The sequence below is a fragment of the Pseudomonas sp. S2_E01 genome (assembly GCF_054668365.1).
This window is the reverse complement of sequence record NZ_CP162762.1, coordinates 5,825,430-5,881,393: the sequence shown is the minus strand read 5'-3', so window position 1 is coordinate 5,881,393 and position 55,964 is coordinate 5,825,430. Positions and strand designations below refer to the sequence as shown.

Annotated in this window: 55 protein-coding genes and 2 pseudogenes (1 of these 57 only partly in view); 23 read left to right on the top strand and 34 right to left on the bottom strand. The window is 60.5% G+C overall.

The genetic code is table 11. From position 1 onward, the window contains the following. Positions 1-253: 253 nt before the first annotated feature. Positions 254-1,603, top strand: a complete 1,350-nt coding sequence (gene glpT / locus AB4O36_RS27135) for a glycerol-3-phosphate transporter (protein ID WP_460140681.1) — start codon at positions 254-256, stop codon at positions 1,601-1,603. On the opposite strand, the gene AB4O36_RS27130 is transcribed toward glpT, so the two are convergent. From AB4O36_RS27130 to trxA, 6 genes are all read right to left on the bottom strand, one after another. Then, positions 1,579-2,247, bottom strand: coding sequence for a gamma-glutamylcyclotransferase (locus tag AB4O36_RS27130; RefSeq protein WP_460119813.1), 669 nt, complete (start codon positions 2,245-2,247; stop codon positions 1,579-1,581). The two genes, glpT and AB4O36_RS27130, sit on opposite strands and share 25 nt — an antisense overlap. A gap of 292 nt (positions 2,248-2,539) precedes the next feature. Beyond that, entirely contained in the window at positions 2,540-3,508 is a 969-nt protein-coding gene (locus AB4O36_RS27125; RefSeq protein ID WP_460119811.1) for a CDP-6-deoxy-delta-3,4-glucoseen reductase, read from the bottom strand. Further along, positions 3,508-4,974 (bottom strand): 4-hydroxy-3-polyprenylbenzoate decarboxylase, encoded by a 1,467-nt coding sequence (gene ubiD / locus AB4O36_RS27120; protein WP_460119809.1) that lies wholly within the window; start codon positions 4,972-4,974, stop codon positions 3,508-3,510. Before ubiD ends, AB4O36_RS27125 begins: the two co-directional genes overlap by 1 nt. Before the next feature lie 80 nt (positions 4,975-5,054). Next, positions 5,055-7,010: an acyltransferase family protein gene (locus tag AB4O36_RS27115; protein WP_460119807.1), complete on the bottom strand. Its 1,956-nt coding sequence runs from the start codon at positions 7,008-7,010 to the stop codon at positions 5,055-5,057. A gap of 138 nt (positions 7,011-7,148) precedes the next feature. Continuing rightward, a complete protein-coding gene (rho, locus tag AB4O36_RS27110) occupies positions 7,149-8,408 on the bottom strand; it encodes a transcription termination factor Rho (RefSeq protein WP_057712815.1) in 1,260 nt (419 codons plus the stop codon). A gap of 246 nt (positions 8,409-8,654) precedes the next feature. Beyond that, positions 8,655-8,984, bottom strand: coding sequence for a thioredoxin TrxA (gene trxA / locus AB4O36_RS27105; protein ID WP_003206727.1), 330 nt, complete (start codon positions 8,982-8,984; stop codon positions 8,655-8,657). 359 nt (positions 8,985-9,343) lie between these two features. On the opposite strand from trxA, the gene AB4O36_RS27100 reads away from it, so the two are divergent. Together AB4O36_RS27100 and ppx are read left to right on the top strand one after the other, a co-directional pair. Then, positions 9,344-10,018, top strand: a complete 675-nt coding sequence (locus AB4O36_RS27100) for an amino acid ABC transporter permease (protein WP_460140680.1) — start codon at positions 9,344-9,346, stop codon at positions 10,016-10,018. Between the two features lie 91 nt (positions 10,019-10,109). Then, the gene (gene ppx / locus AB4O36_RS27095; protein ID WP_460119803.1) at positions 10,110-11,612 is read left to right on the top strand and encodes an exopolyphosphatase; all 1,503 of its coding nucleotides are present in this window, start codon (positions 10,110-10,112) and stop codon (positions 11,610-11,612) included. Positions 11,613-11,706: 94 nt separating this feature from the next. Here the strand turns inward: ppx and ppk1 are convergent, their stop codons facing one another. Both ppk1 and hemB read right to left on the bottom strand, forming a co-directional pair. After that, the gene (gene ppk1 / locus AB4O36_RS27090; protein ID WP_460140679.1) at positions 11,707-13,920 is read right to left on the bottom strand and encodes a polyphosphate kinase 1; all 2,214 of its coding nucleotides are present in this window, start codon (positions 13,918-13,920) and stop codon (positions 11,707-11,709) included. A gap of 18 nt (positions 13,921-13,938) precedes the next feature. Next, on the bottom strand, positions 13,939-14,952 hold the full coding sequence (hemB, locus tag AB4O36_RS27085; protein ID WP_460119799.1) for a porphobilinogen synthase: 1,014 nt from the start codon (positions 14,950-14,952) through the stop codon (positions 13,939-13,941). 208 nt (positions 14,953-15,160) lie between these two features. On the opposite strand from hemB, the gene AB4O36_RS27080 reads away from it, so the two are divergent. Beyond that, positions 15,161-15,790, top strand: coding sequence for a DedA family protein (locus tag AB4O36_RS27080; RefSeq protein ID WP_460119797.1), 630 nt, complete (start codon positions 15,161-15,163; stop codon positions 15,788-15,790). On the opposite strand, the gene AB4O36_RS27075 is transcribed toward AB4O36_RS27080, so the two are convergent. Further along, positions 15,771-17,006, bottom strand: a complete 1,236-nt coding sequence (locus tag AB4O36_RS27075; RefSeq protein WP_460140678.1) for a sterol desaturase family protein — start codon at positions 17,004-17,006, stop codon at positions 15,771-15,773. The two genes, AB4O36_RS27080 and AB4O36_RS27075, sit on opposite strands and share 20 nt — an antisense overlap. A 115-nt stretch (positions 17,007-17,121) precedes the next feature. On the opposite strand from AB4O36_RS27075, the gene elbB reads away from it, so the two are divergent. Beyond that, a complete protein-coding gene (elbB, locus tag AB4O36_RS27070) occupies positions 17,122-17,790 on the top strand; it encodes an isoprenoid biosynthesis glyoxalase ElbB (RefSeq protein ID WP_460119793.1) in 669 nt (222 codons plus the stop codon). Between the two features lie 47 nt (positions 17,791-17,837). On the opposite strand, the gene AB4O36_RS27065 is transcribed toward elbB, so the two are convergent. Further along, on the bottom strand, positions 17,838-18,293 hold the full coding sequence (locus AB4O36_RS27065; RefSeq protein ID WP_460119791.1) for a YaiI/YqxD family protein: 456 nt from the start codon (positions 18,291-18,293) through the stop codon (positions 17,838-17,840). Between the two features lie 61 nt (positions 18,294-18,354). After that, positions 18,355-20,253, bottom strand: a complete 1,899-nt coding sequence (locus tag AB4O36_RS27060) for an FTR1 family protein (RefSeq protein WP_460119790.1) — start codon at positions 20,251-20,253, stop codon at positions 18,355-18,357. Between the two features lie 313 nt (positions 20,254-20,566). On the opposite strand from AB4O36_RS27060, the gene AB4O36_RS27055 reads away from it, so the two are divergent. The 4 genes from AB4O36_RS27055 to AB4O36_RS27040 are packed head-to-tail and all read left to right on the top strand — an operon-like array spanning position 20,567 to position 23,719. After that, a complete protein-coding gene (locus tag AB4O36_RS27055; RefSeq protein WP_460119788.1) occupies positions 20,567-21,964 on the top strand; it encodes a COG3014 family protein in 1,398 nt (465 codons plus the stop codon). Between the two features lie 15 nt (positions 21,965-21,979). After that, entirely contained in the window at positions 21,980-22,351 is a 372-nt protein-coding gene (locus AB4O36_RS27050) for a YcfL family protein (protein WP_460119786.1), read from the top strand. A 33-nt stretch (positions 22,352-22,384) separates the two neighbouring features. Beyond that, the gene (gene lpoB, locus AB4O36_RS27045; protein ID WP_368556016.1) at positions 22,385-22,972 is read left to right on the top strand and encodes a penicillin-binding protein activator LpoB; all 588 of its coding nucleotides are present in this window, start codon (positions 22,385-22,387) and stop codon (positions 22,970-22,972) included. 3 nt (positions 22,973-22,975) lie between these two features. After that, the gene (locus AB4O36_RS27040; RefSeq protein ID WP_460140677.1) at positions 22,976-23,719 is read left to right on the top strand and encodes a penicillin-binding protein activator LpoB; all 744 of its coding nucleotides are present in this window, start codon (positions 22,976-22,978) and stop codon (positions 23,717-23,719) included. 53 nt (positions 23,720-23,772) lie between these two features. Here the strand turns inward: AB4O36_RS27040 and rhtB are convergent, their stop codons facing one another. The 3 genes from rhtB to AB4O36_RS27025 all read right to left on the bottom strand — a co-directional run bounded on the left by rhtB (position 23,773) and on the right by AB4O36_RS27025 (position 27,117). Continuing rightward, positions 23,773-24,405 (bottom strand): homoserine/homoserine lactone efflux protein, encoded by a 633-nt coding sequence (gene rhtB / locus AB4O36_RS27035; protein WP_460119782.1) that lies wholly within the window; start codon positions 24,403-24,405, stop codon positions 23,773-23,775. Between the two features lie 220 nt (positions 24,406-24,625). Continuing rightward, complete coding sequence (locus AB4O36_RS27030) at positions 24,626-25,207, bottom strand: mechanosensitive ion channel domain-containing protein (RefSeq protein ID WP_460119780.1); 582 nt, start codon at positions 25,205-25,207, stop codon at positions 24,626-24,628. Then, positions 25,207-27,117 carry an ATP-binding cassette domain-containing protein gene (locus tag AB4O36_RS27025; protein WP_460119778.1) on the bottom strand — a complete coding sequence of 637 codons (1,911 nt, stop codon included), beginning with the start codon at positions 27,115-27,117 and terminating at the stop codon, positions 25,207-25,209. Before AB4O36_RS27025 ends, AB4O36_RS27030 begins: the two co-directional genes overlap by 1 nt. Positions 27,118-27,167: 50 nt before the next feature. On the opposite strand from AB4O36_RS27025, the gene AB4O36_RS27020 reads away from it, so the two are divergent. Beyond that, positions 27,168-27,632: a TIGR02444 family protein gene (locus AB4O36_RS27020; RefSeq protein WP_460119776.1), complete on the top strand. Its 465-nt coding sequence runs from the start codon at positions 27,168-27,170 to the stop codon at positions 27,630-27,632. A gap of 392 nt (positions 27,633-28,024) precedes the next feature. Here the strand turns inward: AB4O36_RS27020 and AB4O36_RS27015 are convergent. Next, a pseudogene (locus AB4O36_RS27015) lies at positions 28,025-28,969 on the bottom strand (AlgP family protein); the annotation flags it as partial. A 192-nt stretch (positions 28,970-29,161) separates the two neighbouring features. On the opposite strand from AB4O36_RS27015, the gene AB4O36_RS27010 reads away from it, so the two are divergent. After that, on the top strand, positions 29,162-29,827 hold the full coding sequence (locus AB4O36_RS27010; protein ID WP_460119772.1) for an FKBP-type peptidyl-prolyl cis-trans isomerase: 666 nt from the start codon (positions 29,162-29,164) through the stop codon (positions 29,825-29,827). Positions 29,828-29,885: 58 nt separating this feature from the next. Here the strand turns inward: AB4O36_RS27010 and rsd are convergent, their stop codons facing one another. The 8 genes and pseudogenes from rsd to AB4O36_RS26970 all read right to left on the bottom strand — a co-directional run. Further along, positions 29,886-30,344 (bottom strand): sigma D regulator, encoded by a 459-nt coding sequence (gene rsd, locus AB4O36_RS27005; RefSeq protein ID WP_460119770.1) that lies wholly within the window; start codon positions 30,342-30,344, stop codon positions 29,886-29,888. A gap of 176 nt (positions 30,345-30,520) precedes the next feature. After that, entirely contained in the window at positions 30,521-31,072 is a 552-nt protein-coding gene (locus tag AB4O36_RS27000; protein ID WP_460140676.1) for a disulfide bond formation protein B, read from the bottom strand. A 261-nt stretch (positions 31,073-31,333) separates the two neighbouring features. Next, positions 31,334-32,572, bottom strand: a complete 1,239-nt coding sequence (locus AB4O36_RS26995; RefSeq protein ID WP_460140675.1) for a heme biosynthesis HemY N-terminal domain-containing protein — start codon at positions 32,570-32,572, stop codon at positions 31,334-31,336. Next, complete coding sequence (locus AB4O36_RS26990; protein WP_460119766.1) at positions 32,569-33,729, bottom strand: uroporphyrinogen-III C-methyltransferase; 1,161 nt, start codon at positions 33,727-33,729, stop codon at positions 32,569-32,571. The genes AB4O36_RS26995 and AB4O36_RS26990 overlap by 4 nt, the downstream gene beginning before the upstream one ends. Positions 33,730-33,745: 16 nt before the next feature. Next, positions 33,746-34,513 carry a uroporphyrinogen-III synthase gene (locus tag AB4O36_RS26985; protein ID WP_460119764.1) on the bottom strand — a complete coding sequence of 256 codons (768 nt, stop codon included), beginning with the start codon at positions 34,511-34,513 and terminating at the stop codon, positions 33,746-33,748. Next, positions 34,510-35,451, bottom strand: a complete 942-nt coding sequence (gene hemC, locus AB4O36_RS26980; RefSeq protein ID WP_460119762.1) for a hydroxymethylbilane synthase — start codon at positions 35,449-35,451, stop codon at positions 34,510-34,512. The genes AB4O36_RS26985 and hemC overlap by 4 nt, the downstream gene beginning before the upstream one ends. Positions 35,452-35,594: 143 nt before the next feature. Continuing rightward, positions 35,595-36,341 carry a LytR/AlgR family response regulator transcription factor gene (locus tag AB4O36_RS26975; RefSeq protein ID WP_460119760.1) on the bottom strand — a complete coding sequence of 249 codons (747 nt, stop codon included), beginning with the start codon at positions 36,339-36,341 and terminating at the stop codon, positions 35,595-35,597. Beyond that, positions 36,338-36,457: pseudogene (locus tag AB4O36_RS26970) on the bottom strand (sensor histidine kinase); the annotation flags it as partial. The pseudogene AB4O36_RS26970 and the gene AB4O36_RS26975, both read right to left, overlap by 4 nt. Before the next feature lie 341 nt (positions 36,458-36,798). Here AB4O36_RS26970 and argH point away from each other — a divergent pair. Beyond that, positions 36,799-38,193: an argininosuccinate lyase gene (gene argH, locus AB4O36_RS26965; protein ID WP_460119758.1), complete on the top strand. Its 1,395-nt coding sequence runs from the start codon at positions 36,799-36,801 to the stop codon at positions 38,191-38,193. A gap of 118 nt (positions 38,194-38,311) precedes the next feature. Here the strand turns inward: argH and AB4O36_RS26960 are convergent, their stop codons facing one another. Then, positions 38,312-38,971, bottom strand: a complete 660-nt coding sequence (locus AB4O36_RS26960) for a glutathione S-transferase family protein (RefSeq protein ID WP_460140674.1) — start codon at positions 38,969-38,971, stop codon at positions 38,312-38,314. A gap of 124 nt (positions 38,972-39,095) precedes the next feature. Between AB4O36_RS26960 and AB4O36_RS26955 the strand changes: the two genes are divergently transcribed. From AB4O36_RS26955 to AB4O36_RS26945, 3 genes are all read left to right on the top strand, one after another. Further along, on the top strand, positions 39,096-39,380 hold the full coding sequence (locus tag AB4O36_RS26955) for a hypothetical protein (RefSeq protein ID WP_460119754.1): 285 nt from the start codon (positions 39,096-39,098) through the stop codon (positions 39,378-39,380). 133 nt (positions 39,381-39,513) lie between these two features. Next, positions 39,514-39,759 (top strand): TIGR02647 family protein, encoded by a 246-nt coding sequence (locus AB4O36_RS26950; RefSeq protein WP_460119752.1) that lies wholly within the window; start codon positions 39,514-39,516, stop codon positions 39,757-39,759. 186 nt (positions 39,760-39,945) lie between these two features. Further along, positions 39,946-42,786 (top strand): class I adenylate cyclase, encoded by a 2,841-nt coding sequence (locus AB4O36_RS26945; protein WP_460140673.1) that lies wholly within the window; start codon positions 39,946-39,948, stop codon positions 42,784-42,786. Positions 42,787-42,790: 4 nt separating this feature from the next. Here AB4O36_RS26945 and rnk read toward each other — a convergent pair whose 3' ends face one another. From rnk to cyaY, 3 genes are all read right to left on the bottom strand, one after another. Then, positions 42,791-43,201: a nucleoside diphosphate kinase regulator gene (rnk, locus tag AB4O36_RS26940; protein ID WP_460140672.1), complete on the bottom strand. Its 411-nt coding sequence runs from the start codon at positions 43,199-43,201 to the stop codon at positions 42,791-42,793. 239 nt (positions 43,202-43,440) lie between these two features. Next, positions 43,441-43,665, bottom strand: a complete 225-nt coding sequence (locus AB4O36_RS26935; RefSeq protein ID WP_460140671.1) for a DUF1289 domain-containing protein — start codon at positions 43,663-43,665, stop codon at positions 43,441-43,443. 4 nt (positions 43,666-43,669) lie between these two features. Continuing rightward, entirely contained in the window at positions 43,670-44,002 is a 333-nt protein-coding gene (cyaY, locus tag AB4O36_RS26930; RefSeq protein WP_460119744.1) for an iron donor protein CyaY, read from the bottom strand. Positions 44,003-44,188: 186 nt separating this feature from the next. Between cyaY and lptM the strand changes: the two genes are divergently transcribed. The 6 genes from lptM to AB4O36_RS26900 are packed head-to-tail and all read left to right on the top strand — an operon-like array spanning position 44,189 to position 48,808. Continuing rightward, positions 44,189-44,371: an LPS translocon maturation chaperone LptM gene (lptM, locus tag AB4O36_RS26925; protein ID WP_368556046.1), complete on the top strand. Its 183-nt coding sequence runs from the start codon at positions 44,189-44,191 to the stop codon at positions 44,369-44,371. Positions 44,372-44,380: 9 nt separating this feature from the next. Then, entirely contained in the window at positions 44,381-45,628 is a 1,248-nt protein-coding gene (gene lysA / locus AB4O36_RS26920) for a diaminopimelate decarboxylase (RefSeq protein WP_460119742.1), read from the top strand. Positions 45,629-45,632: 4 nt separating this feature from the next. After that, a complete protein-coding gene (dapF, locus tag AB4O36_RS26915; RefSeq protein ID WP_460140670.1) occupies positions 45,633-46,463 on the top strand; it encodes a diaminopimelate epimerase in 831 nt (276 codons plus the stop codon). Between the two features lie 13 nt (positions 46,464-46,476). Beyond that, positions 46,477-47,202: a DUF484 family protein gene (locus AB4O36_RS26910; protein ID WP_460119738.1), complete on the top strand. Its 726-nt coding sequence runs from the start codon at positions 46,477-46,479 to the stop codon at positions 47,200-47,202. 2 nt (positions 47,203-47,204) lie between these two features. Then, positions 47,205-48,104 (top strand): tyrosine recombinase XerC, encoded by a 900-nt coding sequence (xerC, locus tag AB4O36_RS26905; RefSeq protein ID WP_460119736.1) that lies wholly within the window; start codon positions 47,205-47,207, stop codon positions 48,102-48,104. Further along, positions 48,101-48,808 (top strand): HAD family hydrolase, encoded by a 708-nt coding sequence (locus AB4O36_RS26900; protein WP_460119734.1) that lies wholly within the window; start codon positions 48,101-48,103, stop codon positions 48,806-48,808. The genes xerC and AB4O36_RS26900 overlap by 4 nt, the downstream gene beginning before the upstream one ends. Before the next feature lie 99 nt (positions 48,809-48,907). Here the strand turns inward: AB4O36_RS26900 and sutA are convergent, their stop codons facing one another. From sutA to glnK, 4 genes are all read right to left on the bottom strand, one after another. After that, positions 48,908-49,231, bottom strand: coding sequence for a transcriptional regulator SutA (sutA, locus tag AB4O36_RS26895; RefSeq protein ID WP_460119732.1), 324 nt, complete (start codon positions 49,229-49,231; stop codon positions 48,908-48,910). Between the two features lie 101 nt (positions 49,232-49,332). Continuing rightward, positions 49,333-49,758 (bottom strand): secondary thiamine-phosphate synthase enzyme YjbQ, encoded by a 426-nt coding sequence (locus AB4O36_RS26890; protein WP_428273959.1) that lies wholly within the window; start codon positions 49,756-49,758, stop codon positions 49,333-49,335. A 216-nt stretch (positions 49,759-49,974) separates the two neighbouring features. Beyond that, entirely contained in the window at positions 49,975-51,312 is a 1,338-nt protein-coding gene (locus tag AB4O36_RS26885) for an ammonium transporter (protein ID WP_460119730.1), read from the bottom strand. Positions 51,313-51,348: 36 nt separating this feature from the next. Then, a complete protein-coding gene (gene glnK, locus AB4O36_RS26880; protein ID WP_002555808.1) occupies positions 51,349-51,687 on the bottom strand; it encodes a P-II family nitrogen regulator in 339 nt (112 codons plus the stop codon). Positions 51,688-52,107: 420 nt separating this feature from the next. Here glnK and AB4O36_RS26875 point away from each other — a divergent pair, with 420 nt between their 5' ends. Next, positions 52,108-52,368: an accessory factor UbiK family protein gene (locus AB4O36_RS26875; RefSeq protein WP_460119728.1), complete on the top strand. Its 261-nt coding sequence runs from the start codon at positions 52,108-52,110 to the stop codon at positions 52,366-52,368. Between the two features lie 443 nt (positions 52,369-52,811). Here the strand turns inward: AB4O36_RS26875 and AB4O36_RS26870 are convergent, their stop codons facing one another. Together AB4O36_RS26870 and AB4O36_RS26865 are read right to left on the bottom strand one after the other, a co-directional pair. Next, positions 52,812-53,117 (bottom strand): HigA family addiction module antitoxin, encoded by a 306-nt coding sequence (locus AB4O36_RS26870; protein ID WP_460140669.1) that lies wholly within the window; start codon positions 53,115-53,117, stop codon positions 52,812-52,814. An 8-nt stretch (positions 53,118-53,125) separates the two neighbouring features. After that, on the bottom strand, positions 53,126-53,404 hold the full coding sequence (locus tag AB4O36_RS26865) for a type II toxin-antitoxin system RelE/ParE family toxin (protein ID WP_460140668.1): 279 nt from the start codon (positions 53,402-53,404) through the stop codon (positions 53,126-53,128). A 266-nt stretch (positions 53,405-53,670) separates the two neighbouring features. Here AB4O36_RS26865 and AB4O36_RS26860 point away from each other — a divergent pair, with 266 nt between their 5' ends. Beyond that, positions 53,671-55,164, top strand: a complete 1,494-nt coding sequence (locus tag AB4O36_RS26860; protein WP_460140667.1) for a YifB family Mg chelatase-like AAA ATPase — start codon at positions 53,671-53,673, stop codon at positions 55,162-55,164. A gap of 111 nt (positions 55,165-55,275) precedes the next feature. Here AB4O36_RS26860 and AB4O36_RS26855 read toward each other — a convergent pair whose 3' ends face one another. Continuing rightward, positions 55,276-55,964 carry the final stretch of a methyl-accepting chemotaxis protein gene (locus AB4O36_RS26855; protein ID WP_460140666.1) on the bottom strand. 1,288 nt of this gene lie beyond the right edge of the window, so the window shows 689 of its 1,977 coding nt (coding positions 1,289-1,977); its start codon lies beyond the right edge, outside the window — the gene reads right to left on this strand; the stop codon is at positions 55,276-55,278.

Below are 55,964 nucleotides of genomic sequence, written 5' to 3'. Positions count from 1 at the left end.
ACGTGACAGCTTCCTCTTCGATTGCAGGACGTTTCCCAAAGACCTGCCCTACGCCGGCCGCGAATGCGTCATCAATGATGGCGAAGTAAAAATTCCCACAGCGCCTCCCAGGTGCACCGAAGCGACATGTTCGTAAAGGAATGTGCGATGTCGAACATTTTCCGCTGTTTGGTCGTGCAAACAGGTGCTATTTTCGGTAATGAAACTGTAACATTCGCATCCGCAGTCAAAACAAAAAATCTGGAGCTTTGGAATGTTTGCTTTCTTTCGCCCTGCTTCGCATCATGCTCCGTTGCCTGAAGAGAAAATAGACAGCACCTACCGACGCCTTCGCTGGCAGATCTTCGCCGGTATCTTCATCGGTTACGCGGGTTACTACCTGCTGCGCAAAAACTTCTCCCTGGCCATGCCCTATCTGATCGAAGAGGGTTACACCCGCGGTGAGCTGGGTGTGGCGTTGTCGGCGATCGCCATCGCCTATGGCTTGTCCAAGTTCCTGATGGGCATCGTCTCCGACCGCTCCAACCCGCGCTACTTCCTGCCATTCGGCCTGCTGGTTTCGGCTGCGGTGATGTTCATTTTCGGTTTCGCACACTGGGCCACGTCCAGCGTCACCATCATGTTCATCCTGCTGTTCATCAATGGTTGGGCCCAGGGCATGGGCTGGCCGCCGAGTGGCCGAACCATGGTTCACTGGTGGTCGCAAAAGGAGCGCGGTGGCGTGGTGTCGCTGTGGAACGTGGCGCATAACGTGGGCGGTGGCCTGATCGGCCCGCTGTTCCTGCTCGGCATGGGCTTGTTCAATGACTGGCACGCGGCGTTCTACGTGCCAGCGGCCGTGGCCCTGGCCGTGGCGGTGTTCGCCTTCGCCACTATGCGCGACACCCCGCAATCGGTTGGCCTGCCGCCGATCGAGAAGTACAAGAACGACTATCCGGAGGGCTACGACGCCAGCCACGAGAAGGAATTCAGCGCCAAGGAAATCTTCGTCAAGTACGTGCTGCGCAACAAGATGCTCTGGTACATCGCCTTGGCCAACGTCTTCGTCTACCTGCTGCGTTACGGTGTGCTGGACTGGGCACCGACCTACCTCAAGGAAGCGAAGGGCTTCACCGTGGACAAATCCTCGTGGGCGTATTTCTTCTACGAGTGGGCGGGTATTCCGGGCACGCTGTTGTGCGGCTGGATGTCCGACAAGATCTTCCGTGGCAACCGTGGCCTGACCGGCATGGTGTTCATGGCCCTGGTGACCGTGGCGACGCTGGTGTACTGGCTCAACCCAGCCGGCAACCCGACGGTAGACATGATCGCCCTGGTGTCGATTGGCTTCCTGATCTACGGCCCGGTGATGCTGATCGGCCTGCAGGCGCTGGAGCTGGCACCGAAGAAGGCGGCGGGTACGGCAGCAGGCTTTACCGGGCTGTTTGGTTATCTGGGCGGCTCAGTCGCGGCCAGTGCCGCCATGGGCTACACCGTGGACCACTTCGGTTGGGACGGCGGTTTTGTCCTGCTGATCGGCGCATGCCTGCTGGCCATGGCCTTCCTTGCACCGACGCTGTGGCACAAACAGGCTGCCAGTCAGACCCGCGAAGCCACCGCTTGATCCACTTTTGATTTGCAACGCTTGAGCCGCGCCTCCAGATTCCGGTCTGGCATGGCGTGGCTACGCAGGGCGCTGGCGGTCTGCTCGACATAATCGCGAGTTGTACCGTAGCGCCCGCAAGCGTTTTCGAACACATGGCTCAGTACATGATCCGGCAGGTTACCGGCATAGCTGGGCAAGTGCCGCTCCAGAACAAAACCCAACGCCTGAACCTGGCTTCCGTCTTCGAGACGGCAGTTGAGCCAGTGTGGGCGATAGGAAGGAAATGGCATTTCACGCTGCCACAAGGCGTAGAGCGATGCTTCGAGCTGTTCTTCCGGCAGCCTGTAGGCAAAGCCGCTGCACGAACCACCGCGATCAAGCCCAAAGACCAGCCCCGGCACTTCAGGCGTGCCACGATGTTCGTGGGACCACAGGTACAAACCGCGATGGTAACCGTGCACTCGCCCACGAACCCGTTCAACCGCTGCGCATTCAGGACGCCAAATGAGCGAGCCATAGGCGAACAACCAGACCGGCCCACCCTTGTGACGCGCCATGGTCGCCTGCATCGAGCTGAGCAATTGTTCGTGCGTATGCTGCGGCCCGAGGTCGAGCCGTGGAGGGTAAGGCAGATTCAGAAAAGCAGATTCGATAGCGCTCATGGCGAATAGCGTTCAGCTCCCCGCGGATAATGAATTACTAAATAGAACGCGCCGCTGTAACAATAAGGCACATAACTTTTAAGGCAATTTAAGTGCCATGGCATGGTTCTTAATTTGCTGTCTGGATATATATAACTTACAGCTATCTGCTAAATAGTATAAATATCGATCGGCTATATAGCGGGTTATATGCGCCTCCTGTAGGAGCGAGCTTGCTCGCGATGGAGGATCAGACACCCCGCGGTGCTCGGTCTACCATCGCGAGCAAGCTCGCTCCTACAGGTACGGGGGGTCAGCCGCGGGGGGCGTACGCAAACACGTCCGCCCGCATCTGGTGGGCGTCCATCCCCGCCTCGACCAGTGCATCCAACGTGCCGTAGACCATGGCCGGCGAGCCACTGGCGTAGACGTGAAGGGCGTTCAGGTCGGGGAAGTCCTCGCACACCGCCTGATGCAGCATGCCGCAACGCCCCTGCCAGCCACATTGGTCGCTGACGACCTTGTGCAGGAACAGATTGGGCAATTTCTCCCACTCATCCCAGTGCTCGATTTCGTAGAATTCTTCGGGACGACGCACGCCCCAATACAGGTGCACCGGGTGCTTGAAACCCGTGGCCCGGCAGTGCTCGAGCAGGCTGTGAATCTGGCCCATGCCGGTCCCTGCGGCGATCAGCACCAGCGGGCCATCGGGCAATTCAGCCAGGTGCGTGTCGCCGAATGGCATTTCGATACGCGCCATCTTGTTGCGCTGAAGCTGTTCGATCAGGTCGCGTGCACTGCCTTCGCGCGCCAGCACATGAATTTGCAGGTCTCGCCCCGAATGGGGCGCCGAGGCCAGGGAGAAGGCGGACTTTTCGCCATCCTCTCGCTCGATCATCAGGTACTGCCCGGCGTGATAACGCGGCGGCTTGCCCGCCGGCGCTCGCATCGTCACGCGCCAGGTGTCGCCGCCGACGTTTTTGCACTCAGTGACCTGACACGACACGCTGCGCACCGGCAACTCTCCCAGCGCAAGCACGCCATCCCACAGCACGATGCAGTCTTCCAGCGGCTCTGCTATGCAAGTGTAGAACTCACCATGGTCGCGCACTGCGCCGGCCTGTTCGACCCGTCCTTCCACCAGCAATGCGGCACACACGTGGCAGTTGCCATTGCGGCAACTTTGCGGGCATTCATAGCCCAGACGGCGTGCGCCATCGAGAATCCGCTCGCCTGGCAGTATCTCAAGCACTGCTCCGGACGGCTGCAAGGTTACACGCATCAATCTATTCCTAACTGATTCCAGATGGCATCGATCCGTTGGGTCACGGCATCGTCCTTGACGATAACCCGGCCCCACTCGCGGGTGGTTTCCCCCGGCCACTTGTGCGTGGCGTCCAGGCCCATTTTCGAACCCAGGCCGGAGACCGGCGAGGCGAAGTCCAGGTAGTCGATCGGCGTGTTGTCGATCATCACCGTGTCGCGCTTGGGGTCCATGCGCGTGGTGATGGCCCAGATCACGTCGTTCCAGTCACGCGCATTGATATCGTCGTCGGTGACGATAACGAACTTGGTGTACATGAACTGTCGCAAAAACGACCAGACACCGAGCATTACCCGCTTGGCGTGGCCCGGGTAGGATTTCTTCATGGTCACGACGGCCATGCGGTACGAGCAGCCTTCGGGCGGCAGATAGAAGTCAGTGATCTCCGGAAACTGCTTTTGCAGGATCGGCACGAACACTTCGTTCAGTGCCACGCCAAGAATGGCGGGTTCATCCGGTGGACGGCCGGTGTAGGTGCTGTGGTAGATCGGCTTCACCCGGTGGGTGATGCGCTCGACGGTGAACACCGGAAAACTGTCGACTTCGTTGTAATAGCCAGTGTGGTCGCCGTACGGGCCTTCGTCGGCCATTTCGCCCGGATGGATCACGCCCTCGAGGATGATCTCGGCGGTGGCCGGCACTTGCAGGTCATTGCCGCGGCATTTCACCAGCTCGGTGCGGTTGTCGCGCAGCAGCCCGGCGAAAGCGTATTCGGAGAGGCTGTCGGGCACAGGTGTGACGGCACCGAGGATGGTCGCCGGGTCAGCACCCAGTGCCACCGACACCGGGAACGGCTGGCCGGGGTGTTTCTCGCACCACTCGCGGTAATCCAGCGCACCGCCGCGATGGCTTAACCAGCGCATGATGACTTTATTGCGGCCGATCACTTGCTGGCGATAGATGCCGAGGTTCTGGCGATCCTTGTTCGGCCCCTTGGTGACGGTCAGGCCCCAGGTGATCAGAGGCGCAACATCGCCGGGCCAGCAGGTTTGCACCGGCAACATGGCGAGGTCGACGTCATCGCCTTCAATGACCACTTCCTGGCAGACCGCGTCCTTGACGACCTTGGGCGCCATGGAAATGATCTTGCGGAAGATCGGCAGCTTGGACCAGGCATCTTTGAGGCCTTTAGGCGGCTCGGGCTCTTTGAGGAACGCCAGCAGCTTGCCAATCTCGCGCAGCTCGCTGACCGACTCGGCGCCCATGCCCATGGCAACCCGCTCCGGGGTGCCAAACAGGTTGCCCAGCACCGGAATGTCGTAACCGGTGGGTTTTTCGAACAGCAACGCCGGGCCTTTGGCTCGCAACGTGCGGTCGCAGACTTCCGTCATCTCCAACACGGGAGAGATGGGAACCTGGATGCGTTTCAATTCTCCGCGCTGCTCGAGTTGCTGCACGAAATCCCGAAGATCCTTGAATTTCATTGAAGATGCCACCTCGAAAATAGGCGTACATCCTACCTGCTCTGACGACCGAACAGCAGCCTGTCAGCGCACTGTCGCCATCAATTGTGGGTGGTGCCCAGAAGAACCGGCGCAAAAAGCGGGCTCAAGCGCGCACTGCCAACGTCCGACAGGTGATCTTCGTCCCTGTACTGCGAGTGGCCATTGACTTCGATACTGCAGACCCCGCCGGCGCACATCATGGGCGTTGGGTCGATCACGTGCACGCCAGGATCGGCTGCACTCAGCGAATCGAACAGGCTGCCGAGAAAGTGCTGGCGCGCCAAGTGCTCTTCCAATGGACGCCCCAGCCCTTGGGTGGAGCGCCCAACCCGAGCAAGACTGGTCAGCCGGCTAACGGCCCCCTTGTGTTGCAAGGGCACTTCCTTGAACAACCAGACTTGCGCACCCGCCTCCCGGATCGCCGCCACCCGCGCTTTGATCGCCGCCGCCATGCGTGCCTCGGACTGGGCGGTATCGTCATGCTCGTTGAGCAGGACCTTCTTGTCGCCGTCCTCGCGGCCGTAGACGTAAAGACTCCAGTTGGACGCGAGCACCACGTCCTTGATTCCCAAGCGACGCACTTGCTCCATGGTTTGCTCGTTAAAGTCCCTGCAACGCTGACGCGGTTCATCGCTGAGAATCGGAGGACAGGCACTCATGCTGTACAGCCACACCGGGCGCCCTTTCTGGTCAGCACCCGCCTTGATCGCAGGCAACAATGCCGCCGCGTGACTGTCGCCCCAAACCAGCTGTGTCGCCGGCAGCTCCTGGTGTTCACCGAGCAAGCAGGCCTTGTCGAACTTTTTGTCTTTGGTCACCAGCATGCATTTCATCTGCCCGGCCCGCCACTCGCGCGCCTGCGCATACTCAAGTGCCTTGCCGGTAAGGCGCTGAGGGAAACCGTCCATTGAACGCACTACGGAGCCGGTCACCGCCAGCACGGCCATCGCCGTCAGGCCCGCCACGAGCACCGGCTTGCGTCCAGCCAGCAACTGCTTTTCACGAAACGGCAATTCCACGAAGCGCCAGCTCAACCAGGCCAGCGCCAATGCCAGCAACATCCAGCCGAGTGCTTCCCACGGCTGAATACCGTCGACAGAAATGGCGTTGGCGTAGACATACACCGGCCAGTGCCACAAATACAGCGAGTAGGAGAGCAAACCGATCCAGACGAAAGCCCGAACACTCAACAGCCGTCCAACCCAGGTCGAACCTTGCCCGCCCGACCAGATCAACGCTGTAGCCCCCAGCACCGGCAGCAGCGCCGCCCAACCTGGGAACACCGTCTCGCGGTCGAACGTGAACACTGCCACCAGGATTGCCGTCAACCCGGCGATGCCGACCGCCTGGTAGAGCCAGGGCCGGACCGCGTGCTTTCGAGCAGGCATGACGGCGAGCATCGCACCGCACAGCAACTCCCAGGCTCGGGTCGGCAACGAAAAGAAAGCGAAGTCGGGTTTGCGCTCAATGTAGGCGATGTTCAGCCCGAAGGAGATCAATAGCACCGCGAACAGCATCCAGCGCCAATGCCGGATATGACGCATCAACAGCGCCATCAGCAGCGGGAAGAAGATGTAGTACTGTTCTTCAACGGCCAGCGACCAGGTGTGCAGCAACGGTTTCAGGTCGGAAGCCGGCTGGAAGTAGCCATCCTCGCGCATGAACAGGATGTTGGAAATGAACAGTGACTGGTAGCGCACCGTCCTGCCCAACTCGGAAAAGTCCTTGGCCGTAAGCAGCAACCAGCCCAGGGCCAACGTGACGAGCATCACGACACTCAGGGCCGGGATGATGCGCCGGGCACGCCGCGCCCAGAAGTCGACAAAGCTGAACCGCTGCGCGCCGATCTCGCGGAACAGGATGCTGGTGATCAGGAAGCCGGAAATGACAAAGAACACATCCACGCCGACGAAACCGCCACTGAATGTGCTGAAGCCGAAGTGAAAGAGTACAACCGGAATGACGGCCAGCGCCCTCAGACCGTCGATGTCACGGCGATTACCAAATGTGTGCATTAACGTCCCTTGCCCGATACAAACCCATCCGCAAGGGACACCGTGCGTCAGCGAAAGTTATCAAATCAGATACAAAATAGCAGACGCGCAAAAAAAAGCGCCCCATGCGGGGCGCTCTTTGCTGAAGCCTGCTGCGTGTTACTTGCGTTTCATCGACAGGAAGAACTCGTCGTTGGTCTTGGTCGTTTTCAGCTTGTCGACCAGGAACTCGATCGCGGCGATCTCGTCCATCGGGTGCAGCAACTTGCGCAGGATCCACATGCGCTGCAGCTCGTCATCGGCGGTCAGCAACTCTTCGCGGCGGGTGCCGGAACGGTTGATGTTGATGGCCGGGAACACGCGTTTTTCAGCGATACGGCGGTCCAGTGGCAGCTCCATGTTGCCGGTGCCCTTGAACTCTTCGTAGATCACTTCGTCCATCTTCGAGCCGGTTTCAACCAGCGCGGTGGCGATGATGGTCAGCGAGCCGCCTTCTTCGATGTTCCGTGCCGCACCGAAGAAACGCTTCGGTTTTTCGAGGGCGTGGGCATCGACACCACCGGTGAGCACTTTGCCAGAGCTCGGGATCACGGTGTTGTAGGCACGAGCCAGACGGGTGATGGAGTCGAGCAGGATCACCACGTCCTTCTTGTGTTCGACCAGGCGCTTGGCCTTCTCGATCACCATCTCGGCAACCTGCACGTGGCGGGTTGGCGGCTCGTCGAACGTCGAGGCAACCACTTCGCCACGCACGGTGCGCTGCATTTCGGTCACTTCTTCCGGACGCTCGTCGATCAACAGCACGATCAGATGAACTTCAGGGTTGTTGCGTGCGATATTCGCGGCGATGTTCTGCAGCATGATCGTCTTGCCCGCTTTCGGCGGAGCAACGATCAGACCGCGCTGGCCTTTACCGATGGGTGCGCACAGGTCGATGACACGACCGGTGAGGTCTTCGGTGGAACCGTTACCGGCTTCCATCTTCATGCGCACGGTCGGGAACAGCGGGGTCAGGTTCTCGAAGAGAATCTTGTTTTTCGCGTTTTCCGGACGGTCGAAGTTGATGGTATCGACCTTGAGCAGCGCGAAATAGCGCTCGCCTTCCTTCGGAGGGCGGATCTTGCCAACGATGGTGTCACCGGTGCGCAAGTTGAAACGGCGGATCTGGCTTGGCGAGACGTAGATATCGTCCGGGCCGGCCAGGTAGGAAGCGTCTGCGGAGCGAAGGAAGCCGAAGCCGTCCTGGAGAATCTCCAGCACGCCATCACCGGAGATTTCCTCGCCGCTCTTCGCGTGCTTCTTGAGCAGGGAGAAAATCACGTCCTGCTTGCGCGAACGGGCCATATTTTCTATGCCCATCTGTTCGGCCAATTCGAGCAGTTCGGTAATCGGCTTTTGCTTGAGTTCAGTCAGATTCATATAGGAATGACGTAATCATTTATGGAGGGGGGAAATTAAGCTTTTGGCTTAATGAGGCCGCGCCGCGGAGAAGGCGACAGGATCGCGTACTTGTTCGAAAGGAGTGCGTCGGCGACGGCTAGCAGGGGGCAGTGGAGAAACCACTGCGGTGCCGAATGTACCACCTGAGTTTCAGAGCGTCTAGCCCTCTATAACGAAAAAGCCCCGCAATATGCGGGGCCATTTTTCGCGACTTTACGACGACACTCAGATGTTGGCGTCGAGGAAAGCAGCCAGTTGCGACTTCGACAGCGCACCGACCTTGGTCGCTTCAACGTTGCCGTTCTTGAACAGCATCAGGGTCGGGATACCACGCACGCCATGCTTGGCCGGGGTTTCCTGGTTTTCATCGATGTTCAATTTGGCAACGGTCAGCTTGCCTTTGTAAGTCTCGGCAATTTCGTCCAGAACGGGAGCGATCATTTTGCAAGGACCGCACCATTCAGCCCAGTAATCGACCAGTACAGCGCCTTCGGCCTTGAGTACGTCAGCTTCGAAGCTAGCGTCGCTAACGTGTTTGATCAGATCGCTGCTCATGGAATTCTCCAGGGTTGTAAGCAAAAAAACGTGGCCCATCATAGCCGCCCTTCCCTCGTTCAGGAAGCCGCAGATGATTGAGTCTCGCTATGGTGTTTCATGAGAGTGTGTATAGCTCAAGTCGCCTCCCTGTGGTCTTTTGGCCGATATTCGTGACCGCCCTCCCCGGATGAACGGTCGTTTCCGGACCTGGCCCCAAAGGCGTTCAGGATCCACGTCCGATGCGCCATGGCGGTGCATATCGTCTACCGCTCGATGCATCAAACGCCCGGACCATCGGGTCTTCCGTCGTCCTCCCCCACCTGGCATGACCCGTGCTCTGTTCAATCACAGAGATTCACCTGACTGGAGGACACGTCATGGCCAATCCGTCAGATTTCCTGTCCATGGCGGACAATACTCAACTGCTGCTTCGCGGGGCGCTGTTCACCCTGGAGCTGACCACCATTGGTGCGCTACTCGGGGTCGGCACCGGCGTGATCGGCGCCCTCATACGGGCGCGCAATATTCGCCCGTTGGCGGCGATGGTCGGTGTTTATGTCGAGCTGATCCGCAATACACCCTTTCTGATGCAGCTGTTGTGCATCTTTTATGGCCTGCCTGCCATGGGCGTATCGATCTCCCCATGGCAGGCCGCCGCGCTGGCGATGGTGATCAACCTCGGGGCGCATTCCACGCACGTTATTGGTGACACCCTCCAGGTGATGCCTCGCTACGAGGCCTTGCGTCACGGCGGGTTGCGCCACGCCCTGAGCAACGCCTGGCCGGCCCTGACCCAGCAGATTATCCTCGTCATGCTCAGTTCGTCGGTATGCTCCGTGATCGCCACTCAAGAGTTGAGCTTTGTCGCCAATGCCATTCAATCGCGCAATGTGCGAGCGTTCGAAACGTACGCCCTGACCGCGTTGATGTACCTGTGTATGGCATTGATGATCCGGCAGTTGCTGAGCTGGATCGCACAGCGGTTGTTCGCCGAAGAAGAAACGCCCCCCTACGGCAGCGAAACCATCGAGCCGCTGCACCGTCACGATTGACTGCGCAGGATCAAGGCTTTGAACACTGCGCGTTGGCGTTGGCGTTTGATCGTGGCACGATGTCGGGGTTATCGAACGAGACCCCCACACCATGCCGCAATCCCAAGCCAAGAACCTGTCCCTGATCGCCGCGATCGACCTGGGCTCCAACAGCTTCCACATGGTTGTGGCCAAGGCCCAGAACGGTGAAATCCGTATCCTCGAGCGCCTCGGGGAGAAGGTCCAACTGGCCGCCGGCATCGACGAAGAGCGACGCCTGAGCGAAGAATCCATACAGCGCGGGCTCGATTGCCTGAAGCGTTTCGCCCAACTGATCAACGGTATGCCCCTGGGCGCCGTAAGGATCGTCGGCACCAACGCCCTGCGCGAAGCGCGCAACCGCGCCGAGTTCATCCGCCGCGCCGAAGAAATCCTCGGTCACCCCGTCGAAGTCATCTCCGGTCGTGAAGAAGCGCGCCTGATCTACCTTGGCGTTTCCCATACCCTGGCCGATACCCCGGGCAAGCGCCTGGTGGCCGACATCGGGGGTGGCAGTACCGAATTCATCATTGGCCAGCGCTTCGAACCGCTGCTGCGTGAAAGCCTGCAGATGGGCTGCGTCAGCTTTACCCAGCGCTATTTCAAGGACGGCAAGGTCACTCCGGCCCGCTACGCCCAGGCCTACACGGCGGCGCGGTTGGAGATCATGAGCATCGAGCACGCCCTGCACCGCTTGACCTGGGATGAAGCCATCGGCTCCTCGGGCACCATCCGCGCCATTGGCCTGGCCTTGAAAGCTGGCGGTCACGGCACCGGCGAAGTCAACGCTGAGGGGCTGGCCTGGCTCAAGCGCAAGCTGTTCAAGCTGGGTGACGTCGAGAAGATCGACTTCGAAGGCATCAAGCCTGATCGCCGGGCCATTTTTCCGGCCGGCCTGGCCATCCTCGAAGCAATCTTCGATGCCCTCGAGTTGCAACGCATGGATCACTGTGAAGGCGCCCTGCGTGAAGGCGTGCTGTATGACCTGCTGGGCCGTCATCATCATGAAGACGTCCGTGAACGCACCCTCAGCTCGCTGATGGAACGCTACCACGTTGATCAGGAGCAGGCAGTGCGGGTTGAGCGCAAGGCGTTGCATGCCTTCGATCAGATCGCCAAGGACTGGGATCTGGAGGACGGCATCTGGCGCGAATTGCTCAGTTGGGCCGCCAAAGTGCATGAGGTGGGCCTGGACATCGCCCACTACCACTACCACAAGCATGGCGCCTACCTGATCGAACACTCGGACCTCGCCGGGTTCTCCCGCGAAGACCAGCAAATGCTCGCCCTGCTGGTGCGTGGCCACCGCCGCAACATTCCCAAGGACAAGTTCGCCGAATTCGGCGACGACGGCATCAAGCTGATTCGCCTTTGTGTGCTACTGCGCTTCGCGATCCTGTTCCACCACATCCGCGGTACGCAGCAGATGCCTCAGGTAGAGCTGAACGCCAACGGTGACAGCCTGGATGTGCAATTCCCGGAAAAATGGCTGGAGGAAAACCAGTTGACCCAGGCCGACTTCGCGCTGGAGGCGGAATGGCTGACGCGGGTTAACGTCACGCTTAACGTGCGCTGATCCCAACATCTGCGAATGAGATCCCTGTGGGAGAGTTGGCGCAAACAAAAATGGCGATCCGCAGGGATCGCCATTTTTTATGCCGCAGTGAAGGTCAAGTCACCGTCAGGATCGGGCTGCCCAGCCGCTCGAGCAACGTCGCCTGCGCACTGCGCGGATTCTGGTTGCCGGTCGGCGTGTTGCGGATGTAGCGCCCGTCTGCTTGCAGGCTCCAACTGTGGGTGTTGTCGGTCAGGTACAACTCCAGCTCTTTCTTGACCCGCATGATCAGCTTCTTGCCTTCTACCGGGAAGCAGGTCTCGACACGCTTGTCGAGGTTGCGCTCCATCCAGTCGGCGCTGGACAGGAACATCTGCTCTTCACCGCCATTGAGGAAGTAGAAGACCCGGGTGTGCTCCAGGAAACGACCGATGATCGAGCGCACGTGGATGTTGTGCGATACACCGGCGATGCCTGGGCGCAGGCAGCACATGCCCCGCACCACCAGATCGATGCGCACACCGGACTGACTGGCCTTGTACAGCGCACGGATGATCTTTGGATCGGTCAGCGAGTTGAACTTGGCGATGATATGCGCCGGCTTGCCCTCGAGGGCGAACTGGGTTTCCCGGGCAATCATGTCGAGCATGCCCTTCTTGAGCGTGAACGGCGCGTGCAGCAGCTTCTTCATGCGCAGGGTCTTGCCCATGCCGATCAACTGGCTGAACAGTTTGCCGACGTCTTCACACAACGCGTCATCGGAGGTCAGCAGGCTGTAGTCGGTGTACAGGCGGGCGTTGCCGGCGTGGTAGTTACCTGTGCCCAAATGCGCGTAGCGCACGATCTCTCCGGCTTCGCGACGCAGGATCAGCATCATCTTGGCGTGGGTCTTGAAGCCAACCACGCCATAGATCACGACCGCACCCGCCGCTTGCAGGCGACTGGCCAGTTGCAGGTTGGACTCTTCATCGAACCGCGCCCGCAGCTCGATCACTGCGGTGACTTCCTTGCCGTTACGCGCGGCGTCCACCAGCGCATCGACGATTTCCGAGTTGGCGCCGGAGCGGTACAGCGTCTGGCGCACCGCCAGCACATGGGGGTCTTTTGCGGCTTGGCGCAGCAGGTCGACCACGGGGGTAAACGACTCGAATGGGTGCAGCAGCAGGATGTCCTGCTTGCTCACCACGCTGAAGATGTTCTCGCTGTTCTGCAACAGTTTCGGGATCTGCGGCGTGAACGGCAGGTATTGCAGCTCGCGCTGGCTGTCCAGGCCGGTGATGCTGAACAGACGTGTCAGGTTCACCGGGCCGTTGACCTGGTACAGCTCGCTCTCGCTCAGGTTGAACTGCTTGAGCAAATAGTCGGACAGGTGTTTTGGGCAGGTATCGGCTACTTCCAGACGCACGGCATCGCCGTAGCGACGGGAGAACAACTCGCCACGCAGGGCCCGGGCCAGGTCTTCCACGTCTTCGGAGTCCAGCGCCAGGTCGGCGTTACGGGTCAGGCGGAACTGGTAGCAGCCCTTGACCTTCATGCCCTGGAACAGGTCATCGGCGTGCGCGTGGATCATCGACGACAGGAATACGTAGTTGTCGCCGGCACCGCCGACTTCTTCCGGCACCTTGATGATTCGCGGCAACAGGCGCGGCGCCGGGATGATCGCCAGGCCGGAATCGCGACCGAAGGCGTCGATCCCTTCCAGCTCGACGATGAAGTTCAGGCTCTTGTTCACCAGCAACGGGAACGGGTGCGTCGGGTCGAGACCGATCGGGGTGATGATCGGCGCGATCTCGTCGCGGAAGAAACGGCGGACCCAGGTTTTGATCTTGGTGGTCCAGTGACGACGACGGATGAAGCGGACCTGATGTTTTTCCAGCTCCGGCAACAGAATGTCGTTGAGGATCGCGTACTGGCGATCAACGTGACCGTGTACCAACTCGCTGATCCGGGCCAGCGCCTGATGCGGTTGCAGGCCATCGGCGCCGGCCTGTTCGCGGGCGAAGGTGATCTGCTTCTTGAGGCCCGCTACACGAATCTCGAAGAACTCGTCCAGGTTGCTGGAGAAAATCAGCAGGAACTTCAGCCGCTCCAGTAACGGATAGGACTCATCCAGCGCCTGCTCCAGCACGCGGATATTGAACTGCAGTTGCGAGAGTTCGCGGTGGATGTACAGACTGCTGTCATCCAGGCCGGGAACGGCAATCGCCGGCGCCGCAGGCTCGGGCGCCGCCGCAGGAGCAGGCTCCAGCTCCGGCGGGGTCTCGTCGAGTTGCTCCACCACGGGTAGAGCCTCGTTTACGGCAACTTCAGTGAGTCCTTCGGTATTCATGGAATGTTCCTGGGAGGGCTATGGTTGCTCTCGTAGCAATTGAGCGGCACGAACGGCAAAGTACGTCAGGATGCCATCAGCACCTGCACGTTTAAAAGCGGTCAGAGACTCAAGGATTACCCCTTCGCTCAACCAGCCATTCTGGATCGCCGCCATGTGCATGGCATATTCACCGCTGACCTGATAAACGAAGGTCGGCACTTTGAATTCTTCTTTGACCCGGTACAGGATGTCCAGGTACGGCATGCCTGGCTTGACCATGACCATGTCCGCACCTTCGGCCAGGTCCGCCGCCACTTCGTGCAGGGCTTCGTTGCCGTTGGCCGGGTCCATCTGATAGGAGGCCTTGTTGGCCTTGCCCAGGTTCAGCGCCGAACCCACCGCATCGCGGAACGGGCCGTAGTAGGCACTGGCGTACTTCGCCGAGTAGGCCATGATCCGTACATTGACGTGACCCGCCACTTCGAGGGCTTCGCGAATCGCCTGGATGCGCCCGTCCATCATGTCCGACGGTGCTACCACCTGTGCCCCGGCTTCGGCGTGGGACAAGGCCTGCTTGACCAGTGCGTCAACGGTGATGTCGTTCTGCACATAGCCTTCTTCGTCGAGAATGCCGTCCTGACCGTGGGTGGTGAACGGGTCCAGTGCCACGTCGGTGATCACGCCAAGTTCCGGGAACTGCGCTCGCAGGGCGCGGGTAGCGCGCTGGGCAATGCCTTCAGGGTTCCAGGCTTCGGCCGCGTCGAGGGACTTGAGTTCGGTCGGCGTGACCGGGAACAGTGCCACCGCAGGAATGCCAAGATCCACCCACTTGGCCGCTTCTTCGAGCAACAGGTCGATGGTCAGGCGTTCGACGCCCGGCATCGAGGCCACCGCTTCACGACGATTTTCGCCATCCAGCACAAACACCGGCAGGATCAGGTCATTGGTGGTCAGGACATTTTCACGGACCAGTCGACGCGAAAAGTCGTCACGACGGTTACGACGCAAACGGGTGGCTGGGAACAAGCGGTTGGCGGGGGTAAAGCTCACGGCAGACTCCTGAGCCCGCGCTGACGGGCGAGCGTGACAGTTATAAGCGGCCATTATGACCACCGTATGACAGTTATGTGCACCCCTGTGTCACGTAGTCGCATTCCATTGTCCTTGTAGGAATTGTTCACGTCGAGACACATTTGGACACTTTCATGAATGTGTCCGAAGGGGTAGGCTGCGCGTTCATTTCGCCAGCACCCAGACAATGCTCCAACAATTTCTGCATGACTTCGGCTACTTTGCCCTGTTTATCGGCACATTCTTCGAAGGCGAAACCATCCTGGTGCTCGCGGGCTTTCTCGCGTTCCGTGGATACATGGACATCAACCTGGTGGTGGTTGTGGCCTTCTGCGGCAGTTATGCCGGCGATCAGCTTTGGTATTTCATGGGTCGCAAGCACGGTCGCAAGCTGCTGGCGCGCAAGCCCCGCTGGCAGATGATGGGCGACCGGGCGCTGGAGCACATCCGCAAGCACCCGGACATCTGGGTGTTGAGCTTTCGCTTCGTCTACGGCTTGCGCACGGTCATGCCCGTGGCCATCGGCCTGTCCGGCTACCCGCCGGGCCGCTATCTGTTGCTGAACGGGATTGGCGCGGCGATCTGGGCAACGGCGTTGGCCGCAGCCGCCTACCACTTCGGCGCGGTGCTCGAAGGCATGCTGGGTAGCATCAAGAAATACGAATTGTGGGTGCTCGGCGCGCTGTTGGTGCTGGGCCTGGGCTTGTGGATGCGCCGACGCTTCAAGAATGCGCGCCTGGCCAAACAGGTCTACGCCGAAGAACAGGCCTTGAAAGCCGAGCAGGCCAAGGCCGAGGTCAAGACGCCAGGCGAATGAAGCGGTTTCTGCAGCAGTAGAGACCGATCACGCTGACCAGGCTGTAACTGAGCAGGCCGACCCAACCCAGCGCGCCCGCCGGCCACAGCCCCACCACCGGCGCCAGCCACATCAACGGCACGTTCGATGCCAGCCGCACCAGTTCCAGCTTCAACGCCCACGGGCGATTCTCCAGGGCCACGCCCAACGCGCACAACCCCAGCGCCACCGCTGCCCAGCCGAGCACCAATGCGGCGGTCGACAGCTGCGGCTCGAAATTCATCAGGTAACTGCCCAAGGCAATGTAGGCGCAGAACTGCAATAGGATGTAGACCTGCTGACGCCCGTCCAGCGGCACCTCGAACTTGCGAAACTGGCTCAAGTCCGGCTTGTTCATCGGGTACTTCGCCGCCACGTCCGCCGGCCGCCATCCGGTGCGCATGAACCAGATGCGCAGCTTGTCCCACGTGTTTTGCGTCCGACGCGCATCCTCCCAGAGCTGCACGTAAAACTGCACATTCGCCCACAGCGGATTCCAGCTCGCAAGCGGCGTGGTCACGCCGAAAATCACGGGTTCGTCATCGTCTTCTTCCTGGAACGAGCCAAACAGCCGGTCCCAAATAATGAACACCCCGCCGTAGTTGCGATCCATGTAGAGAGCGTTCTGTGCATGGTGGGCCCGATGATTGGAAGGCGTGACGAAGAACCACTCGAACCAGCCGAGCTTGGGAATATGCCGCGTATGCACCCAGAACTGGTACAGCAGGTTCAGCGCCGCGACGCTGACGAACACCAGCAGCGGCACGCCCAGCACCGCCATGGGCAGATAGAAGATCCAGCTCAGCAAAAATCCGGTGCTGGTCTGGCGCAGCGCCGTGGAGAGGTTGTAGTCCTCGCTCTGGTGATGCACCGAGTGCGCTGCCCAGAGGATGTTGCGTTCATGACCACAGCGATGCAGCCAGTAGTAACAAAAATCGTAAAACACGAAGGCAAACACCCAGACCCAGACGCTGTCTGCGGGCAGTTCGAACAAGCCCAGATGCTTGAGCGCGAACGCATAAGTCAAAAGCCCCACGCCCTTGGTCAGCAGGCCAGTGGTGGTGGACAGCACGCCGGTGCTGATGCTGTTGATCGCGTCCGCTACCCGGTAATTGCTGACGCCGCGCCAACGGTCGGCCAACAGTTCGAGGGCAATCAGCACGAAGAAGAACGGCACCGCATACAGAATGAAGTCCATGACGCGCCCTGATTGGAATTTTTAGGATAGATCCTAGGTGTAGCCGCGTATTAACCCTATGGCAACGAGTGACAAATTAGTGGACATTTAACGCCATGAATCAGGAGAAAAGCCCATGAGCAAAAAAGTTGCAGTGATCCTTTCCGGTTGTGGCGTGTACGACGGCGCCGAGATTCAAGAAAGCGTGATCACGTTGCTGCGCCTGGACCAGCGCGGTGCTCAAGTTCAGTGTTTCGCTCCCAACATCGCCCAATTGCACGTACTCAACCACCTGACGGGTGAAGAGATGCCCGAGTCGCGCAACGTACTGGTGGAATCGGCGCGGATTGCCCGGGGCAACGTCAAGGACCTGCGCGAAGCCGATGTAGAAGACTATGATGCGCTGATCGTGCCGGGCGGTTTTGGGGTGGCCAAGAACCTGTCCAACTTCGCCATCGAAGGCGCAGGGTGCACCGTTCAGCCCGAAGTCCTGGCCTTGGCCGAAGCCTTTGCCGAGGCGGGCAAGCCGGTGGGACTGATCTGCATCTCCCCGGCACTGGCGGCAAAAATCTATGGGCCAGGCGTCAACTGCACCATCGGCAACGACACCGAAACTGCAGCCACCATGAACAAAATGGGCGCGACGCATACCGAATGCGCGGTGACCGACATCATCGAAGACAAGGCGCGCAAACTGGTGACCACACCGGCGTACATGCTGGCCCAGACCATCAGCGAGGCGGCATCGGGCATCAACAAGCTGGTTGACCGGGTGTTGGAGCTGACTCACGAGAATGATGCGTAATCCACCCTCACCACCGCTGAGCTGATCGTTCCTACGCGTGGGAACGATCAGGCTTTGCGGGCCAGCCGTGTGAGGATCCGGTCCAACGCATTGGCGAACGCCTGCTTCTCGCGCTCGCCATAGGGCGCTGGCCCGCCGCCCACCTGTCCTTGCTCCCTCAGGTCGGTGAACAGGTTGCGCACCGCCAACCGGTCGCCCATGTTCTGCGCGTCGAACTCCTTGCCTCGTGGGTCCAGCACCGACACGCCCTTCTTCACCAGCCGATCCGCCAAGGGCACATCACTGCAGATCACCAATTCGCCGGGGACAGCGTGTTCCACCAGATAATCGTCCGCCGCGTCCGGGCCGCTCGGCACCACGATCAACTTGACCAGCGCCAATGCCGGCTTGGTCTGTGGCTGCCCTGCCACCATCACCACTTCGAACTGACGCTTGAGGGCGAACTTCACCACCAGATCCCGGGCCTGCCGTGGGCAGGCGTCGGCATCGATCCATACGCGCATTTCGTTTACCTCTTCGAAAAAATCGCGAGCATGCTCGCGATCATGAGCGCAGCGAATGCCGTTAAGAAACCTGAACCCGCCGTTTCTCAACCAGCCAACTGCGCCCATACAGCAGAACAATCGCAATGATTGCCACCGCCTGAGCACTGAGCGAATAGGCATCGGCATGGATGCCCAACCAGTCGAACTCAAAGAACGGCACCGGTCGGGTGCCGAAGATCCCGGCCTCCTGCAACGCCTTGACGCCATGCCCGGCAAACACCACCGACAATGCGCACAACAGCGCAGCGTTGATGCTGAAGAACAACGCCAGAGGCAGGCGCGCCGAACCGCGCAGGATCACCCACGCCAGGCCCACCAGCAACACCAGCGCCGTTGCGCCACCGGCGAGCACCGCGTTGTGCCCGGCAGGCCCGGCCTGCAGCCACAGGGTCTCGTAGAACAGAATCACTTCGAACAGTTCGCGATACACGGAGAAGAACGCCAGTGTCGCAAAACCGAATCGTCCGCCGCCGCCCACCAGGCTGCTCTTGATGTAGTCCTGCCAGGCTGCCGCGTGGCGACGGTCGTGCATCCACACACCGAGCCAGAGCACCATGACTGCGGCAAACAACGCGGTGGCGCCTTCCAGCAGTTCACGTTGCGAGCCACTGACATCAATCACGTACGCCGCCAATGCCCAGGTCCCCAGACCCGCCAGCAATGCCAGGCCCCAACCCGCGTTGACGCTGCGTACCGCCGATTGCTGGCCGGTGTTGCGCAGGAACGCGAGGATCGCCGCCAGCACCAGGATCGCTTCAAGACCTTCACGCAGCAGAATCAACAGGCCGGAGATGTAGCTCAGTGACCAGCTCAGGCCATCGCCACCGAGCAGGCCGGCGGAGTCCTTCAACTTGGCCTTGGCGGCGTCCAGCCGTTGCTGAACCTCAGCCATCGGCAAACCGTCCTGCAACGACTGCCGGTACGCCATGAGGGATTTTTCGGTGTCCTTGCGCACGTTGGCGTCGACGTTATCCAGGGAGCTTTCGACCAGCTCGAAACCTTCCAGGTACGCGGCCACCGACAGGTCGTAGGCCTGATCGTGATCGCCGGTGCGATAGGCCGCGAGGCTCTTGTCGAGGGTAGTCGCGGTGTAGTCGAGCAGTTGCCCCGGCCCCCGCTTGACCTGCGACGGCTGTGCACGCTGGGTACGGAAGCTGGCCGCCGCTTGCGGCCCCTCGGCGGCCAGGACTTCAGCCGGGGTCTGACGAGCCAGTTCGGCGATGTCGTAGGTCTTTTCGCTGGCTGGCGCAGTCGGATCGGCACTGAAACCGGCGATGTAGGTCGCCAGATCCCAACGCTGACGGTCGTCCAGTTGATCAGCGAACGCTGGCATGTCGGTGCCTTCAACACCCATTCCCAAGGTGTTGTAGATCGCGTAGAGACTCAGGCGATCCAGTCGCTCGGCATCGCGCAGATTGGCCGGCGGTGGTGTCAGGCCAACACCCGCCGGACCATCGCCGGCTCCTGCATCACCGTGACAGACCGAACAATGCTGGGCATACAACGGTGCGCCTCGGGTCGGGTCCGGCGTAATGATCGGGGCCTGGCTGACCTCGTAGGCCACGGCCAGCTTCGCACCCAGCTGGCGCGACTGGCGGGCGACCTCCGCGCCGTCCTGACGGGCGGCAATCGCGCTCTGCAATGCGCTGACGTCCTGCTCAAGCCCGCCTTTCTCCGGCTTGTCCGGCATCGCCGCAACCAGGCCCTGCAACACCTTGGCAAATTCGAGTTGTTCGCGGTATTCGGATTCATTGATAACGTTGCCGGCCTCGACCGACTGCGGGTAATCGGCACCAATGTAGTCCAGCAGATGCAGCGCTTGCGGCGCGCCTTCCACAGTGTCGGCCAGCAGATTTGCACTGCACAAGGCAACCACGGGCAGCACCAGCCAAGCCAGGAAACGGGATGGGGCAATCATCAATGAATCTCAATTGGAAATACGAAGTAACACATTGTTCACTTCGAAAGACTTTCACTCAAGCTTTGTTATGAAACCGCCGGGTAGGGATTTCGACTTTCGTTTCGACGGATGATGGCACTTGTAAGAAAATAGAGATTAAAAAGCCACTAACAAGCCATCATCCCTGTTTATAATGCCGCGCCCAAAATTGTTGGACTGGGCATTCAAGCGCCTCGGATATCGGGGAATTGGCAGGACGCCAGTCTACGCCGATAGGTCTTAACAGCCAGACCGGCAAGCACGGCTGCCTACATTCAGGGAAGATGTAACTATGGCCTCCCGCGCCTTGACCTTGATCGCGCTCAGCGCTGTCACCTTGCTTTCCGGCTGCTCGGTCTTTCGCAACTACGACTCCGAACTCGCACAAACCAACCAGCAACTGGCTTCCGGCAACGTCGATGCCGCACTGACCCTGCTGGAAAAGAACAACACCGGCGCAGACAAGGACCTGCTCTACTACTTCGAAAAAGGTGAGCTGCTGCGCGCCAAGGGCGACCTGTCCGGTAGCCAGAACGCCTGGGGCAGCGCCGACTCCGTGGTCGGCCAGTGGGAAGATATGGTCAAGCTCGACACAGGCAAGTACCTCGCCCAGTTCGGCAGTTTTCTGGTCAACGACAAGGTCCGCCGCTACGAAGGCTATGACTACGAAAAGGTCATGCTGACCACGCAAATGGCCCTGAACCTGCTGGCCGTCAACGACTTCGATGGCGCACGTACCGCGATCAAGCGAACCCACGAACGTGAAGCGGTCATCGCCGACCTGCGTGACAAGGAGTACCTCAAGAGCGAAGAGGAGGCCGAGAAGGAAGGCATCAAGACCGAATACAAGGACCTGCAGGGTTACCCGGTCGCCAGCCTCGATGCGCCGGAAGTGGTTGGCCTGAAAAACAGCTACCAGAGTGCGTTCAGCCACTACCTGGCCGGTTTCGTCTATGAAGCCCTGGGAGAAAAAGACCTGGCAGCGCCGGGTTATCGCAAGGCGGCCGAGCTGCGCCCGAACACCCCACTGCTGGAACAGGCCCTCAAAGACCTCGACAAGAAAAGCGCCAAGGACGAAGACAGCGACATCTTGATCGTCGTGCAAAGCGGCCTGGCACCCGCCCGCGACTCGATTCGCGTGCCCCTGCCCCTGCCAATCAGCGGCAACGTGGTGATCACTCCGCTGTCGTTCCCGATCATCAAGCCTGACACCTCCACCGCCCCGTTCACGCAAATCGGCGTCGACGGCAAACAATTGGACATGACCCTGCTCAACAGCACCACCGCCATGTCCCGCCGCGCGCTGCGTGACGACATGCCCGGCATCATCGTGCGCACGACCGTGCGCGCCGTGACCCGTGGCGTGGCGCAGAAGAAGATCAACGAAACCAACCCGCTCGCGGGCCTGGCGGTGGGCATCACTTCAGCCGTGCTCGAAGGTGCCGATACCCGTACGTGGCGCACCTTGCCGGACAACACCCAGGTCGTGCGCCTGCGCCTCAAGAAAGGCGAGCACCACGTCACGTTGCCCAGTGCCATCGGCGGTTCGGTGGTCAAGATCACCGTGGACCAGCGCTACCAAGTCATCAGCCTGCGAGCCGTTGGCAACCAGGTATTCGCCAGCGGCGTAGCCGCCCACGTCACCCCGAGTGCCAGCCCGACGGCCGTGGCCAGCCTCAAACAACCTTAAGAACGGAGTCTTTGCATGCGTTTGCAACTCATCGCTGTCGCCGCCCTGGCCTTGCTGGCCGGTTGCGCCACACCGCCACCACCGGAGCCTGGCAGCGCTGCCAGCAAGGTCGTGGCCATGGGCAAGCTGAAGAACATCGTGGTGGGCGCCATGCGCGTTGCCCGGGAAAACGGCTTCATGACGGTCAATGCCCAGCTGAGCAACACCAGCTACAACAACAAGACCTTCTACTACCGCTTTGCCTGGCTCGGCCCTGAAGGCTTCCCGATCGGCGAAGAAGAAACCTGGAAAAGCCAGCTGATGTACGGCGAGCAGACCAGCTTCATCCAGGCCATCGCGCCGACACCGAAAGCCGTGGATTTCCGACTGGAAATCAAAACGCCTTAACTCCTTATTCGTACAGTGACAGAGAGCATTCCCATGTTTGCACGCTTTTCCTTCATCGCCGTCATCGCCCTGCTCGCCAGCGGTTGCGCCAACACCTCGCCAACCCTGGGCAGCAAGAACATCAGCTACGGCGACACCAAGGCCGTGGAAACCGTGACCAACGAGTTCGGCTCCACCGACCTGCAGATGATCGCCGAATCCATGACCCGCTCCCTGGCCCAATCCGGGATTTTGCAGGGTCGCCCGGTGGTTCAGGTCTACGACGTGAAGAACAAGACCAGCGAGTACATCGATACCCGCGAAATCACCACCAGCATCAAGACCCAACTGATGAAGTCCGGTACCGCCCGCTTCGCCAGCGACAATACCCAGATGCAGAGCCAGGTCGACCAGCTGAAGCTGCAAAACCAGAGCGGTCTGTACAAGAAGAATACCGTCGCCAAGACCGGCAACATGATCGCTGCCAAATACCGTCTTGAAGGTTCGATCAGCTCGATCGTCAAGCGCAGCAGCGACTACAAGGACGTCTTCTACAAATTCAGCCTGCAATTGATCGACGTTGAAAGTGGCCTGGCTGAATGGATGGACGAAAAAGAGATCCGCAAAACCACGGAGCGTTAATCAATGCGCGCATGGATTGGCATGATGGCCCTGGCTTGCGCGTTCAGCGTGCAAGCGGCCCCGAAAGTCGCAGTGACGGACCTGGCTTACCAGGAGCGTGTGGAGCAATACATCCACATCGTTTCGGCCCAGAACAACTTCCAGGCCAACCGTTACAGCGCCAGTGGTGCCTCGAGTTATAACGAAATCGAGGCCACCAGCAGCTACATCGAACAGGGCGAGTTGCGTAAATTCACCGGCGACATCAAGGGCGAGATCCTGCGTTCCGGAATGTTCCAACTGGTGCAAGGCACGCCCTACACCGCCTCGTCCAAGGGCGATGTGTATGACGTGATCAAGCGGATCAAGGCCGGCAACTTCAAGGGCGCCGACTATGTCCTGTTTGGCACTGTGTCGGACATCGACTTCACCCGGGATGTCACCGAGCTTGCCAATACCGACAGCTACTCGGCAATCCTGGCGTTGACCCTGGTAGCTGATTTCAGCCTGATCAACACGCGCACCTTCGAAATCACCTCGGCCTTTACGGCGATGGGCGAAGGCCAGGACACCAAACTGGTGAACCATCGCGACGTGCGGGTCTCGCTGAACCGTCCTCGGGTGGTGCGTGACGTGTCCAAGGCGCTGGGCGAAGACGTGGCCGCGCAGATGAGCGAACAACTCGGTGGGGGCGGTCATGTGCAACCGGGTAAACCCCAGCTGCGCAATAACCTGCCAGCCGATACAGCACCGACGATACTGCGCTAAATGTGCAAACGAAAAAGGCGACCCTGAGGTCGCCTTTTTTGTGCCCGGGCGGTTCACACCGCTGCTTTGCGTAGCGTCGCCATGAACGCAGCGGCGCCGATGAACAGGCCGGCGAAGGTGCGGTTCATGCGCTTTTGCTGCTTGGGCGTGCGCAACAGCCGCAGTACTTTTGACGCCAACCCGGTGTACCCCGCCATGACGACCAGGTCCACGCAGATCATGGTCACGCCGATGATCAGGTACTGAAGCAACAGCGGTGCGTGTGGGTCGATGAACTGCGGCAGTACCGCCAACATGAACACCAGGGCCTTGGGGTTGCTGATGTTCACCAGAAAGCCGCGAAACACCAGGGCCATCGGCTTGCCAATCTGGCGCACCGCAGCGTCATCACTCATGTCGCTGGGCAGCGCGCGCCATTGCTTGATCGCCAGGTAAACCAGATACGCCACACCGAACCATTTGATCGCGTAGAACGCCGTGGCCGATGCCGTCAAAATCGCGCCAACACCGGCGCCGACGATGGCGATCTGCACCGCAAGGCCCAGCTGCAGGCCCAGGGCGTTCCAGTAACCGCGCCAGAACCCGTATTGCAGACCGCTGGACATCGACGCAATGGCGCCAGCGCCGGGGGACAAGCTGATCACCCAGCAGGCGGCAAAAAACGCCAGCCATGTTTGTAGCTCCATCGCACACCTCGACTCAGACTCGTGACAGACGTCTAAGCTAATGCGGCTTTGGGCCCATGACTACCGATTTTTTGCAGAATGTGTCGCCTCCCCCCTGTAGGAGCGAGCATGCTCGCGATGGTCGCCAACGATGACGCTGGCGGCCTGACACCCAGCGGTGCCTGGGCCACCATCGCGAGTAAACTCGCTCCTACAGGTAGCAAATCAGGCAGTGGAAATCCTATTTCTCAAACCCGGAAACAGGAAACACATCACTCCCGCGCCACCGCCGGACCGAACGCTGGAAGAACAGGCTATTGGGCACCTGCACCATGGCACTGCCCGTCCCCAACTCTTCAGCCTCGATCAACGTGGTGTACAGCAGGTTGATCGCCACGACCCGGCCTTTGACGCCGGGCTTGTCGGTGGTGTCTACCAGTTCGACGATGTCACCGATGCGGAACGGCCCCACGGTGAAGATCAGGATCGCGCAGAGCAGGTTGGAGAGCACGCTCCACATGGCGAAAAACGCCACCGCCGCCACCGCGACAAACCCTGACAACGCGGTCCAGAGTACCGTGGCCGATACTCCCAGGCGCTCCAGCACGAAGATCAGCGCACTGCCCATGATCAGCCAGCGCAGACCACCGCGCAGCGGCATGAGCAGTTGTGGTGGAAGCGGATAACGCTCGCCCAGGCGAGTCAGGCATTTGGCGACGAAGCGCTGAGCGACGTAACCGGCCAACAGGATCAGCAGGATTTGCACGACCAACCAGATCGGCTCGATCCAGGTCGCCGGCAGTGGCAACTTGAACGCCTCCATCAGGACAGCGCCTCCAGCTCCGCCTGCATGCTTTCAAGCAGTTCCAGCGCTTGCATCCAGGCTTCTTCCAGCTCCGCTTCACGCACCTTCAGCTTGGCTTGATCCGCCAGCAGGTCACGCAGCTCGTTCTTGCGCGCCGGTTCGTAAATGTCACTGTCGCCAAGACTGGCATCGATCTTCGCCAGTTTCTCGTGGAGCTTGCCCAGCTCGGCTTCGAGCTTGTCAGCTTCGCGCTTGTGCGGGGCCAGTTGCTGACGCAATGCAGCAGCGGCCTGACGTTGGGCCTTCTTGTCAGTCTTGTCCGGGTTGGACGGTGTGTTGCTGACCGGCGCATTGCGTTGGCGGAAGTCGACCAGCCAGCGGGCGTAGTCTTCCAGGTCGCCGTCGAATTCCTCGACCTTGCCGTCCGCCACCAGATAGAAATTATCCGTGGTGCTCTTGAGCAGATGACGATCGTGGGAGACCACCAGTACCGCACCACTGAACTCCTGCAGGGCCATGGTCAGTGCCAGGCGCATCTCCAGGTCCAGGTGGTTGGTTGGTTCGTCGAGCAGCAACAGATTCGGCCGTTCCCAGGCGATCAACGCCAGGGCCAGGCGAGCCTTTTCACCGCCGGAGAAATTCAGCACCGGTTCGTCGATGCGCGCACCACGGAAATCGAAACCGCCGAGGAAGTCGCGCAGGGTCTGCTCGCGTTCGGTGGGTGCCAGGCGCTGCAAGTGCAGCAATGGGCTGGCCTTGGAATCCAGGGAGTCGAGCTGATGCTGGGCGAAGTAGCCAACCACGGTGTTCTCGCCGCGGGTCAGTCGACCGGTCAACGGCGACAGCTCACCGGCAAGGTTTTTGATCAGGGTCGATTTACCGGCACCGTTGGGACCGAGCAAACCGATGCGCGCGCCGGGGGTCAGCTGCAACTTGACCTTCTCCAGCACGGCTTTGTCGCCGTAGCCCAGACGGGCATCGGACAGGTCGATCAACGGGCTGGAAATCTTCGTCGATTCACGGAACACGAAATCGAACGGCGAATCGACGTGGGCGGCGGACAACTCTTCCATCCGCTCCAGGGCCTTGATCCGACTCTGGGCCTGGCGGGCCTTCGTGGCCTGGGCCTTGAACCGGGCGATATAGCTTTCCATGTGCGCACGCTGCGCCTGCTGCTTCTCGTAGGCTTGCTGCTGCTGAGCCAGGCGCTCGGCACGGGCACGCTCGAATGCGCTGTAGCCGCCGCGATAGAGGGTAATCTTGCGCTGATCGACGTGAGCCACGTGGTCGACCACCGCGTCGAGGAAGTCCCGGTCGTGGGAAATCAGCAACAAGGTGCCGGGGTAGCTCTTGAGCCACTCTTCGAGCCAGATGATGGCGTCGAGGTCCAGGTGGTTGGTCGGTTCGTCGAGCAACAACAAGTCCGAAGGGCACATCAGTGCTTGCGCCAGGTTCAGGCGCATCCGCCAGCCACCGGAGAAGTCGCCGACTTGACGGTCCATCTGCTCATTGGTGAACCCAAGCCCCGCCAGCAACTTGCGGGCACGGGCATCGGCGGTATAGCCGTCGGCGCTGTCGAGTTCCGAGTGCAGGCGTGCCTGGGCGGCCCCATCATGGGCGGCTTCGGCGGCCGCGAGGTCGCGTTGCACCTGGCGCAGGCGCAGATCGCCATCGAGCACGTAGTCGACCGCCAGGCGTTCGAGCGTGTCGACCTCCTGACGCATGTGGGCGATACGCCAGTCGGCCGGCAGGAAGCAGTCACCCGAGTCCGGATGCAGTTCGCCTCGAAGCAAGGCGAACAGGCTCGATTTGCCGGCGCCGTTGGCACCGATCAGGCCGGCTTTCTGGCCGGCGTGCAGGGTCAGCTCGGCGTCTTCTAGCAGACGTTGCGGGCCACGCTGTAAAGTCAGGTTCTGAAGTCGAATCATAATGGCGGCGGAGTCTACCAGCTTCGCTCGCAACTGGCGCGAGTAGCACTATGTCCTCTGACCTGTGGAGCTTTTCCCTTGGCACCTATGCCCGGCCCGGCGTAGAGACTGCATGCCTGACCTTGCAGTCGCACGGGGTCAATGTGTGCCTCCTGCTGTGCGGCCTGTGGCTGGGGCAACGTGGCGTCGCCTGTAGCGAACAACGACTGCAACAGCTTCGTGAGGTGGTCGAACCCTGGGATAGGGAGGTCGTCGAGCCGCTGCGCGCCTTGCGCACGCAATGGAAAGCCCTCGCCAGTGCAGACGCCGAGCTCAATGCGTTGCGCGAGCAGATCAAGGCGCTCGAGCTGGAAGCTGAACGGCAACTGTTGTTGCGACTGGAGCGATTGGCACAGGACTGGCCACAGGATCAGGCGACTGACGGGTCGGCCTGGCTTGCCGGTGTCGCGGCGAACGCCCAACACCTGGCCCACGACGCGCTGCATCAGCTACGCGTCGCGGCAACCGGCACTTAGGAAGCGCTGGTTGGGGTGGTGCTGGCGCTCGACGGAGCAACAGGTGTTGGCGTCGGGGTAGTGGTTGCGCTGGAAGCTACCGGTGCCGAGGCAACCGAAGCCGAAGGCGTCGTGGTGACTGGCTTGGCAGCAGGTGCCGGGGTCGGCTTGGCAGCGGCGGCCGGTTTTTTCACCGCAGGTTTTGCGGCTGGTTTGGCGGCAGCAGGCTTGGCGGCTGGTTTTGCAGCCGGTTTGGCAGCGGCTGGTTTCGCGGCTGGCTTGGCAGCCGGTTTGGCAGCGGCTGGTTTTGCTGCAGCGGCTGGCTTGGCAGCGGAGGCTGGTTTAGCGGTAGCTGGCTTGGCGGCGGTAGCCGGTTTAGCAGCAGCAGGCTTGGCAGCGGTAGCCGGTTTGGCAGCAGCAGGCTTGGCAGCGGTAGCCGGTTTGGCAGCAGCAGGCTTGGCAGCGGTAGCCGGTTTGGCAGCAGCAGGCTTGGCAGCGGTAGCCGGTTTGGCAGCAGCAGGCTTGGCAGCGGTAGCCGGTTTGGCAGCAGCAGGCTTGGCAGCGGTAGCCGGTTTGGCAGCAGGTTTAGCGGCCGCTTTTACTGCTGGCTTGGCAGCGGGTTTAGCCGCGACAGTTTTGGCTGCAGGTTTGGCGGCAGCAGTTCTTGCGGCTGGTTTTGCTGCTGGCTTGGCGGCCGGTTTGGCGGTGGCAGATTTAGCCACGGCAGGTTTGGCAGCAGCGGGTTTTGCAGCCGGTTTGGCGGCTGCGGTTTTGACAGCGGCTGGCTTGGCAGCAGGTTTGGCAGCAGCAGTTTTAGCCGCCGGTTTGGCCGCTGCTTTGGCTGCGCTGGCCGCTACGGTTTTTTTCGCCGCAGGCTTGGCGGCCGGCTTGGCCGGTGCTTTTACAGCTACAGGTTTTGCAGCGGCTTTCTTGGCGGGGGCAGCAGCAGGTTTGGCTGAGCGCAGCGACAACGCCTTGCTGACAGCCTCTTGTACGCGACCAATGCCCTGGGCCAGTTTCAGGCTTTCTTGAGCATCGCGCTTGAGTTGCAGAATGTAGCCGCGGGTATCCGACTGACGATCTTTCAAAGCGTCGAGCAAGTCCTCGAGTTCCTTGACCCCGTCCTTGGCTTTGGCTTGTGCCTTGGCTTTACCAGCCGCTGCAGCGTCCTGCAATTTAGTGCGGGACTTGTGCAGTTTTTCCTGCGCCTTGCCGCGCTGTTTTTCCAGTTTGGCGAGCAGTTTTTCCGCATCAGCCAAGGCTTCGGAACAAGCGGTTTCCAGATGCTCGAGCAGGCTGCCCGAGAGTTGTTGAAGTAAGTGCAACGGGGTATTTACGGACTTCTTGGTGGCCGACATGGTTTACCTCCTGGCTGACGTGGGTGCGGCTCATACTAGCCCTCTGCTGCTACCGCCGCTAGGGCATGTTGACAGTATCGAAAGCGTTGCGTTGCAACCGATCGAAAATCTTCTTCGCTTGAGTAAAACAAGTTCACTGTCGCGCGCACTCACACTGGCGTAATCTGCCGCATCTCAGGTCGGAGAGTGACGATGTCGCGCTACCTTTTTTTATCGCTGTGCGTGTTTTTTTCCGCGGCCCACGCCGCCGAAAAAACCAGTGAAACTCAAGCCCACGATCTCGCCTACAGCCTGGGCGCGAGCCTCGGTGAGCGGTTGCGCCTGGAGGCCCCCGAGCTGCAACTTCAGGCCTTGATCGAAGGCTTGCAGCAGGCCTATCAGGGCAAGCCCCTGGCGCTCAAGGACGACCAGATCGAACAGATCCTGACGGAGCACGAAGCGCAAATGGCGTTGCAGCAAAGCGCACCGCAGAGTGAAGCCGCCCTCGAAAAAGAAAAGAAATTTCTCGCCGCGGAAAAAGCCAAACCCGGTGTTCGTGAATTGGCCGACGGTGTCCTGCTCACCGAACTGGTGCCAGGCGCCGGTGCGAAGGCAGGTCCGAACGGCAAGGTGCAGGTGTTGTATGTCGGCCGTCTTCCGGATGGCACCGTGTTCGATCAGAACAACCAGCCACAATGGTTCAGCCTCGACAGCGTGATCAGCGGTTGGCGTAGCGCCCTGCAAAACATGCCGGTCGGTGCGAAGTGGCGGCTGGTGATTCCATCGGACCAGGCCTACGGTGCCGACGGCGCCGGCGACTTGATCGACCCGTTCACACCACTGGTGTTCGAAGTCGAATTACGCGGCGCCACCAGTTGAACGACACAAATGAAAAACGGTGCGCAAGGCGCACCGTTTTTTTATATCGCAAGAGGGTTCAGGCCTGGACTGAATCTTCTTCCTTGTGAGCGGTGTGCAGGACTTCGATCAGGCAGTCTTCGAGTTCGAAGCGCTCGTGCAATAGACCACCCAGTTCCTTGAACTTCTCTGCCACGCATTTACCTGCGTCACACAGATCGTTGAACCCGAGCAGTTTCTCGGTGATGACGTCGATGCGTGGGTAGATCGTCTCGGCCAGTTCGAGTCCACGGGTGTCGCCAAATGCCTTGGCTTCGCCCGTCAGTTGTTCATAGATCTCGAAGTGCCCGGCAGACACGTAATCGACCAGCACGCCGCAGAATTCCTGCAATGGTGTGCGGTTCTCCCCCAGAGCCTCTGGCTTGGCGCCGAGAGCATCATAGGCCCGAACCAGTTCGTGACGCTCCTGCAACCAGCGATCGATCAGCAGATGCACTCCACCCCAGCGTTCCTGAGCATTCTGACAACTTTCGAGCATGGTGATCTCTCTTCCCTTGTGGGTCATGCCACCCTTGGCCGTCTCGCTCTTGAAGGGCGGGATCGGTCAGGCAGCGCGCCATTCGAGCAACATGATTGCGATGACACGTGCGGGCCAGATTATGCCCGCACGCCAATGGCTTCAAGGTACGCAGGAGATAAAGTTCATACAAGTGTTTAATCGCCAGCCAGCACCGAGTGCGACGACTCGCCGCTGAGCGGTCGTTGGCAAGCAATGCGCAGCACGCGCAATAACTGGTAAACGGCCAGGGTGGACATGGCGACGAAGAACAGCAGGCTCCACTCAGGAACGCTCAAATCGAACAGCGTCCAGGAAATGTGCGAGCAATCCGCTGAACCGTTAAACATGAGCGGCACCACGTACATCCAGGGGGTACTCGCCAGCAGATCCGCCAGGCTGGGAGAGCAGATCGCCAGAGCCTCTTGCGGGTTACCCTGCAACAACACCTGACGCCACGCCGTTGCCGTTCCCGCCAGGCTGCACAGCGCGGCCAACAGCCAATAGACAAAAGAGCCCAATCGGCCCGGCCCATGCACCGACGCCAGTAGACACCACCCTGTGAGCAGAGCCAGACACATCCGCTGCAACACACACATGGCGCAGGGCTGTAGGCCAACGACATATTCCAGGTAATAGGACACGCCCACGGCCAAGGCACCAGCGACGAAAACCATGAAAAACAAGGAGCGTGAGCAAGCCAGTGACATGGCGTTTCCGTACCAATAGAGACAAGTGGTTACGGTAGAGGAAAGCGTGGCAGCCTTTCAAGGCAGCGCAGCAGGGAGACTTCCTCCGCACCTGTAGGCATTTCCCGACAGATTCCAGAGGAAAGAATGTAGTGCTTCGTAGGATTCTTTCTCAGGCTGAAAAAGCCTGCCAAAAATGTACAGATTTGTCGGGTTTGATTGGCATCATTCACACATTTAAAACCGCCGGCGCTATCGCCGACGATTTTAAATATTGAGCCATCAAGCATGAGCGGAAACCGGCAGCGGTGCCGCCAGCAAACGATCATCCAGAAGGCCAAGGCCTTCCTGGAACAGTTGATTGCTGCCCTCGGTGTCACCCAACTGTGCCAGCAACCGCGCCAGTTCCGCGCAGGCTTCCGGGTTGCGCTGCACGCGCAAACTGCTTTCCAGATAATCGCGCGCCTTGCCCCACAAGCTGTTTTGCAGGCACAAACGCCCCAAGGTCAACAACAGGCTCGGATCGGCGGGATGGTTTTTCAACCAGCCCTCGGCAGTCTGCAACTGGCGCGCCGGATCACTGCCGCGAACCAATCCGTAGAGGCGCGCCAGATGGCTGTCATAGCTGCGCTTGAGCGCCGTTCGCAGAACCTCCTCGGCTTCGACCTGAGCGCCCAGTTGCCGCAGCTGTTCGGCATACGCCACGATCAGTTGCGGTTCCTGGCGTTGCGCCGAAGTGAGTTGCTGCCAAGCGTGATTGAGGGACTGCAAGCCGACCGTGCCGTCCTCTCCACGCTGGGCGGCCAGGGAAAGGTTTTCCCCCCACGCCCGACGCTCCAGCTCAGCGAGTTCGGAGGCCGGCAACACCTTGTCCTTGCGAAGCTCCGGCAACAGGCGAATCACTTGCGACCATTCACCGCGCTGTTGATGCAAACGCTGCAATTGACGCAATACCTGAACGTTATGCGGGTGACGCTCATGCATCGCTTGCAGCGTTGCCAGGGCGCCTTCGGTGTCGCCGCGATCAGTCTGCAACTGAGCATGGTTCAAGGCAATGGCCAGTTCAGCCCGAGGCTGGCGCTCCAGTGCACGCTCCAGCAAGTTATCGCTTTGCTCGTAGAGACCTTGCTCGTTGGCCGCGCGTGCCGCGCCAAGGTAATAAAGCAACGGCTGGCGCTCGGCTTCGGCGGCGCGATGCAAATGACGCTGCGCGCTGGCCCAGCGACCTTCGGCCAGGTCCAGTTGGCCATGCTCGATGGCAACCTGCACCCGGCGGCTGCGATTGCGCTGCGACCAGGGGTTGACCACACCGCCTGAGGTGAGCACCAATTCGACCAGGGTCTTGATCCCCCAGAACACCAGCCATAACACCGCGATCAGGGCCAGGGTCGCCCACAGGCTCGATTCGAAACGAAAGCTCTTGTAGGCGATCAGCACGTAGCCGGAATGCTCGGCGATCGCCAACCCCAGCGCAGCGGCTGCGGCGATCACCAGGAACACGATCACATAGAGGCGTTTCATGGCGTGGCCTCCTGCGCGGTGTTCGTGACCGGCTTGGCCAGGGGCTTGATCGAGTCTTCGGCGTTGACGTTGCGGCGTTCCAGGTAGGCTTGAACGGCGCTCAGGGTGCCGGTCAGGTCAGGGGTGGCCACCGTGACCGGCTCCTTGCTCAACTCGCTCACCTGCTCGAGCATCACTTTGCTCTGCGGATTATCCGGGTTGAAGTTGCCCTTGAGCACGTCTCGCGCCTCGGCCAGCGCCTGGGTATACACCGGCGCCTGACCGTTGAGCGCCGCCCATTGCGCCTGCTCCAGCGCCAGGCTCAAGGCCAGGCGCACCTGGCTCAGACTCTGGCCGGCCAACAACGGTCGGACATTCTTGTCGGCATTGAAATCGATGCGAATGTAACGGGAAATCTGATCCCACCATTGCGACCAGCGACTGGCGCCATCGCCATCGGCGGTCAGGCCCAGCAACGACTCACCCCGATCCTTGTATTCGGGCGCCAGCTCCGTGAGATTGATCACCTGGTCACGCAATGCACCGAGGCGCAGGAACAGGCCGGTACGATCAGGCTGTTCGGTACTGCGCAGGGCGACCAGGGTTTTCGCTACTTGTTCACGGGCGGCAAACGATCCCGGGTCGTTCTGTTCGCGAAGAATTTCGTCAGCGCCCTGCACCAGCGCCTGTGCGCTGCTGATGTCCTGCAACGCCGAAAGCCGCAAGCTGGCCAGGCGCAGCAAATGTTCGGCCTCGGCCAGGCGCCAGTCCTTGCGACTTGCACCCAGGACGGTTTCCAGACGTTGATTCAAACGCTGCTGATCGCCCTGCAACTGGACCACCAGACGACTGCGCGCATCCAGCTCTTCGGCGGCGGGCATTTGCTCTAGCCGTGCGCTGAGGCGCTGTTCGTTGAGCTTGAGGTTCTGCGCCTGATCGTTCAGCGCCTGCACCTGGCTCAACTGCTGTTGGGTACTGGCTTGCAGGTGACGGACCTGCCACACGCCCCAGCCGCCGACCGCCACACCCGCCGCGCCAAGCAGCAGAGCGACGATTGCCAGGCCATTGCCTCGACGCTGGGGTGCCGCCACAGGGGCGCTTTCAACCGGTGTTTCAACCGACGCATCGAGATCGTTCACTGGCCGGGAGTCTTCTTTAGGCAAGGCAGTTTCGTTCACGTATCCATCCTTTGCATTAGAGGACGGGTCCGGGGTGTTCCCGTAACGCCGCCAGCAAAGCCGCGGCACTGGCGCCGCGGCAATCCACAACTGTTTGGGCCCCGGCGGCACGTGCCAGCTGGGCAACCCTCGGGCTTGGTACAAACAATGGCAGCTGCGCTAATCGTGGCCAGGCAGCGCCGGCTAATTGGTACAGGTGCTCAAAACCCTGTCCACTGCTGACCACCAGCCCGTTCAAGCGTTCCGCGTTGATCCGCTCGGGCAAGGTTGACGGCGCATAGTGCGGCAGGCCACGACGGTACAGCTCCAGATAATCGACACTAGCACCAAGCTCGCGCATACGCTCGGCAAGCAGTTCGCGCCCGCCCTCCCCGCGCATGATCAGCACCCGCGAATCCGGCCGTGCAACAGCCTCGCGCAGCGCGGCCAGTTGCAGCAAGGCTTCGCTGTCATCACCCTCGGGGGGGAAACTGACATTCAAACCATGATGGTCGAGGATCTGCGCCGTTGCCGCGCCCACACTGAACCACTTCGAGCCTGCGGCTTGCTGCCCATATTGCTTGAGCAACTGCACCGCGATTCTGGCGGCGGGTTTACTGACCACGATGATCGCGCAGTAGCGCGCCAACGCCTCAATCACCTGGCGCATTGTGTCAGAAGCCGGAATCGGTTCGATCTCCAAAAGCGGCAGACTGCTGCTGAAAATCCCCGTTTTCGCCAGCTCCTGGCTCAGCGCTGCCGACTCATCCGCAGGACGTGTCAGCAGCAGGCGCCAGCCGTTCACTCGTGACCAGCCTCGCCATAGACCGCTTTGAGAATGTCATTGGCGCCCTGGCTCAGCAGGTCTTCGGCCACTTGGACACCCAGCGCCTGGGCATCGCCACGCGGCGCCCGGGCCTGGGCACTGAGCAACAGACCGCCGTTCGGATCGCCCACCAGACCGCGCAACCAGACCTGCTCGCCTTCGAGCACGGCGTAGCACGCGATAGGCACCTGGCAGCCGCCATTCAGATGCTTATTCAGGGCTCGCTCGGCCGTCACGCGGGTGGCGGTGTCCTGGTGGTGCAACGGCGCAAGCAGGTCGTGGATTTCGCTGTCGGCGGTGCGACATTCAATACCTACAGCCCCCTGACCACCGGCCGGCAGGCTGTCATCGACGCTGATGGTCGAAGTGATGCGATCTTCGAAGCCCAGGCGGATCAGGCCGGCGGCGGCCAGGATGATGGCGTCGTACTCACCGGCATCCAGCTTGGCCAGGCGCGTGTTGACGTTGCCACGCAGGAAACGGATCTCCAGGTCAGGGCGGCGGGTCAGCAACTGGGCCTGACGACGCAGGCTGGAGGTGCCGACGATGCTGCCCTGAGGCAACGCGTCGAGGCTGGCGTAGGTGTTGGAGACGAACGCATCACGCGGGTCTTCACGCTCGCAGATGCAGAACAGGCCCAGGCCCTGGGGGAAATCCATCGGCACGTCTTTCATGGAGTGCACGGCGATATCGGCTTCGTTTTCCAGCAGCGCGGTTTCCAGCTCCTTGACGAACAGGCCTTTGCCGCCGATTTTCGATAATGGAGAGTCCAGCAGCTTGTCGCCGCGACTGACCATGGGGACCAGCGTCACGAGCAGACCCGGATGGGCCTTCTCCAGACACGCTTTGACGTATTCGGCCTGCCACAGGGCGAGGGCGCTTTTGCGGGTGGCGATGCGAATTTCGCGAGAGGACATGGATCAATCAATCCGTACTGGAAGAGATACGGCGGATGATAACAGCTCAGCCAAATCCACTTTGACTTGTATCAGGTAATACTCGGCCTCCCTGGCCCTGAATGCCCGGTACTCAATGGATAAATTCGCCTGCGCAGGGCGGATTACAGCTGTTGCATCATTTTGCGCACGCCGGCCACATGGCGGCGGCTGACGATCAGGGCATCGCCATTGAGGCCCTTGAGAAACAGTTGGAAATGCCCCAGCGGCGTACGCTGCAAGCGTTCGATGCGGTCGCGAGCGACGAGTGCGTTGCGGTGGATACGCACGAACCGGTCACCGAATTCATCCTCAAGCGCCTTGAGCGGCTCATCGAGCAGCACTTCACCGCTTTCATGGCGCAAGGTCACGTATTTATGGTCGGCAATGAAGTAAACCACCTGCCCCAGCGGGATCAGTTCAATACCCTTGCGGGTACGCGCGCTGATGTGGCTGCGCGGGCCGCTGCCGGACTCGGCGGCAGGACGGGTCAGGGCGGCGAGCTGGACACGATTGGGACGCTCGGCTTTTTTCAACGCATCATGCAATTGTTCTGTACGCACCGGTTTCACCAGATAGCCTACGGCGCTGGCCTGCAAGGCTTCCACGGCAAATTCATCGGACCCTGTGCAAAACACCACGGCTGGCGGGGTTTCGCGTTCGCACAATCGGGCAGCCACCTGCAGGCCATCGAGGCCCGGCATGCCGATATCAAGCAATACGATATCCGGCTTGTGGCTGTCGATCAGTGCCAACGCTTCTTCGCCATTCGTGGCGCTGGGCTCCAGGACACTGTATCCCTCGAGTTCGCCAACCATTCGGCTCAGGCGCTCGCGGGCAAGGGGGTCGTCGTCAACGATCAGGACATTCATATTGCGCTGGATTCCTGCGTGAGTCTCGCAAAAGGATAGCGTAGACAGGTGAAGTGACGTCCGTCACCGCGATCCACGCTAAGACTAGCGCGAGGGCCAAAAAGTGCCGCCGGGCGGACGGCTAAATTTTCATCTGCCGGGTAATTGGCGGCCCAGGCCCGCATTGGCGAGGCATCGCCACAGGGTTTGCTGATACGCAATATGAACACCCCCTCTTCTTATGTAGTCAGCAGGCGCACCCAGAAGTGCATTGTTCCTACTGTCCAACTGTAGACGGTTGCAGGCACGTTATTGCTCAATTGAAAAATATCGTTGCGCATTTCCTGTCGCGGGGGAGTCGATTCCGGCGCGCCCCGGCGAAAACCTGTCGACCAGCGTCAACGACAGGATTGGCAACCCTGTTATTATTCGCGACAGTTTTAACGCCATCTTTATTCCAGCCGATACGAGCGAATTCATGAGCACTGACAAGACCAATCAGTCCTGGGGCGGCCGCTTCAGTGAACCCGTCGACGCCTTCGTCGCCCGCTTCACCGCCTCCGTGACCTTCGACCAGCGCCTGTATCGCCACGACATCATGGGCTCGATCGCCCACGCCACCATGCTGGCCAAGGTCGGCGTGCTGACCGATGCCGAGCGCGACAGCATCATCGACGGCCTGAAAACGATTCAGAGCGAAATCGAGGCCGGCCAGTTCGACTGGCGCATCGACCTCGAAGATGTGCACATGAACATCGAGGCTCGCCTGACCGACCGCATCGGCGTCACGGGTAAAAAACTGCACACCGGCCGCAGCCGCAATGACCAGGTCGCCACCGACATCCGCTTGTGGCTGCGCGACGAAATCGACCTGATCCTGGGCGAGATCACGCGTCTGCAAAAAGGCTTGCTGGAACAGGCCGAGCGCGAAGCAGACAGCATCATGCCAGGCTTCACCCATCTGCAAACCGCACAGCCGGTGACCTTCGGGCACCACATGCTGGCATGGTTCGAAATGCTCAGCCGCGACTACGAGCGCCTGGTGGACTGCCGCAAGCGCGCCAACCGCATGCCCCTGGGCAGCGCCGCGCTGGCCGGCACCACCTACCCGATCGACCGCGAATACACCGCGCAGTTGCTGGGTTTCGAAGCCGTGGGCGGCAACTCGCTGGACAACGTGTCGGATCGTGACTTCGCCATCGAGTTCTGCTCGGCGGCAAGCATCGCGATGATGCACCTGTCGCGCTTCTCCGAAGAGCTGGTGCTGTGGACCAGCGCGCAATTCCAGTTCATCGACCTGCCGGACCGCTTCTGCACCGGCAGCTCGATCATGCCGCAAAAGAAAAACCCGGACGTGCCGGAGCTGGTACGCGGCAAGACCGGCCGCGTGTTTGGCGCACTGATGGGCCTGCTGACCCTGATGAAAGGCCAGCCGCTGGCCTACAACAAGGACAACCAGGAAGACAAGGAACCGCTGTTCGACGCCGCCGACACCCTGCGCGATTCGCTCCGTGCCTTCGCCGACATGATTCCGGCGATCAAGCCCAAGCACGCCATCATGCGTGAAGCTGCACTGCGCGGCTTTTCCACCGCCACCGACCTCGCCGACTACCTGGTGCGCCGTGGCCTGCCGTTCCGTGATTGCCACGAAATTGTCGGCCATGCCGTGAAGTACGGCGTAGACACCGGCAAGGACCTGGCAGAAATGAGCCTGGAAGAACTGCGCAAGTTCAGCGACCAGATTGATCAGGACGTTTTCGCCGTCCTGACCCTGGAAGGTTCGGTCAACGCCCGTAATCACATCGGCGGTACCGCGCCGGCGCAGGTGAAGGCTGCCGTGGTACGCGGCCAGGCGTTGCTCGCTGGCCGGTAAAAGCCCAAAAGCCAAAAGCATCGCGGGCAAGCCCGCTCCCACAGGGATCTCATGAACACTGGGGATCAACTGTGGGAGCGGGCCTGCCCGCGATGACAGCCTCGAATTCGCTACAAATCTACTTCTTGCTCGCCACCCTCGCCATGAACGCCGGCATAGCCGCCTCCCGATCCGCCGCCACCCGCTGAACATTCGGGTTCTGCTCCAGGTGCTCAAGCAGCGCCTTGGCCGCTGGCAATTGCGCCAGCAGATCCATGTCGAACAGCTTTTTCGCCACCCCACAGGCCAGCGGCACGCTGTACAGGAAGTACAGATCCGCCACGCTCAAGCTCTCGCCCACAACATAGGGGCTGAATTTGCCATGACGTCCCAGTGAGGCGATCCCCAGCAGCAACTCGGCCTTGGCCTTTTCCTTGATCGCCTCCGGCAGAATCATGCCAAAGAATGCCTCGGCGTAACAGGCACGCGCGGGCAGTTCGATGTACAGCTCGATTTCCCTGGCCAGCGCCAGTACCTGGGCCCGCTCAAAAGGTTCGACAGGCAGCAATGGCTTGCCCTTTTGGGTTTGCTCGATGTATTCGAGGATGACCGACGTCTCGTTGATGAACCCCTGCTCCACACGCAACACCGGCACCTTGCCGCGTGGGCTGATGGCCAACGCTTCACGCTCCTGACCGCCATAGAATGGCACTTCCTTGAAAGGCAGGTCTTTTTCCAGCAGCGCCAGCTTCACCATGTTGTAGTAGTTACTGACGGAAAATCCATAAAGCTCGAGCATCACAAAGCCTCCAGGCCGTGCGGGGTGGGCAGTGCTTGTTTATAGAACGCTCGAGGCGTTCTCGCCAGCAGCATCACCGCACTGAATACAGGTAAACTGCCCGCCTGAACTTGAGGAGCCTGCCATGAGCGAACCAACAGATATCGACACCGACGAAGAAGAATTCACCGAGAACACCCTGATCGAAGCGATCGAGAACCAGATCGAAAGCGACAACCCGCCCGCCGCCAAGGCCACCTTCAACAAATTGACCCTGGTGGGCTACGAGCGCGAAGAAATCCTCAACCTGATGGCCCACGTCCTGGCGGTAGAAATCGACGCGATCCTCGAAGAAGACCGCGCATTCAACACCCAATGGTACGAAGCCGCACTGCGCGCCTTGCCCGAATTGCCCCCGGAAAAGCAGTGATTTCACAGTCCCTGTAGGCGCGAGCAAGCTCGCTCCTACAGTGAGAAAGACATGGATTTGCACTGGACATGCCGCACAAGCAGGTTCACCTTAGGGACGCTGTCGTCCAATTCCTAGAAAGTCTGGAGTCCCTATGTCGCTTACGCCTGAATTGGTTGCCGAACTGGAAATCCTTGCCCTCTTCAACCTGGACAGTTCCCAGGAAGGTTTGAAAATTCATCAAACCGCTGCCCCAAAAGCTATCGCTGCCGCTCAACGCCTGTATGAGAAAGAACTGATCGACCAGCCCGACGGCGGTTACCTGACCAGTCTTGGCCGCGACGCCGCACAAAGCGTGCAAACGGTGCTGACTATTCTGAAAACGTCGGAAACGGCCTGATCACCAGCGTATAGCCCACGGAAAACCCATCACCGGGATTTCCGCGGGCACACTCCATTGCTTGCCGCGCAACAGAAATCTGACGTCAAAAACAAAATCCACTTAAACGTCCCGCCGCTGGAAGGCTAAACTGCGCTTCATCACGAGACATGATGTCCGAGTCCCTGCGAGCCGGTTTGAGCTGACATGACCCGCACCCATGAAATCCGCCCCGATCTGGACGAAGGCATCGACCGCAAGGTGCTCAGCCAGCTGCGTGCGCGCTTTTTAAAGCTTAATGAAGGTCGCATGGCCCGCGCCATGGAGGGTCTGTCCACCCGCCAGCAGAGCGTTCTGACCCTGTTGCCGCTGTTTTTCCACGTTAATCATCCCCTGCTGCCGGGTTACGTCTCGGGCAGTACCCCCGCCGGGCTGTCCAATTTTGAGCCCGATGCCGACGTGCTGGCCGAAGCCCAGCGCCTGACCCGCTCGTTTTCCTACAAGCCACGCCACGGCAGCAATCCACCCCGCCCGATCCATGGCCTGTTCCTGATGGGCAGTCTCGGCACCCTCGCCCAGGCCGATCAGAGCGACATGGACTTCTGGGTCTGCCACGCGCCAGACCTGACGGAGCAAGCACTCGCAGAACTGCGCAAAAAGTGCCAGCTGCTGGAAATATGGGCCGCGAGCCAGGGCGCCGAGGCGCATTTCTTTTTGATCGAACCGGCCCGATTCGTGCTCGGCGAGCGCGATACGCAGTTGAGTTCGGAAGACTGCGGCACCACCCAGCACTATCTGCTGCTGGACGAGTTCTACCGCACCGCCATTTGGCTGGCCGGGCGTACACCCATCTGGTGGCTGGTACCGGTTTACGAAGAGGCCAGCTACGACCGCTATACCCATACGTTGCTATCCAAACGTTTTATCCGCGCCGACGAATCCCTTGATCTGGGGCATCTGGCCTACATCCCGCCGGGCGAATTCATCGGCGCCGGGCTCTGGCAGCTGTTCAAGGGCATCGAGTCGCCCTACAAGTCAGTGCTCAAACTGCTGCTGACCGAGGTCTACGCCAGCGAGCATCCGAGGGTTCAGTGCCTGAGCCTGCGTTACAAGCAGGCGGTGTTCGCCAATCGCCTGGATCTCGACGAGCTGGACCCCTACATGATGGTCTACCGGCGCATCGAGGAATACCTCATCGGCCGCGGCGAAACCGAGCGTCTCGAACTGGTTCGGCGAGCGCTGTACCTGAAGGTCAACCGTAAACTCACCGGCAGCAGCCGCAGCCAAACCTGGCAGCGTTCGCTACTGGAACGCCTGGCCCACGAATGGCATTGGGATCATCGCCAACTCGTGCTGCTCGACAGCCGCAGCCAGTGGAAAGTCCGCCAGGTGAGCGCCGAACGCCGCGCGCTGGTTAACGAACTCAATTACAGCTATCGCTTCCTGACCGACTTTGCTCGCAGCGAACAAACCGTGAGCTTGATCAACAAGCGCGACCTCAACGTGCTGGGGCGACGTCTGTACGCGGCGTTCGAGCGGAAGGCGGACAAAGTCGAATTCATCAACCCAGGCATTGCTCCCGACCTGGCCGAAGACACCCTGACGCTGGTGCACTCGCCTAACAAGGCCGAATCGGTGCAAACTTACTGGGGCCTCTACAACGGCAGCCTGACCGCGCTCGAATGGGAGCATTTCGCGCCGATCAAACGCAGCCGTCATCTGCTTGAGTTATTGAGTTGGTGCCACCGCAACGGCGTGATCGACAGCAGCACGCGCCTGGCCCTGCATCCTGGCGAGAGCGACCTGAGTGAGTTCGAACTGTTCAACCTGCTCGGCAGCTTGCAGCAAAGCATCGCGCTGCCCTTGACCACGGTTGCCGAGGAACCGCTGCTGCGTGCCAGTGTGCCGAGCGAGGTGCTGATCCTGGTGAACGTCGGCGTGGACCCGCTCAAGCACCATCGTGACCTGAACATCCTGATGACCACGGAGCGCACTGACTCCCTGAGTTATGCCGGAGTCCGTGAGAACCTGGTGCTGACCCTGGATCAGGTCACGCTCAACAGTTGGAACGAAGTATTGGTCAGCCGATTTGACGGGGCTCACGCCTTGCTCGACTGCCTGCGGGACTACCTGAACAACCTGCCGGACGGCCCGCATCAGCCCAGATTACGCGTGCGATGCTTCTGTCATAACCGCGCGCAGTTCATCGCCCGCCGAGTCGAAGAGGTATTCGACACCGCGCAGACCCTGCTGCTGAGCAAACTCAATCATCGCTACCTGATTCAGGTCCAGCAGCATTATCACGTGCTGGAACTGTTGCCCGGCCAGGTCACTCACGTGGCCCATGCCACGCTGCCGGCGCTGTTCGACTACCTGGGTGAAGGACTCGCGAGCTACAGCCCGCTGCACCTGGACCCGATGGCCCTGGAAGATCACGACCTGGCACTGGTCCTGCCCATGGGCCAACCTGCGTGCATTCAGGTTTTTTTCCGCATTCAGGACAATCAGGCCGATTTGTACGTGCTGGATGAATTCAACGCCTTGTGGCAGCAGCGCCTGCCCTACCACGACGAACAAAGCCTGCTGGTGCCGCTGCAACGCTTCCTGCAATCGATCCAGTACCGTCGCGATACCTTGCTGCCAATGGATGCAGACCAGCCGGGCCTCGACATACTGTATTACCAACTGTTGCCTTCCGGCCCCGGACGCGCCCGGCGGGTCGAAGTACGACCAGCGCCGCAAACCCCGGCGGCCAAGCCGTTCTACGACGTGCAGGCCATTGTCGGCAAAGCCGCGCCCGGTGAGGTGCAGGTTACGTTGTACTGCAATCAGCGGGAGTTTTCGGAGCTGGAACATGGCGAACAGCTGTTCAGTGTAGTCGCGCGACAGATTGTCGAGCAGCGCCGCGAAACCGAGCGTTACCGCTGCTACATCACCGACCTGGACCTGTCGGGCCTGATCGGGGATGGCCAGAGTTCAAGCAATTTGTATCTGCGCTACAAGGCCGACCTGGAGCGCGCCTTGAACGACGCACTTGAATTGCTTTGAAACATCATTCCGGGAAGGCGCCGCCATTGGCAGGCTGAAATTCGACTTCCAGCAGGGTCAGCTTCAGGGTTTTGCCACCCGGAGCCGGCCAATCGATGTGCTGCCCGACCTTCAGCCCAAGCAACGCGCTGCCCACGGGCGCCAGGATCGAAATCCGGCCTTCGTCGGCATTGGCATCCTTGGGGTAGACAAGGGTCAGGTGGTAATCCTTGCCACTGCCTTCTTCACGGCAATGCACGCGGGAATTCATGGTCACGACATCGGCAGGCACTTCATCGTGGCCGACCAGGGTCTCGGCGCGATCCAGTTCGGTTTGCAACGAAATAACGCCCGGAAGGTTCTCGTCCAGGCTTTCGATCAGGCGCTCCAAACGTTGAACGTCCAGTCGGGTAAGGGTGATGGAAGGTGCGGTCATGATCAGGGCAGACTCCTTTCTTCTGCACGAAAAAAGCAAAACCCCGCCAGAAACAGGCGGGGTTTTCACAAGCCTCGATGAGTTGAGGCGTATCCGGACACTATCACAGCTCAAAAAATATACAAGCCAGGGGCGTTTGCCTCTGTAGGTGCGAGCATGCTCGCGATGGTCGTGAACGATAACGCTGGCATTCAGACATCCCGCGTGATCGTTGACCACCATCGCGAGCGTGCTCGCTCCTACAGAGGCGGGGTTTGCTTGCGCTGGTCAGCCTGCTCGCAAATGACCCGACGGCGGGCATCATCGGCCGAGCGCCATTCGCGAATGTCTTCGACATGGCGAAAACAGCCGAGGCAGACTTTGTGTTCGTCCAGCCGGCACACGCCACTGCACGGCGAAGGCACTGCGGGACTGACGTTGCTGTAGAGCGGCTTGGGCGGACGAACAGGTGCCGGCTGGGTCACGAACTCACAGACCTTCGAAGTCGAATTCGGCACCGGCTTGCTGCTGGACGATGCGTTCCAGCATCTCGCCCAACTGCTCTTCGCTCTTGTCGCACATCCAGCGCTCGCTTTCTTCGTCGTAGTCGAAGTGGAAGCCACCCGACACAGCGGCCAGCCACAGCTGGCGCAGGGGTTCCTGGCGGCTGAAGATCAACTGGCTGCCGTTTTCGAACTTGACGGTCAGCACACCGGCCGAGCTCTCCAGGTCGATATCCATATCGCTGTCGTCAAAGATGTCTTCCAGGGTTTGCTGGGTGGCATCGACCAGATCGTGGAAACGCGCTTCGGACAAACTCATTACGGCAACCTCAAAAAGTATCTGATCAGACTCAAGCGCCGCAAGATACGACCGAGCCCCGCCGAATGCAAACCTGTGGCAATGGGTATAGACCAACCCCCGCCGGACGGGAGCCCCGCCGCATAGGCAATCTGCCGGGTGGCCGGTATACTCCGGCGCAATTAATGCATTTTCAAGGATTTCGCCATGAAGCGCCTGATCTCTTCCTTTGCTGCGCTCACCTCGATCGTCGCTTTTGCTTGCCTTGTGTCGGCCTGCGGTCAAAAAGGCCCGCTGTACCTGCCAGACGAGAACCAGGACCCTGCCGAACAGGCGCAGTCCTCGCAGAAGCAGCCATCCAAAGCACACAAGCACGACGTCTACCAATAAGGGAACGCCATGGACGCTTTTAACTACCGTGGCGGCGAGCTGTTCGCGGAAGGGGTTGCCCTGTCCGCCATCGCCGAACGCTTTGGCACGCCGACTTACGTCTACTCCCGCGCCCACATCGAGGCGCAATACCTGGCCTATGCCGATGCGCTGGAAGGCGTGCCGCACCTGGTCTGCTTCGCGGTCAAGGCTAACTCCAACCTGGGCGTGCTGAATGTCCTGGCCCGATTGGGTGCCGGTTTCGACATCGTTTCCCGTGGTGAGCTGGAACGGGTACTGGCCGCTGGTGGCAGCGCTGACAAGATCGTGTTCTCCGGCGTCGGCAAGACCCGTGACGACATGCGTCGCGCCCTGGAAGTAGGCGTTCATTGCTTTAACGTCGAATCCACCGATGAGTTGGAACGCCTGCAAGTGGTTGCCGCCGAGCTGGGCGTTCGCGCGCCAATTTCACTGCGCGTGAACCCGGACGTCGACGCCGGCACCCACCCGTACATTTCCACGGGTCTCAAGGAAAACAAGTTCGGCATCGCCATCGCCGACGCCGAAGACGTGTACGTCCGTGCCGCGCAGTTGCCCAACCTGGAAGTGGTCGGTGTCGACTGCCACATCGGTTCGCAACTGACCAGCCTGCCACCGTTCCTCGACGCCCTCGACCGCCTGCTGGGCCTGGTTGATCGCCTGAGCGACTGCGGCATCTACTTGCGCCACATCGACCTCGGTGGCGGCGTCGGCGTGCGGTATCGCGATGAAGAGCCGCCACAGGTGGCTGACTACATCAAGGCCGTGCGCGAACGCCTCGACGGTCGCGACCTGGCGCTAGTTTTCGAACCGGGCCGCTTTATCGTCGCCAACGCCGGCGTGCTGCTGACCCAGGTCGAATACCTCAAGCACACCGAGCACAAGGATTTCGCCATCGTCGATGCGGCCATGAACGACTTGATCCGTCCGGCGCTGTACCAGGCCTGGATGAACGTCACCGCTGTGCGCCCACGCGATACTTCGGCGCGCACCTACGACATCGTCGGGCCGATCTGCGAGACCGGCGACTTCCTGGCCAAGGAGCGTGAGCTGGCCCTGGAAGAAGGTGATCTGCTGGCCGTTCATTCGGCCGGTGCCTACGGGTTTGTCATGAGTTCCAACTACAACACGCGCGGCCGTACCGCCGAAGTGTTGGTGGACGGTGATCAGGCGTTCGAAGTGCGTCGCCGTGAAACGGTAGCCGAGTTGTTCGCTGGCGAAAGCCTGCTGCCGGAGTAAAACCATGCTGCTGCGTTTTACCAAGATGCACGGCCTGGGCAATGACTTCATGGTTCTCGACCTGGTCAGCCAGCACGCCCACATCCAGCCCAAGCACGCCAAGCAATGGGGCGATCGGCACACCGGCATCGGTTTCGACCAGTTGCTGATCGTCGAAGCACCGAGCAATCCGGACGTGGACTTCCGTTATCGGATTTTCAACTCCGACGGCTCCGAGGTGGAACAGTGCGGCAACGGTGCGCGCTGTTTCGCCCGTTTTGTGCTCGACAAGCGCCTGACCGCCAAACGGCAGATTCGCGTCGAGACCAAAAGCGGCATCATCGAGCTGGATGTGCGCAACGACGGTCAGATCAGCGTCGACATGGGTGCGCCGCGCCTGGTGCCGGCTGATATCCCGTTTGTCGCTGACCACGAGGCATCCAGCTACTTGCTCGACGTCGACGGCCAGACAGTCGACCTGGCAGCCGTGTCGATGGGCAATCCCCACGCCGTGCTGCGAGTCACCGACATCAACGCTGCACCGGTGCATGAGCTGGGGCCGAAAATTGAACATCACCCGCGCTTCCCGGCGCGGGTCAATGTCGGTTTCCTCCAGGTCATCGACCGCAACCGTGCGCAACTGCGCGTCTGGGAACGCGGCGCTGGGGAAACCCAGGCCTGCGGCACCGGCGCTTGCGCGGCAGCGGTAGCCGCCATCAGTCAGGGGTGGATGGATTCGCCGCTATTGATCGACCTGCCCGGCGGGCGTCTGTCCATTGAATGGGCAGGCCCGGGCCAACCAGTCCTGATGACCGGCCCGGCAGTGCGAGTCTACGAAGGACAAGTGCGTCTTTGAGCGAGCTAAAACCATGACCGACAAGCCTCAGGTTCCCGCCCGTCAGCCCGACGAATCCCCCTCTGAAAGCCTTGAGGCGGCGGCGATTGCCGCGTATCTCGAGGCGCACCCGGACTTCTTCGTCGAGCACGAAGAACTGCTCGCGTCCCTGCGCATTCCGCATCGGCGTGGCGACACCATTTCGCTGGTCGAGCGGCAGATGACCATCCTGCGCGACCGCAATATCGAGCTGCGTCATCGTCTCTCGCACTTGATGGATGTGGCGCGGGACAACGACCGGCTGTTCGACAAGACCCGCCGCCTGATCCTCGCGCTGATGGATGCCGCCAGCCTGGAAGATGTGGTGATGTGTGTCGAGGACAGCCTGCGCCAGGACTTTCAGGTGCCGTTTGTAAGCCTCATCCTCTTGGGCGACAACCCCATGCCGGTTGGCCGCTGGGTCACCCACGCCGACGCACAGACAGCCATTGGCGGCTTGTTGACGGAGGACAAGAGCGTCAGCGGCACCCTGCGCGAGCATGAGCTGGACTTCCTGTTCGGTGAAGAGCAGCGCAAGCAGATCGGCTCCACCGCCGTTGTCGCCATCAGCCACCAGGGCATCCACGGAATCCTGGCCATCGCCAGCCGTGATCCGCAGCATTACAAAAGCTCGGTGGGCACCCTGTTCCTCAGTTACATCGCCGAAGTCATGGGCCGCGTGCTGCCACGGGTCAACAACCCCCTGCGCTCGGTACGCTGATCGTGGAACGACAACTGGACGCTTACTGCGAACACCTGCGCAGTGAGCGGCAGGTGTCGCCACACACCTTGTCGGCCTATCGTCGTGACCTCGACAAAGTGCTGGGTTGGTGCCTCAAGCAGAACATCGGCAGCTGGGCCGCGCTGGACATCCAGCGCCTGCGCAGCCTGATCGCCCGCCTGCACGCCCAAGGCCAATCATCACGCAGCCTGGCGCGCCTGCTGTCGGCGGTACGCGGGCTTTACCACTACCTGAACCGCGAAGGTCTGTGCGATCACGACCCGGCCAATGGCCTGGCCCCGCCCAAGGGCGAGCGTCGGTTGCCCAAAACCCTGGACACCGACCGCGCGCTGCAATTGCTGGAAGGCGCAGTGGAGGATGATTTCCTCGCGCGCCGTGACCAGGCAATCCTGGAGCTGTTTTACTCCTCGGGTTTGCGCCTGTCGGAGCTGACCGGGCTCAACCTCGACCAACTGGACCTGGCGGACGGCATGGTCCAGGTGCTGGGCAAAGGCAGCAAGACTCGCCTGTTGCCCGTCGGCCAGAAGGCTCGCGAGGCGCTGGAATTGTGGCTACCCCTGCGTGCCATGGCCAATCCGGCGGACGATGCGGTGTTCATCAGCCAGCAAGGCCGTCGCCTGGGACCACGCGCGGTACAGGTACGCATCAAGGCAGCCGGCGAGCGCGAGCTTGGGCAAAACCTGCATCCGCACATGCTGCGCCACTCCTTCGCCAGTCACTTGCTGGAGTCCTCGCAAGACCTGCGCGCCGTGCAGGAACTGCTCGGCCACTCGGACATCAAGACCACCCAGATCTACACCCACCTGGACTTCCAGCACCTGGCGACGGTCTATGACAGTGCCCATCCAAGGGCCAAACGCATTAAGGGCGATGATTCATGACGATCCAGTTGATCACCTTCGACCTCGACGACACACTGTGGGACACCGCCCCGGTAATCGTCACTGCCGAAGCCGTGCTGCGCGAATGGCTGGCCGAACATGCGCCGGACCTGGGCGCGTTGCCGGTCGAGCATCTGTGGGAGATCCGCGAGCGCGTGCTGACCTCTGAGCCTGGACTCAAGCATCGCATCAGCGCGTTGCGTCGTCGCGTGCTGTTCCATGCCCTGCAAGAGGCCGGTTACGCACACGGCGAGGCATCGGACCTCGCCGATCAGAGCTTTGAAGTGTTCCTGCACGCGCGCCATCAGCTGGACATCTTCCCGGACGTGCAGCCGACCCTGGAGATCCTCGCCAATCACTACGCCCTGGGTGTGGTCACCAATGGCAACGCCGATGTACGTCGGCTGGGACTGGCGGACTACTTCAAGTTCGCCCTGTGCGCCGAAGACATCGGCATCGCCAAGCCGGATGCGCGACTGTTTCATGAAGCCTTGCAGCGTGGTGGAGCCACCGCCGAAACGGCGGTGCACATCGGCGATCATCCTGGTGATGACATTGCCGGGGCGCAACAGGCCGGTTTGCGGGCCATCTGGTTCAACCCGGCGGGCAAGACCTGGGAAGCAGAGCACCTGCCGGATGCCGAGATTCGCAGCCTGACCGAGTTGCCGGCGCTGTTGGCGGGTTGGAACAGCACTTCAGCCTGACATTTATCCCACAGGTATCTCCTACACAATGAGTTTTCTGTTCGCCCATGAAAAAGCCCGCAGCGACGGCGGGCTTTTTCAGCAAGCAAGGGGAGCGGCTCAGATAGGCCGGCTGCCGTACTTGTTGTCAGGCTTCTTGGGCGGATCGGCGACCACATTGGCCTCCACTTCCTGCACCCTGCCACCCCTGGCAAGGAACTCTTCCATGGCCTTGGCCAAGGCATCGCGCTCCTTGTTCTTGGCTTCCACGCTCGGCAGTTCATCGACCGACACTGCAGCCTTGGCTTTGCCTTTGGCGGTCGGAGCCGGCACGTCACCGCCGTCGTCTTCAGCGACGTCTTCGGCCGCTGCTTCCAAACCTTCTTCGGTTTCGTCGTCGTCGCCTACTTCGAGGTCGTCGTTTTCCAGATCATCGTCGCTCATGTTCTACCTCATGACTTGCGAAAAGCAGGTTAGTTATAGTCCAGCTTAGCCGTCTGTCGATGGCTGCCAGAAAAATTCAGTAACCGCTGGTGACCAGCGGTTTATGCCCCTTCACCGTACAAGGTGGCGAGGACTTTACGAGCACCGCCATGATCACGGTGCTCGCCCAGATAAACGCCTTGCCATGTCCCCAGCGCCAACCGGCCTGCCGAAATCGGCAAACTGAGCTGACAGCCAAGTACGCTGGCCTTGAAGTGCGCCGGGAGGTCGTCCAGGCCTTCGTCGTTATGCTCATAGCCGTCTGTGCCTTGTGGGATCAGACGATTGAAAAATCGTTCGAAGTCGCGACGTACCGCCGGATCGGCGTTCTCGTTGATGGTCAACGACGCCGAGGTATGCTGCAGCCACAAGTGCAACAGACCGACCCGGCATGCCTTGAGTTCAGGCAGGCCAGCGAGTAACTCGTCCGTTACCAGATGAAAGCCCCGGGGCCTGGCCCGCAGGGTAATCAGAGTCTGTTGCCACATACAGTTCTCCGCACGTTCGGGGCGCATTCTAGCGCGCTCTGTGAAAAAACAAAGGCCCCAATATTCCTTCAATTACGCAAGTGATCGGCTTGCAAAAAACGCTTGGCGCAAACGCCATCAAACATGTACGAAAAAACCTTTCAGCTGCCCCCTTACTGACAAATACCGGGCAAAAAAATGCCCGGCAAGCCGGGCAGTTTTTTTGTGGCGCGCGTCTTACAGGTTGTAGCCGCGCTCGTTGTGAAGGGCCAGGTCGATGCCCACGGCCTCTTCTTCTTCGGTGACACGCAAGCCCATGACAGCGTCCAGCACCTTGAGGATGATGTAGGTGACGATCGCTGTGTAGATAACGGTGAAGCCCACGCCTTTGCACTGGATCCAGACTTGTGCGGCGATGTCGGTCACGGTGCCGAAGCCACCCAGGGACGGGGCTGCGAACACACCGGTCAGGATGGCGCCGAGGATACCGCCGATACCGTGCACGCCGAAGGCGTCCAGGGAGTCGTCATAACCGAGTTTGCGTTTCAGGGTGGTGGCGCAGAAGAAGCACACCACGCCAGCGGCCAGGCCGATCACCAGGGCGCCCATTGGGCCTACTGTGCCCGCCGCCGGGGTAATGGCGACCAGGCCGGCAACCACACCCGACGCGATACCCAGTGCACTTGGTTTACCGTGGGTAATCCACTCGGCAAACATCCAACCCAGTGCAGCAGCAGCGGTAGCGATCTGGGTAACCAGCATCGCCATGCCCGCAGTGCCGTTGGCAGCAGCGGCGGAACCGGCGTTGAAACCAAACCAGCCAACCCACAGCATCGCAGCGCCCGTCAGGGTGTAACCCAGGTTGTGCGGAGCCATCGGGGTGGTCGGGAAGCCTTTACGCTTGCCGAGCACGATGCACGCCACCAGACCTGCGATACCGGCGTTGATGTGCACCACGGTGCCGCCAGCGAAGTCGAGTACGCCCCAGTCCCACATCAGGCCGCCGTTGCCGGACCAGACCATGTGCGCAATCGGTGCATAGACCAGGGTGAACCAGATGCCCATGAACACCAGCATCGCGGAGAACTTCATGCGCTCGGCGAAGGCACCGACGATCAGCGCCGGGGTGATAATGGCGAAGGTCATCTGGAAGGTGATGAACACGGCTTCCGGGAACAGCGCCGCCGGGCCGGTCAGGCTGGCTGGCGTGACACCGGCGAGGAAAGCCTTGCCCATGCCGCCGAAGAAGGAGTTGAAGTTGACGACGCCCTGCTCCATGCCGGTGGTGTCGAACGCGATGCTGTAGCCATAAATGACCCACAGGATGCTGATCAGGCCGGTAATGGCAAAGCACTGCATCAATACGGAAAGAATGTTTTTCGACCGAACCATGCCACCGTAGAACAGCGCGAGGCCGGGGATGGTCATGAACAGCACGAGGGCTGTGGAGGTCAGCATCCAGGCGGTGTCGCCGGAATTGAGGACAGGGGCTGCCACTTCGTCTGCCGCCATGGCCAGGCTTGGCATTACGATGGACAACAGGGCTCCTAGCCCTGCGAATTTACGCAGAGTCATATTGTTTTCTCCTGGGGCGTTGGGGTTTGGGGCGGCTTAGATTGCGTCGGTATCGGTTTCGCCGGTACGGATGCGAATCGCCTGTTCCAGATTCACCACGAAGATCTTGCCGTCACCAATCTTGCCGGTGTTGGCGGCCTTGGTTATCGCCTCGATAACCCGGTCGAGATCCTTGTCGTCAATGGCGACATCGATCTTCACCTTTGGCAGGAAATCGACCACGTACTCCGCGCCGCGATACAGCTCGGTGTGACCCTTCTGCCGACCGAAGCCTTTGACTTCAGTGACGGTAATGCCCTGCACGCCGATTTCGGACAACGACTCGCGCACGTCGTCCAACTTGAACGGCTTGATGATGGCAGTGACTAGCTTCATGAAAACTCTCTCCCGAATTGGTGGACTTGCCCCAGGAAAACAAACCCGTCTCAAGTCTAAGCGCAGTGCCTGGCTTTGTAACGCATCGTCGGCCTTTAACCTGCCCGCCCGACGCCAGCTAACCACTCCGCGCGAAACACTTCCCCCGTTCCGCTTGGCGCACTGCATTCGTCACAGCGACTGCATCAGTGCATGGGTTACTACCGACTAAGCAGAAAGCTTGCCATCTCGGCAAAAATCCCAAAATTCAATTGCTTGCCCCTGCCAGCTGGCGATTGCGCACAAATAGCCCGGCGCATACGCACAATAACGGTGCGATGCGGCCCGCCCGTATGCGCGAAAAACGTGCAGGACCCGTGGTCTAAATGAGCGCAACGCACTGCGTGATACACTGCCGGCCTCGATTACAGGACATCCACCATGCTCGCGCCCAAAGACTTCCTCGACGCCCTGACCGGCACCGCCTCTCGTCTCTTCAGCGGTGACACCCCGCTGCCCAAAAGCGAAATCGAAAGTCAGTTCAAGATGTTGCTGCAAAGCGCCTTCAGCAAACTGGACCTGGTGAGCCGCGAAGAATTCGACAGCCAGATGGTCGTCCTCGCCCGCACCCGCGCGCGCCTGGAAAGCCTGGAAGCCAAAGTCGCGGAAATGGAAGCAAAGCTGAACCCGCCCACCGAATAACCCTCTGTAGGAGCGGGCTTGCCCGCGATGAAGGTCGAAACGACCTTCATCTCCTCTGTAGGACTTGCCGCAGTCACGCTCCTCGCCCGCAAAGATCCCGGCAACGTCCTACGCAAATCTCATCCCCCGTCTGATTGCCCCCATAACCTCCGATTTATAAGCTCTCCCAATGCTGAATGTTTCAGCACCGGGTTTGGCGACCTGGAAGCTCAAGGTGCACCACCACCGTCCGAAAGCGGGTTTCCTCCCGAATGTTCGAGTCATGGCGGTTGTGCGTGGGGGACCCTCGAGTCTGCCGGATTCCTTTTGCTCCGGTTCGCCAGCCTGCGTACAACTGCCACCCAATCAATGTTGTACTCTGCGCGAATGACGCTGCCTCACGCGCTCAGAAGACAAAAAAGCCCCACGTTTTCGCGTGAGGCTCATTCAAATCCGGGCAATGATCAGGCGCAGTAGGCTAGCCGCGCAACCTGATCCCGAATCGCGGCACCCCGCTCGATTTCGGCTTTACGCAAATCGAAGGTCGATTGCAGGTTCAGCCAGAACTCGGGGGTCGTATCCAGACAGATCGAAAGCCTGATAGCCATGTCAGCACTGACGCCTCGGCGCTGGAGCACAATATCGTTCACCGTGGGTGTCGAAACGCCCAACGCCCTGGCCAGTGCTGCTGCCGTGAGGCTCAGAGGCTCCAGGTATTCCTCCTTGAGGATCTCACCAGGGTGAACCGGGCGCATACCATTCTTAGTCATGACTCACCTCAGTGATAATCGACGATTTCTACATGCTCTGGCCCGTTGGGACCCCAGACAAAGCAGATTCGCCATTGAGCATTGACGCGGATGCTGTGCTGACCCTTGCGACCTCCTTCCAATGCCTCCAGGCGATTCCCCGGCGGGGATCGAAGGTCCTTCAGCACAGCAGCAGCCTCAAGCATCGCCAGCTTTCGTTCCACGACACTCAAAATGGCAGGCCATGTCCGGGTCTTGCCATTGCGAAACAGGTACTCGGTCTCAGAACATCTAAAGCTAACGATCATAGTTTAAAGCTTAACGTTATGCATTAATCTCAAGTGTATTCTTCGTCTGCGCTCGCGCAAGGGGGTCGCCGCGTCTTTCCGGTATTTTAAGAAAAGGACTACCCGGCACAATTGAAACGAGCCACATAGCAACTCGGATTCAAATCGTCGAACCGCAACATCCTGCGAACATTCGTCCTCACCGCCCCCCTGGAAAACCCCCACCCCACGTCTACCCTTGAAAACAACCGCAGGAAGCGGCCCTTCGTTTAGCCCAAGGAACGACCATGTCCCTCTCCATCGTCCACAGCCGCGCCCAAATCGGCGTGGATGCGCCTGCCGTCACCGTCGAAGTTCACCTGGCCAACGGTTTGCCGTCGCTGACCATGGTCGGCCTGCCGGAAGCGGCGGTGAAAGAGAGCAAGGATCGGGTGCGCAGCGCGATCATCAATTCGGGGCTGCAGTTTCCGGCGCGGCGGATCACCTTGAATCTGGCGCCCGCAGACTTGCCCAAGGATGGTGGGCGCTTTGACTTGGCGATCGCCCTGGGGATTCTGTCGGCGAGTGTGCAGGTGCCCACCCTCACACTGGATGACGTGGAGTGCCTGGGTGAGCTGGCGTTGTCCGGTGAGGTGCGGCCGGTACGCGGGGTGTTGCCGGCGGCGCTGGCGGCGCGAAAAGCGGGACGGATGCTCGTTGTGCCTCGGGCGAATGCCGAGGAGGCATGCCTGGCGTCGGGGTTGCAGGTCATTGCGGTGGATCATCTGCTGCAAGCGGTGGCGCATTTCAACGGACATACGCCGGTCGATCCCTATGTTTCGGACGGTTTGATTCACGCCGCCAAACCCTATCCCGACCTCAACGAAGTGCAGGGCCAGTTGGCGGCCAAGCGTGCGCTACTGATCGCTGCCGCCGGAGCGCACAACCTGTTGTTCAGTGGTCCGCCCGGCACCGGCAAGACCCTGCTGGCCAGCCGCCTGCCGGGGCTGCTGCCGCCGCTGGCCGAACATGAAGCCCTGGAAGTGGCGGCCATTCAGTCGGTGGCCAGCGGCGCACCGCTGACCCACTGGCCACAGCGGCCGTTCCGCCAGCCACACCACTCGGCGTCCGGGCCGGCGCTGGTCGGTGGCAGTTCAAAACCGCAGCCGGGGGAAATCACCCTCGCCCACCATGGCGTCTTGTTTCTCGATGAATTACCGGAGTTCGATCGCAAGGTATTGGAGGTTCTACGCGAGCCATTGGAATCCGGGCACATCGTGATTTCCCGGGCGCGGGAGCGGGTGCGCTTTCCAGCACGCTTCCAGTTGGTGGCGGCGATGAACCCTTGCCCTTGTGGGTATCTGGGCGAGCCCAGCGGCAAATGCAGTTGCACCCCGGACATGGTGCAGCGCTACCGCAACAAACTGTCGGGGCCGCTGCTGGATCGTATTGATTTGCACCTGACCGTCGCCCGCGAGGCAACCGCGTTGAGCCCTGCTGTAAGAGCGGGCGATGACAGCAGCAGAGCCTCTGCCCTGGTTGCGGAGGCGCGGGGGCGGCAACTGAAACGCCAGGGGTGTGCGAATGCCTTTCTTGATTTGCCGGGGCTGCGGCGGCATTGCGGGTTATCCACAGCCGACGAGCACTGGCTGGAAACGGCTTGCGAACGACTGACCCTGTCGCTGCGCTCAGCGCATCGGCTGCTCAAGGTGGCGCGCACATTGGCCGACCTTGAGCAGGTTGAGGAGATCACGCGGGAACATCTGGCCGAGGCGTTGCAGTATCGGCCGGCGACTCAATAGGGCTTGGGTTGAGTCGCCCCCAATTGCGAGCAGGCTCGCTCCCCCAGTAGATCTACATACTTCGGACCCTGTGGGAGCGGGCTTGCTCGCGATAGCTATTTCAGCCGTACCTCAACGAAACCGGTCAACCTCCGAGCGCAGATCCGCCGCCAGTTTCTCCAGCTCCTTCGCCGTGACAGCCAGGTTCGCCACCACTTCGCGTTGTTCGCTGTTGGCCAGCGCAATGCTCTGCAGGTTGCTGCTGAGCAACGTCGCTGTGCTGCTCTGTTCCTGGGTCGCGGTGGTAATTGCGGCGAACTGTTGACCGGCCGAGCGGCTTTGCTCGTCAATCCGCGCCAGTGCCGAGGCGACGTTGGCGTTGCGTGAAAGACCTTCCTGCATCAGCACGTTGCCCTGCTCCATGGTGCTGATGGCGTTGCCCGTTTCCTGCTGGATGCTCTGGATCATGCCGGAAATCTCGTCGGTTGCCTGACGAGTGCGGGACGCCAGGTTGCGCACCTCATCCGCCACCACGGCAAAACCGCGTCCTTGCTCGCCGGCACGGGCTGCTTCGATGGCTGCGTTGAGCGCCAGAAGGTTGGTTTGCTCGGCAATGGAGGTAATGGTGCCGACGATGCCGCCGATTTCCTGCGAGCGCTGCCCCAAGGTATTGATCACCGACGCCGTGCTGTTCAACGCACCGGCAATCTGCTCCAGCGAAGAAGACGCTTCGTCCATGGACGTACGACCGATCTGGGTTTGCTGGGCGTTCTCCTGGGCCAGTCGTTGGGTATTGCCCATGTTGTCGGCAATGTTCAGCG

Bases quoted from the DNA above. Each gene is read 5' to 3' on its own strand.
- glpT (WP_460140681.1), top strand. From the start codon at position 254: ATGTTTGCTTTCTTTCGCCCTGCTTCGCATCATGCTCCGTTGCCTGAA.
- AB4O36_RS27130 (WP_460119813.1), bottom strand. From the start codon at position 2,247: ATGAGCGCTATCGAATCTGCTTTTCTGAATCTGCCTTACCCTCCACGG.
- AB4O36_RS27125 (WP_460119811.1), bottom strand. From the start codon at position 3,508: ATGCGTGTAACCTTGCAGCCGTCCGGAGCAGTGCTTGAGATACTGCCA.
- ubiD (WP_460119809.1), bottom strand. From the start codon at position 4,974: ATGAAATTCAAGGATCTTCGGGATTTCGTGCAGCAACTCGAGCAGCGC.
- AB4O36_RS27115 (WP_460119807.1), bottom strand. From the start codon at position 7,010: ATGCACACATTTGGTAATCGCCGTGACATCGACGGTCTGAGGGCGCTG.
- rho (WP_057712815.1), bottom strand. From the start codon at position 8,408: ATGAATCTGACTGAACTCAAGCAAAAGCCGATTACCGAACTGCTCGAA.
- trxA (WP_003206727.1), bottom strand. From the start codon at position 8,984: ATGAGCAGCGATCTGATCAAACACGTTAGCGACGCTAGCTTCGAAGCT.
- AB4O36_RS27100 (WP_460140680.1), top strand. From the start codon at position 9,344: ATGGCCAATCCGTCAGATTTCCTGTCCATGGCGGACAATACTCAACTG.
- ppx (WP_460119803.1), top strand. From the start codon at position 10,110: ATGCCGCAATCCCAAGCCAAGAACCTGTCCCTGATCGCCGCGATCGAC.
- ppk1 (WP_460140679.1), bottom strand. From the start codon at position 13,920: ATGAATACCGAAGGACTCACTGAAGTTGCCGTAAACGAGGCTCTACCC.
- AB4O36_RS27080 (WP_460119797.1), top strand. From the start codon at position 15,161: ATGCTCCAACAATTTCTGCATGACTTCGGCTACTTTGCCCTGTTTATC.
- AB4O36_RS27075 (WP_460140678.1), bottom strand. From the start codon at position 17,006: ATGGACTTCATTCTGTATGCGGTGCCGTTCTTCTTCGTGCTGATTGCC.
- elbB (WP_460119793.1), top strand. From the start codon at position 17,122: ATGAGCAAAAAAGTTGCAGTGATCCTTTCCGGTTGTGGCGTGTACGAC.
- AB4O36_RS27065 (WP_460119791.1), bottom strand. From the start codon at position 18,293: ATGCGCGTATGGATCGATGCCGACGCCTGCCCACGGCAGGCCCGGGAT.
- AB4O36_RS27060 (WP_460119790.1), bottom strand. From the start codon at position 20,253: ATGATTGCCCCATCCCGTTTCCTGGCTTGGCTGGTGCTGCCCGTGGTT.
- AB4O36_RS27055 (WP_460119788.1), top strand. From the start codon at position 20,567: ATGGCCTCCCGCGCCTTGACCTTGATCGCGCTCAGCGCTGTCACCTTG.
- AB4O36_RS27050 (WP_460119786.1), top strand. From the start codon at position 21,980: ATGCGTTTGCAACTCATCGCTGTCGCCGCCCTGGCCTTGCTGGCCGGT.
- lpoB (WP_368556016.1), top strand. From the start codon at position 22,385: ATGTTTGCACGCTTTTCCTTCATCGCCGTCATCGCCCTGCTCGCCAGC.
- AB4O36_RS27040 (WP_460140677.1), top strand. From the start codon at position 22,976: ATGCGCGCATGGATTGGCATGATGGCCCTGGCTTGCGCGTTCAGCGTG.
- rhtB (WP_460119782.1), bottom strand. From the start codon at position 24,405: ATGGAGCTACAAACATGGCTGGCGTTTTTTGCCGCCTGCTGGGTGATC.
- AB4O36_RS27030 (WP_460119780.1), bottom strand. From the start codon at position 25,207: ATGGAGGCGTTCAAGTTGCCACTGCCGGCGACCTGGATCGAGCCGATC.
- AB4O36_RS27025 (WP_460119778.1), bottom strand. From the start codon at position 27,117: ATGATTCGACTTCAGAACCTGACTTTACAGCGTGGCCCGCAACGTCTG.
- AB4O36_RS27020 (WP_460119776.1), top strand. From the start codon at position 27,168: ATGTCCTCTGACCTGTGGAGCTTTTCCCTTGGCACCTATGCCCGGCCC.
- AB4O36_RS27010 (WP_460119772.1), top strand. From the start codon at position 29,162: ATGTCGCGCTACCTTTTTTTATCGCTGTGCGTGTTTTTTTCCGCGGCC.
- rsd (WP_460119770.1), bottom strand. From the start codon at position 30,344: ATGCTCGAAAGTTGTCAGAATGCTCAGGAACGCTGGGGTGGAGTGCAT.
- AB4O36_RS27000 (WP_460140676.1), bottom strand. From the start codon at position 31,072: ATGTCACTGGCTTGCTCACGCTCCTTGTTTTTCATGGTTTTCGTCGCT.
- AB4O36_RS26995 (WP_460140675.1), bottom strand. From the start codon at position 32,572: ATGAAACGCCTCTATGTGATCGTGTTCCTGGTGATCGCCGCAGCCGCT.
- hemC (WP_460119762.1), bottom strand. From the start codon at position 35,451: ATGTCCTCTCGCGAAATTCGCATCGCCACCCGCAAAAGCGCCCTCGCC.
- AB4O36_RS26975 (WP_460119760.1), bottom strand. From the start codon at position 36,341: ATGAATGTCCTGATCGTTGACGACGACCCCCTTGCCCGCGAGCGCCTG.
- argH (WP_460119758.1), top strand. From the start codon at position 36,799: ATGAGCACTGACAAGACCAATCAGTCCTGGGGCGGCCGCTTCAGTGAA.
- AB4O36_RS26960 (WP_460140674.1), bottom strand. From the start codon at position 38,971: ATGCTCGAGCTTTATGGATTTTCCGTCAGTAACTACTACAACATGGTG.
- AB4O36_RS26955 (WP_460119754.1), top strand. From the start codon at position 39,096: ATGAGCGAACCAACAGATATCGACACCGACGAAGAAGAATTCACCGAG.
- AB4O36_RS26950 (WP_460119752.1), top strand. From the start codon at position 39,514: ATGTCGCTTACGCCTGAATTGGTTGCCGAACTGGAAATCCTTGCCCTC.
- AB4O36_RS26945 (WP_460140673.1), top strand. From the start codon at position 39,946: ATGACCCGCACCCATGAAATCCGCCCCGATCTGGACGAAGGCATCGAC.
- rnk (WP_460140672.1), bottom strand. From the start codon at position 43,201: ATGACCGCACCTTCCATCACCCTTACCCGACTGGACGTTCAACGTTTG.
- cyaY (WP_460119744.1), bottom strand. From the start codon at position 44,002: ATGAGTTTGTCCGAAGCGCGTTTCCACGATCTGGTCGATGCCACCCAG.
- lptM (WP_368556046.1), top strand. From the start codon at position 44,189: ATGAAGCGCCTGATCTCTTCCTTTGCTGCGCTCACCTCGATCGTCGCT.
- lysA (WP_460119742.1), top strand. From the start codon at position 44,381: ATGGACGCTTTTAACTACCGTGGCGGCGAGCTGTTCGCGGAAGGGGTT.
- dapF (WP_460140670.1), top strand. From the start codon at position 45,633: ATGCTGCTGCGTTTTACCAAGATGCACGGCCTGGGCAATGACTTCATG.
- AB4O36_RS26910 (WP_460119738.1), top strand. From the start codon at position 46,477: ATGACCGACAAGCCTCAGGTTCCCGCCCGTCAGCCCGACGAATCCCCC.
- AB4O36_RS26900 (WP_460119734.1), top strand. From the start codon at position 48,101: ATGACGATCCAGTTGATCACCTTCGACCTCGACGACACACTGTGGGAC.
- sutA (WP_460119732.1), bottom strand. From the start codon at position 49,231: ATGAGCGACGATGATCTGGAAAACGACGACCTCGAAGTAGGCGACGAC.
- AB4O36_RS26890 (WP_428273959.1), bottom strand. From the start codon at position 49,758: ATGTGGCAACAGACTCTGATTACCCTGCGGGCCAGGCCCCGGGGCTTT.
- AB4O36_RS26885 (WP_460119730.1), bottom strand. From the start codon at position 51,312: ATGACTCTGCGTAAATTCGCAGGGCTAGGAGCCCTGTTGTCCATCGTA.
- glnK (WP_002555808.1), bottom strand. From the start codon at position 51,687: ATGAAGCTAGTCACTGCCATCATCAAGCCGTTCAAGTTGGACGACGTG.
- AB4O36_RS26875 (WP_460119728.1), top strand. From the start codon at position 52,108: ATGCTCGCGCCCAAAGACTTCCTCGACGCCCTGACCGGCACCGCCTCT.
- AB4O36_RS26870 (WP_460140669.1), bottom strand. From the start codon at position 53,117: ATGACTAAGAATGGTATGCGCCCGGTTCACCCTGGTGAGATCCTCAAG.
- AB4O36_RS26865 (WP_460140668.1), bottom strand. From the start codon at position 53,404: ATGATCGTTAGCTTTAGATGTTCTGAGACCGAGTACCTGTTTCGCAAT.
- AB4O36_RS26860 (WP_460140667.1), top strand. From the start codon at position 53,671: ATGTCCCTCTCCATCGTCCACAGCCGCGCCCAAATCGGCGTGGATGCG.